The 57,671-nt window shown below is 54.2% G+C and carries 56 protein-coding genes and 2 tRNA genes (2 of these 58 cut by a window edge); 25 read left to right on the top strand and 33 right to left on the bottom strand.

The features are described from left to right. From pnp to PYW49_RS09810, 8 genes are all read right to left on the bottom strand, one after another. Positions 1-1,441: the 5' portion of a polyribonucleotide nucleotidyltransferase gene (gene pnp / locus PYW49_RS09845; RefSeq protein WP_134347424.1), read on the bottom strand. The gene continues 698 nt to the left of window position 1, outside the view; 1,441 of the gene's 2,139 nt are visible here — the first part of the coding sequence; the start codon lies at positions 1,439-1,441; its stop codon lies off the left edge, out of view. Between the two features lie 242 nt (positions 1,442-1,683). After that, positions 1,684-1,953: a 30S ribosomal protein S15 gene (rpsO, locus tag PYW49_RS09840; RefSeq protein ID WP_003861789.1), complete on the bottom strand. Its 270-nt coding sequence runs from the start codon at positions 1,951-1,953 to the stop codon at positions 1,684-1,686. A 154-nt stretch (positions 1,954-2,107) separates the two neighbouring features. Beyond that, positions 2,108-3,058: a tRNA pseudouridine(55) synthase TruB gene (gene truB, locus PYW49_RS09835; RefSeq protein ID WP_320386338.1), complete on the bottom strand. Its 951-nt coding sequence runs from the start codon at positions 3,056-3,058 to the stop codon at positions 2,108-2,110. Then, a complete protein-coding gene (rbfA, locus tag PYW49_RS09830) occupies positions 3,058-3,462 on the bottom strand; it encodes a 30S ribosome-binding factor RbfA (protein ID WP_003024988.1) in 405 nt (134 codons plus the stop codon). The genes truB and rbfA overlap by 1 nt, the downstream gene beginning before the upstream one ends. Before the next feature lie 88 nt (positions 3,463-3,550). Continuing rightward, complete coding sequence (gene infB / locus PYW49_RS09825) at positions 3,551-6,238, bottom strand: translation initiation factor IF-2 (protein ID WP_134347422.1); 2,688 nt, start codon at positions 6,236-6,238, stop codon at positions 3,551-3,553. 24 nt (positions 6,239-6,262) lie between these two features. Continuing rightward, positions 6,263-7,765: a transcription termination factor NusA gene (gene nusA / locus PYW49_RS09820; protein ID WP_134347421.1), complete on the bottom strand. Its 1,503-nt coding sequence runs from the start codon at positions 7,763-7,765 to the stop codon at positions 6,263-6,265. A 28-nt stretch (positions 7,766-7,793) separates the two neighbouring features. Beyond that, the gene (rimP, locus tag PYW49_RS09815; protein WP_032639709.1) at positions 7,794-8,246 is read right to left on the bottom strand and encodes a ribosome maturation factor RimP; all 453 of its coding nucleotides are present in this window, start codon (positions 8,244-8,246) and stop codon (positions 7,794-7,796) included. Positions 8,247-8,453: 207 nt separating this feature from the next. Beyond that, positions 8,454-8,530: transfer RNA gene (locus PYW49_RS09810), tRNA-Met, on the bottom strand. Between the two features lie 287 nt (positions 8,531-8,817). Here PYW49_RS09810 and argG point away from each other — a divergent pair. Further along, positions 8,818-10,164 (top strand): argininosuccinate synthase, encoded by a 1,347-nt coding sequence (argG, locus tag PYW49_RS09805; RefSeq protein ID WP_023309336.1) that lies wholly within the window; start codon positions 8,818-8,820, stop codon positions 10,162-10,164. Positions 10,165-10,345: 181 nt separating this feature from the next. Here the strand turns inward: argG and PYW49_RS09800 are convergent. The 6 genes from PYW49_RS09800 to rlmE all read right to left on the bottom strand — a co-directional run bounded on the left by PYW49_RS09800 (position 10,346) and on the right by rlmE (position 15,938). Then, positions 10,346-10,432 (bottom strand) — tRNA-Leu (locus tag PYW49_RS09800). Between the two features lie 9 nt (positions 10,433-10,441). Beyond that, the gene (gene secG / locus PYW49_RS09795) at positions 10,442-10,774 is read right to left on the bottom strand and encodes a preprotein translocase subunit SecG (protein WP_023333590.1); all 333 of its coding nucleotides are present in this window, start codon (positions 10,772-10,774) and stop codon (positions 10,442-10,444) included. Between the two features lie 223 nt (positions 10,775-10,997). Further along, positions 10,998-12,335: a phosphoglucosamine mutase gene (gene glmM, locus PYW49_RS09790; RefSeq protein ID WP_134347419.1), complete on the bottom strand. Its 1,338-nt coding sequence runs from the start codon at positions 12,333-12,335 to the stop codon at positions 10,998-11,000. After that, complete coding sequence (gene folP / locus PYW49_RS09785; RefSeq protein ID WP_134347418.1) at positions 12,328-13,176, bottom strand: dihydropteroate synthase; 849 nt, start codon at positions 13,174-13,176, stop codon at positions 12,328-12,330. The genes glmM and folP overlap by 8 nt, the downstream gene beginning before the upstream one ends. 98 nt (positions 13,177-13,274) lie before the next feature. Beyond that, positions 13,275-15,209: an ATP-dependent zinc metalloprotease FtsH gene (gene ftsH, locus PYW49_RS09780; RefSeq protein WP_134347417.1), complete on the bottom strand. Its 1,935-nt coding sequence runs from the start codon at positions 15,207-15,209 to the stop codon at positions 13,275-13,277. A gap of 102 nt (positions 15,210-15,311) precedes the next feature. Further along, the gene (gene rlmE / locus PYW49_RS09775; protein WP_010436004.1) at positions 15,312-15,938 is read right to left on the bottom strand and encodes a 23S rRNA (uridine(2552)-2'-O)-methyltransferase RlmE; all 627 of its coding nucleotides are present in this window, start codon (positions 15,936-15,938) and stop codon (positions 15,312-15,314) included. A gap of 127 nt (positions 15,939-16,065) precedes the next feature. Between rlmE and yhbY the strand changes: the two genes are divergently transcribed. Then, on the top strand, positions 16,066-16,359 hold the full coding sequence (gene yhbY / locus PYW49_RS09770) for a ribosome assembly RNA-binding protein YhbY (RefSeq protein ID WP_003861814.1): 294 nt from the start codon (positions 16,066-16,068) through the stop codon (positions 16,357-16,359). A 151-nt stretch (positions 16,360-16,510) separates the two neighbouring features. On the opposite strand, the gene greA is transcribed toward yhbY, so the two are convergent. Next, positions 16,511-16,987 carry a transcription elongation factor GreA gene (gene greA / locus PYW49_RS09765; RefSeq protein ID WP_134347416.1) on the bottom strand — a complete coding sequence of 159 codons (477 nt, stop codon included), beginning with the start codon at positions 16,985-16,987 and terminating at the stop codon, positions 16,511-16,513. 227 nt (positions 16,988-17,214) lie between these two features. On the opposite strand from greA, the gene dacB reads away from it, so the two are divergent. From dacB to pmrB, 3 genes are read left to right on the top strand one after another with little or no spacing between them, the layout of a single operon-like run. Continuing rightward, complete coding sequence (gene dacB / locus PYW49_RS09760; protein ID WP_320386337.1) at positions 17,215-18,648, top strand: serine-type D-Ala-D-Ala carboxypeptidase; 1,434 nt, start codon at positions 17,215-17,217, stop codon at positions 18,646-18,648. Positions 18,649-18,650: 2 nt separating this feature from the next. After that, complete coding sequence (gene pmrA, locus PYW49_RS09755; RefSeq protein WP_320386336.1) at positions 18,651-19,313, top strand: two-component system response regulator PmrA; 663 nt, start codon at positions 18,651-18,653, stop codon at positions 19,311-19,313. Next, on the top strand, positions 19,310-20,353 hold the full coding sequence (gene pmrB, locus PYW49_RS09750) for a two-component system sensor histidine kinase PmrB (RefSeq protein ID WP_134347413.1): 1,044 nt from the start codon (positions 19,310-19,312) through the stop codon (positions 20,351-20,353). Before pmrA ends, pmrB begins: the two co-directional genes overlap by 4 nt. A 34-nt stretch (positions 20,354-20,387) precedes the next feature. Here the strand turns inward: pmrB and cgtA are convergent, their stop codons facing one another. The 4 genes from cgtA to rplU form a co-directional block, all read right to left on the bottom strand. Beyond that, positions 20,388-21,563 (bottom strand): Obg family GTPase CgtA, encoded by a 1,176-nt coding sequence (gene cgtA / locus PYW49_RS09745; RefSeq protein ID WP_134347412.1) that lies wholly within the window; start codon positions 21,561-21,563, stop codon positions 20,388-20,390. A gap of 15 nt (positions 21,564-21,578) precedes the next feature. Beyond that, positions 21,579-22,544 carry a DMT family transporter gene (locus PYW49_RS09740; RefSeq protein ID WP_134347411.1) on the bottom strand — a complete coding sequence of 322 codons (966 nt, stop codon included), beginning with the start codon at positions 22,542-22,544 and terminating at the stop codon, positions 21,579-21,581. 96 nt (positions 22,545-22,640) lie between these two features. Next, the gene (gene rpmA / locus PYW49_RS09735) at positions 22,641-22,898 is read right to left on the bottom strand and encodes a 50S ribosomal protein L27 (protein ID WP_004385076.1); all 258 of its coding nucleotides are present in this window, start codon (positions 22,896-22,898) and stop codon (positions 22,641-22,643) included. Between the two features lie 19 nt (positions 22,899-22,917). Next, a complete protein-coding gene (gene rplU / locus PYW49_RS09730) occupies positions 22,918-23,229 on the bottom strand; it encodes a 50S ribosomal protein L21 (protein WP_003025032.1) in 312 nt (103 codons plus the stop codon). Between the two features lie 257 nt (positions 23,230-23,486). On the opposite strand from rplU, the gene ispB reads away from it, so the two are divergent. Further along, entirely contained in the window at positions 23,487-24,458 is a 972-nt protein-coding gene (ispB, locus tag PYW49_RS09725; protein ID WP_320386335.1) for an octaprenyl diphosphate synthase, read from the top strand. Positions 24,459-24,686: 228 nt separating this feature from the next. Then, on the top strand, positions 24,687-24,974 hold the full coding sequence (gene sfsB, locus PYW49_RS09720) for a DNA-binding transcriptional regulator SfsB (protein WP_134347409.1): 288 nt from the start codon (positions 24,687-24,689) through the stop codon (positions 24,972-24,974). A gap of 60 nt (positions 24,975-25,034) precedes the next feature. Here the strand turns inward: sfsB and murA are convergent, their stop codons facing one another. The 7 genes from murA to mlaF all read right to left on the bottom strand — a co-directional run bounded on the left by murA (position 25,035) and on the right by mlaF (position 29,828). Beyond that, positions 25,035-26,294, bottom strand: a complete 1,260-nt coding sequence (gene murA / locus PYW49_RS09715) for a UDP-N-acetylglucosamine 1-carboxyvinyltransferase (protein WP_023309349.1) — start codon at positions 26,292-26,294, stop codon at positions 25,035-25,037. Between the two features lie 50 nt (positions 26,295-26,344). Beyond that, positions 26,345-26,599 (bottom strand): BolA family iron metabolism protein IbaG, encoded by a 255-nt coding sequence (ibaG, locus tag PYW49_RS09710; protein WP_134347408.1) that lies wholly within the window; start codon positions 26,597-26,599, stop codon positions 26,345-26,347. Between the two features lie 126 nt (positions 26,600-26,725). After that, positions 26,726-27,019, bottom strand: a complete 294-nt coding sequence (gene mlaB, locus PYW49_RS09705; protein WP_320386334.1) for a lipid asymmetry maintenance protein MlaB — start codon at positions 27,017-27,019, stop codon at positions 26,726-26,728. After that, positions 27,019-27,654, bottom strand: a complete 636-nt coding sequence (gene mlaC, locus PYW49_RS09700) for a phospholipid-binding protein MlaC (RefSeq protein ID WP_320386333.1) — start codon at positions 27,652-27,654, stop codon at positions 27,019-27,021. Before mlaC ends, mlaB begins: the two co-directional genes overlap by 1 nt. Positions 27,655-27,672: 18 nt before the next feature. Beyond that, entirely contained in the window at positions 27,673-28,221 is a 549-nt protein-coding gene (mlaD, locus tag PYW49_RS09695; RefSeq protein ID WP_134347405.1) for an outer membrane lipid asymmetry maintenance protein MlaD, read from the bottom strand. A gap of 4 nt (positions 28,222-28,225) precedes the next feature. Beyond that, on the bottom strand, positions 28,226-29,008 hold the full coding sequence (gene mlaE, locus PYW49_RS09690) for a lipid asymmetry maintenance ABC transporter permease subunit MlaE (RefSeq protein WP_047347698.1): 783 nt from the start codon (positions 29,006-29,008) through the stop codon (positions 28,226-28,228). A gap of 7 nt (positions 29,009-29,015) precedes the next feature. Further along, positions 29,016-29,828, bottom strand: a complete 813-nt coding sequence (gene mlaF, locus PYW49_RS09685) for a phospholipid ABC transporter ATP-binding protein MlaF (RefSeq protein ID WP_134347404.1) — start codon at positions 29,826-29,828, stop codon at positions 29,016-29,018. 227 nt (positions 29,829-30,055) lie between these two features. Here mlaF and PYW49_RS09680 point away from each other — a divergent pair, with 227 nt between their 5' ends. The 11 genes from PYW49_RS09680 (at position 30,056) to npr (ending at position 37,975) form a co-directional block, all read left to right on the top strand. Continuing rightward, positions 30,056-31,033 (top strand): calcium/sodium antiporter, encoded by a 978-nt coding sequence (locus PYW49_RS09680; protein ID WP_134347403.1) that lies wholly within the window; start codon positions 30,056-30,058, stop codon positions 31,031-31,033. Positions 31,034-31,046: 13 nt separating this feature from the next. Continuing rightward, entirely contained in the window at positions 31,047-32,033 is a 987-nt protein-coding gene (gene kdsD, locus PYW49_RS09675; protein WP_134347402.1) for an arabinose-5-phosphate isomerase KdsD, read from the top strand. A gap of 14 nt (positions 32,034-32,047) precedes the next feature. Next, complete coding sequence (kdsC, locus tag PYW49_RS09670; protein ID WP_059312166.1) at positions 32,048-32,614, top strand: 3-deoxy-manno-octulosonate-8-phosphatase KdsC; 567 nt, start codon at positions 32,048-32,050, stop codon at positions 32,612-32,614. Then, positions 32,611-33,186: an LPS export ABC transporter periplasmic protein LptC gene (gene lptC, locus PYW49_RS09665; RefSeq protein WP_047347694.1), complete on the top strand. Its 576-nt coding sequence runs from the start codon at positions 32,611-32,613 to the stop codon at positions 33,184-33,186. The genes kdsC and lptC overlap by 4 nt, the downstream gene beginning before the upstream one ends. Next, complete coding sequence (gene lptA, locus PYW49_RS09660) at positions 33,155-33,709, top strand: lipopolysaccharide ABC transporter substrate-binding protein LptA (protein WP_024906352.1); 555 nt, start codon at positions 33,155-33,157, stop codon at positions 33,707-33,709. Before lptC ends, lptA begins: the two co-directional genes overlap by 32 nt. A gap of 6 nt (positions 33,710-33,715) precedes the next feature. Beyond that, the gene (gene lptB, locus PYW49_RS09655) at positions 33,716-34,441 is read left to right on the top strand and encodes an LPS export ABC transporter ATP-binding protein (protein ID WP_025756692.1); all 726 of its coding nucleotides are present in this window, start codon (positions 33,716-33,718) and stop codon (positions 34,439-34,441) included. A gap of 47 nt (positions 34,442-34,488) precedes the next feature. After that, entirely contained in the window at positions 34,489-35,922 is a 1,434-nt protein-coding gene (gene rpoN / locus PYW49_RS09650; protein WP_134347400.1) for an RNA polymerase factor sigma-54, read from the top strand. A gap of 22 nt (positions 35,923-35,944) precedes the next feature. Then, entirely contained in the window at positions 35,945-36,232 is a 288-nt protein-coding gene (hpf, locus tag PYW49_RS09645) for a ribosome hibernation promoting factor (protein ID WP_013098943.1), read from the top strand. Between the two features lie 82 nt (positions 36,233-36,314). Further along, entirely contained in the window at positions 36,315-36,806 is a 492-nt protein-coding gene (gene ptsN, locus PYW49_RS09640; RefSeq protein WP_008501443.1) for a PTS IIA-like nitrogen regulatory protein PtsN, read from the top strand. A 45-nt stretch (positions 36,807-36,851) separates the two neighbouring features. Next, entirely contained in the window at positions 36,852-37,706 is an 855-nt protein-coding gene (gene rapZ, locus PYW49_RS09635) for an RNase adapter RapZ (RefSeq protein ID WP_047347692.1), read from the top strand. Continuing rightward, entirely contained in the window at positions 37,703-37,975 is a 273-nt protein-coding gene (gene npr, locus PYW49_RS09630; protein WP_003861872.1) for a PTS phosphocarrier protein NPr, read from the top strand. Before rapZ ends, npr begins: the two co-directional genes overlap by 4 nt. A 38-nt stretch (positions 37,976-38,013) precedes the next feature. On the opposite strand, the gene mtgA is transcribed toward npr, so the two are convergent. From mtgA to lptF, 5 genes are all read right to left on the bottom strand, one after another. Further along, positions 38,014-38,739 carry a monofunctional biosynthetic peptidoglycan transglycosylase gene (gene mtgA / locus PYW49_RS09625; RefSeq protein ID WP_320386332.1) on the bottom strand — a complete coding sequence of 242 codons (726 nt, stop codon included), beginning with the start codon at positions 38,737-38,739 and terminating at the stop codon, positions 38,014-38,016. Next, positions 38,736-39,389: an isoprenoid biosynthesis glyoxalase ElbB gene (gene elbB / locus PYW49_RS09620; protein WP_320386593.1), complete on the bottom strand. Its 654-nt coding sequence runs from the start codon at positions 39,387-39,389 to the stop codon at positions 38,736-38,738. Before elbB ends, mtgA begins: the two co-directional genes overlap by 4 nt. Before the next feature lie 232 nt (positions 39,390-39,621). After that, on the bottom strand, positions 39,622-41,955 hold the full coding sequence (gene arcB, locus PYW49_RS09615) for an aerobic respiration two-component sensor histidine kinase ArcB (RefSeq protein ID WP_320386331.1): 2,334 nt from the start codon (positions 41,953-41,955) through the stop codon (positions 39,622-39,624). Positions 41,956-42,090: 135 nt separating this feature from the next. Next, positions 42,091-43,173 (bottom strand): LPS export ABC transporter permease LptG, encoded by a 1,083-nt coding sequence (lptG, locus tag PYW49_RS09610; protein ID WP_134347397.1) that lies wholly within the window; start codon positions 43,171-43,173, stop codon positions 42,091-42,093. Beyond that, positions 43,173-44,273: an LPS export ABC transporter permease LptF gene (gene lptF / locus PYW49_RS09605; protein ID WP_320386330.1), complete on the bottom strand. Its 1,101-nt coding sequence runs from the start codon at positions 44,271-44,273 to the stop codon at positions 43,173-43,175. The genes lptG and lptF overlap by 1 nt, the downstream gene beginning before the upstream one ends. A gap of 266 nt (positions 44,274-44,539) precedes the next feature. Between lptF and pepA the strand changes: the two genes are divergently transcribed. From pepA to ahr, 5 genes are all read left to right on the top strand, one after another. Beyond that, the gene (pepA, locus tag PYW49_RS09600; RefSeq protein ID WP_023309366.1) at positions 44,540-46,051 is read left to right on the top strand and encodes a leucyl aminopeptidase; all 1,512 of its coding nucleotides are present in this window, start codon (positions 44,540-44,542) and stop codon (positions 46,049-46,051) included. A gap of 117 nt (positions 46,052-46,168) precedes the next feature. After that, positions 46,169-46,612 (top strand): DNA polymerase III subunit chi, encoded by a 444-nt coding sequence (gene holC / locus PYW49_RS09595; RefSeq protein WP_134347395.1) that lies wholly within the window; start codon positions 46,169-46,171, stop codon positions 46,610-46,612. Further along, positions 46,612-49,467 (top strand): valine--tRNA ligase, encoded by a 2,856-nt coding sequence (locus PYW49_RS09590; RefSeq protein ID WP_320386329.1) that lies wholly within the window; start codon positions 46,612-46,614, stop codon positions 49,465-49,467. The genes holC and PYW49_RS09590 overlap by 1 nt, the downstream gene beginning before the upstream one ends. Before the next feature lie 123 nt (positions 49,468-49,590). Continuing rightward, positions 49,591-50,094 carry a GNAT family N-acetyltransferase gene (locus tag PYW49_RS09585; RefSeq protein ID WP_134347393.1) on the top strand — a complete coding sequence of 168 codons (504 nt, stop codon included), beginning with the start codon at positions 49,591-49,593 and terminating at the stop codon, positions 50,092-50,094. 83 nt (positions 50,095-50,177) lie between these two features. Then, the gene (ahr, locus tag PYW49_RS09580) at positions 50,178-51,197 is read left to right on the top strand and encodes an NADPH-dependent aldehyde reductase Ahr (RefSeq protein ID WP_320386328.1); all 1,020 of its coding nucleotides are present in this window, start codon (positions 50,178-50,180) and stop codon (positions 51,195-51,197) included. 45 nt (positions 51,198-51,242) lie between these two features. Here ahr and PYW49_RS09575 read toward each other — a convergent pair whose 3' ends face one another. Beyond that, complete coding sequence (locus PYW49_RS09575) at positions 51,243-52,880, bottom strand: dihydroxyacetone kinase subunit DhaK (protein WP_320386327.1); 1,638 nt, start codon at positions 52,878-52,880, stop codon at positions 51,243-51,245. Between the two features lie 137 nt (positions 52,881-53,017). Here PYW49_RS09575 and PYW49_RS09570 point away from each other — a divergent pair, with 137 nt between their 5' ends. Continuing rightward, the gene (locus PYW49_RS09570; RefSeq protein WP_320386326.1) at positions 53,018-54,520 is read left to right on the top strand and encodes a helicase HerA-like C-terminal domain-containing protein; all 1,503 of its coding nucleotides are present in this window, start codon (positions 53,018-53,020) and stop codon (positions 54,518-54,520) included. On the opposite strand, the gene PYW49_RS09565 is transcribed toward PYW49_RS09570, so the two are convergent. After that, positions 54,500-55,441: a TIGR01212 family radical SAM protein gene (locus PYW49_RS09565; protein ID WP_320386592.1), complete on the bottom strand. Its 942-nt coding sequence runs from the start codon at positions 55,439-55,441 to the stop codon at positions 54,500-54,502. The two genes, PYW49_RS09570 and PYW49_RS09565, sit on opposite strands and share 21 nt — an antisense overlap. Positions 55,442-56,128: 687 nt before the next feature. On the opposite strand from PYW49_RS09565, the gene gltB reads away from it, so the two are divergent. Beyond that, positions 56,129-57,671: the beginning of a glutamate synthase large subunit gene (gene gltB, locus PYW49_RS09560; protein WP_320386325.1), read on the top strand. It continues 2,918 nt past the right edge of the window; 1,543 of the gene's 4,461 nt are visible here — the first part of the coding sequence; its start codon is at positions 56,129-56,131; its stop codon lies off the right edge, out of view.

Here is a 57,671-nt window from a genome sequence, read left to right as displayed (position 1 = left end):
TGTCAGACAGCACAACAAAGTTGTCGCCTTCTTTCACCAGACCCATTGCGATACCCGCAACAGCGGCTTTGATCGGCACGCCTGCATCCATCAGCGCCAGAGATGCGCCACACACGGAAGCCATGGAAGAAGAACCGTTGGATTCAGTGATTTCAGAAACCACACGCACGGTGTACGGGAATTTATCCGCTTCTGGCATCACTGCCAGCACGCCGCGCTTCGCCAGACGGCCGTGACCAATTTCACGACGCTTAGGCGAGCCAACCATACCGGTTTCACCTACGGAGTACGGAGGGAAGTTATAGTGGAACAGGAAGCTGTCGGTGCGCTCGCCCATCAGTTCGTCGATGTTCTGTGCGTCACGCGCAGTACCCAGGGTCGCGGTAACCAGCGCCTGAGTTTCGCCACGGGTGAACAGTGCAGAACCGTGAGTACGTGGCAGTACGCCAGTACGAACGTCCAGACCGCGGATCATGTCTTTCTCACGACCATCGATACGCGGCTCGCCTGCCAGTACGCGGCTACGAACAGCATTTTTCTCGATAGCGTGCAGAATTTCGCTCAGCTCGTTAGCGTCCAGAGATTCATCCTCAGCAACCAGCGTAGCGATGGTTTCAGATTTGATGACATCAATCTGCGCGTAACGCTCTTGCTTGTCGGTGATGCGGTATGCATCGCTCAGACGTGCGCCCGCCAGTGCAGCAACGCGTGCGTTCAGCGCGTCGTTTACCGCTTCTGGCTGCCAGTCCCAACGTGGTTTACCGGCTTCTTTCACCAGGTCGTTGATGTTCTGGATAACAACCTGCTGCTGATCGTGGCCGAAGACCACTGCGCCCAGCATCTGGTCTTCGCTCAGCAGTTCAGCTTCGGATTCAACCATCAGCACAGCCGCTTCAGTACCCGCAACAACCAGGTCCAGCTTACTTTCTTTCAGCTCTTCCTGAGTTGGGTTCAGCACATACTGGTCATTGATGTAACCAACGCGCGCCGCACCGATTGGGCCATTGAATGGAATACCAGACAGTGACAGGGCAGCAGATGCACCGATCATCGCCACGATGTCCGGGTTAACCTGTGGGTTAACGGAAACAACGGTCGCAATAACCTGCACTTCGTTAACGAAGCCTTCCGGGAACAGCGGACGAACCGGGCGGTCAATCAGACGCGCGATCAGGGTTTCGCCTTCGCTTGGACGGCCTTCACGACGGAAGAAACCACCCGGGATTTTACCGGCAGCGTAGGTACGCTCCTGGTAGTTAACGGTCAGCGGGAAGAAGTCCTGACCTGGTTTAGCTTTTTTCTGGCCAACAACGGTAACGAATACCGCAGTGTCATCCATGCTTACCATAACGGCAGCAGTAGCCTGACGTGCCATCATGCCGGTTTCCAGCGTGACGGTATGTTGACCGTACTGGAATTTACGAACGATCGGATTCAGCAAAGTTCTGTCCTTTCTTAAATGTTTGACAGCACACCACCGGTGTGCTGTCGATTTAACCCGACCTTCTTCGCATCCTCGCGACTAATGACAACCAACACCCCCATGGGTGAAGCCTCTCATTAGCCGCGCGAACCTCTGCAATGAAGATCATTTATAGCAACAATACAATAGTTTCCAGTGAATTGCTGCCGTCTGGTTGAAAAAAGGGGCCATCAGGCCCCCTTTTCTGAAACTCGCAAGACTTAGCGACGCAGACCCAGACGCTCGATCAGCGCGGTGTAGCGTGCAACATCTTTACGTTTCAGGTAGTCGAGCAGTTTACGACGCTGAGAAACCATACGCAGCAGACCACGACGGCTGTGGTGATCTTTTTTGTGCTCTGCAAAGTGACCCTGCAGGTGGTTAATCTGTGCAGTCAGCAGTGCAACCTGAACTTCGGTAGAACCGCTGTCGTTAGTACCACGACCAAACTCAGAAACGATTTTAGCTTTAGCTTCAACGCTTAGAGACATTTTCAAACTCCAAAGTATAAAGAATGTAAGGGTGCCGATCTCTAATTCAGCGACCCCATGTACGCCTCGCAGATTGTTAAACAATTTACCAGGCGTTAAGCGGCGATATTCTACTCGTCTCCCCTGCTTATCGCAAGGTGAGCCGTTATCACCGTCACGCTTCGACCGGATATTCGACGACCAGACGACGCGGCGCAACGCGCCCTTCGCCATCCATTTCGCCCATCCCGATGAACTTGCCTTCGTCACCTTCGGTGACGCGGACCAGTCCTTCCAGCGGCGCTTGCGCCGTACGAACCGGATTACCGTTCTTAAAGTAAACGGACGATGTTAAAGGAAGATTAACGACCGGGAAGTCTGCTGCCGGACTGTCCATCGGCATCAGCAGTGGATCGAGCAAATCTGCCGGTGCAATCCCCTGAACTTGTGCCTGCTCAACCAGCTCGCACAGCTTTTCCAGGGTCACCATCCGCTCCACCGGGTACTTGCTCACAGCAAGGCGGCGCAGGTAAATCACATGCGCGCCGCAGCCCAGCTTTTCCCCGAGGTCGTCGATAATGGTGCGAATATAGGTCCCTTTCGAACAGTGTACTTCCAGCTCCAGTTCGTCACCTTCGTGGCGAATAAACAGCAGCTCATACACGGTTATCGGACGGGCTTCACGCGGGACCTCAATGCCCTGGCGCGCATATTCGTAGAGTTTTTTTCCCTGATATTTCAGTGCCGAATACATCGACGGCACCTGCATCGTGTCCCCACGGAAACTCTCCAGCGCAGCATCAAGCTGTTCCGCGCTGAACGTCACCGGACGCTCTTCTACCACCTGGCCATCCGCGTCGGAGGTATCCGTGCGCTGGCCCAGTTTCGCGATGACGCGGTAACGCTTATCGGAGTCGAGCAGGTACTGGGAAAACTTTGTCGCCTCTCCCAGGCAGACCGGCAGCATACCGGTTGCCAGCGGATCGAGCGCGCCGGTGTGGCCCGCACGGTTGGCGTTATAAATACGCTTAACTTTTTGCAGCACGTCGTTGCTGGAAGCGCCCTGGGGTTTATCCAGCAGCAGCACACCATGCACGTCGCGACCACGACGACGAGGACGACTCATTAGTCCTCCTTGCTGTCGTCCGCCGGGTTAACACGACGCTCGTCGTCATGTTTAACCACGCTGGTCACCAGGTTGGACATACGCATACCTTCGACCAGCGAGTTGTCGTAGAAGAAGGTCAGTTCAGGCACGATACGCAGGCGCATCGCTTTGCCGAGCAGAGAGCGGATGAAACCAGAAGCTTCCTGCAGCGCTTTAATGCCGTTTTTCACTGCTGCTTCGTCCTGATCGTTCAGGAAGGTGACGAACACTTTGGCATAGGCCAGGTCACGGGACATTTCCACACCGGAAACGGTGGTCATCATGCCGACGCGTGGGTCTTTAATTTCACGTTGCAGAATAAGTGCGATCTCTTTCTGCATTTCCTGCGCTACGCGCTGTGGGCGACCAAATTCTTTCGCCATAATAAATTCTCCAGACAAAAAAGGGGCTAAAGCCCCTTTTTAAAATTATTGCCGGGTGGCGCGAGGCGTTCCCGGCCGACATCAGTCATTATGCAATAGTACGCTGAATTTCGATGATCTCGAACACTTCGATCATATCGCCAACGCGAACGTCGTTGTAGTTCTTCACGCCGATACCACATTCCATGCCGTTACGGACTTCGTTGACGTCATCTTTGAAGCGGCGCAGGGATTCCAGCTCGCCTTCATAGATAACCACGTTGTCGCGCAGGACGCGGATTGGATTGTGACGCTTGATGTTACCTTCGGTAACCATACAGCCCGCGATCGCACCGAATTTCGGTGATTTGAACACGTCACGCACTTCAGCCAGACCGATGATCTGCTGTTTCAGCTCAGGAGACAGCATGCCGCTCATCGCTGCTTTCACTTCGTCGATCAGGTTATAGATGACGGAGTAGTAACGCAGATCCAGGCTTTCGGCTTCAATCACTTTACGCGCAGACGCATCCGCACGAACGTTGAAGCCAACCAAGATCGCGTTGGATGCAGCAGCCAGGGTGGCGTCAGTTTCGGTGATACCACCTACGCCAGAACCGATGATCTTCACTTTAACTTCGTCAGTAGACAGTTTCAGCAAGGAGTCGGAGATCGCTTCCACAGAACCCTGAACGTCGGCTTTCAGAACAACGTTCACTTCGTGAACTTCACCCTCGGTCATGTTAGCAAACATGTTCTCGAGTTTAGATTTCTGCTGACGAGCCAGTTTAACTTCACGGAATTTGCCCTGACGATACAGTGCCACTTCACGCGCTTTCTTCTCGTCACGCACAACGGTCACTTCGTCACCAGCAGCCGGAACACCGGACAGACCCAGGATTTCCACAGGAATGGACGGACCCGCTTCCAGCACTTCCTGACCCAGTTCGTTACGCATCGCACGAACGCGGCCGTATTCGAAGCCACACAGAACGATGTCGCCCTTGTTCAGCGTACCTTCGCGAACCAGAACAGTTGCAACCGGACCACGACCTTTATCCAGGAAGGATTCGATCACCGCGCCGCTCGCCATACCATTACGGATCGCTTTCAGCTCCAGAACTTCAGCCTGCAGCAGGATAGCATTCAGCAGGTCGTCGATACCGGTACCCGCTTTTGCAGATACTGGGATGAACTGCGCTTCACCGCCCCACTCTTCCGGCATAACGCCGTACTGAGACAGTTCGTTCTTCACGCGGTCCATATCGGCTTCTGGCTTATCGATTTTGTTGACTGCAACAACCAAAGGCACCTGCGCCGCTTTCGCGTGCTGAATAGCTTCGATGGTCTGTGGCATCACGCCATCATCTGCTGCAACAACCAGTACAACGATATCCGTAGCCTGAGCACCACGAGCACGCATTGAGGTAAACGCTGCGTGGCCTGGGGTATCCAGGAAGGTGATCATGCCATTTTCTGTTTCTACGTGGTAAGCACCGATGTGCTGGGTAATACCACCCGCTTCACCAGAGGCAACCTTAGTAGAACGAATATAGTCAAGCAGAGAGGTTTTACCGTGGTCAACGTGACCCATGATGGTCACAACCGGTGCACGCGGTTCAGCCGCAGCACCTGTGTCACGGTCGCTCATTACTGCTTCTTCCAGCTCGTTTTCACGACGCAGGATAACTTTATGGCCCATCTCTTCGGCAACCAGCTGTGCGGTTTCCTGATCGATAACCTGGTTGATGGTTGCCATGGCGCCCAGTTTCATCATCGCTTTGATGACCTGAGAGCCTTTGACTGCCATCTTGTTCGCCAGATCGCCAACGGTGATGGTTTCGCCGATCACGACATCACGGTTTACGGCCTGAGCTGGCTTCTGGAAGCTCTGCTGCAGAGCGGAACCTTTACGCTTGCCGCCTTTACCACCGCGAACGGCAGCGCGTGCTTCTTCACGGTCAGCTTTGGATTCAGCGTGCTTATTGCCTTTTTTCGCAGGGCGCGCAGCTTTAGTACTGCGAGTACGGCCGCGACCACCTTCAACTTCACGGTCGTTGTCGTCTTCAGCCTGACGCGCGTGCTGAGAGGTGGTCACGTGATAATCGCTGGTATCTTCAGTCGGTTCAGCGGTATTCACACCATTTTTCTCGTTTTCTTCTGCCATACGGCGCGCTTCTTCAGCCACACGGCGAGCTTCTTCTTCAAGCTTACGGCGGGCTTCTTCTTCCGCTTTACGCTTCAGCTCGGCAGCTTCATTTTCACGGCGGGCTTTTTCAGCCTGGGCGGTTTTTGTCATTTCGTCGGTCTGTTGATTGCTCACTTTGTCTTTTTCCGCAGCGTCACGCTTCACTTTATCACTTGCGTCGCGTTTCGCTTTTTCTGCGGCCTCACGTTCAGCTTTTAATTCTGCTTCACGTTTGGCGGTTGCTTCCGCCTCACGCTGAGCTTGTTCTTCCGCTTCACGCTGTGCCTGCTCTTCCGCGGCAAGGCGTTCTGCCTCTTGCGGATCACGTTTTACAAAGGTGCGCGTCTTGCGGACTTCAATTTGTACCGATTTGCTTTTGCCACCGGTACCAGGGATGTTTAACGTGCTACGCGTTTTGCGCTGCAGCGTTAACTTGTCAGGCGTAGAACCGTGTTCACGGTTCAGGTGCGTTAACAAGGTTTGTTTTTCTTGCGCGGTCACCGAGTCATCAGCGGACTTCGGGATCCCTGCATCAGCAAATTGCTGTACCAGGCGGTCCACGGAGGTCTGAATCTCAGCAGCCAGCGATTTTACAGTTACATCAGTCATGCTGTTCCTTCCTGCTACAGTTTATTACGCTTCGTCGCCGAACCAGCAAATATTACGTGCGGCCATGATGAGCTCGCCGGCTTTCTCGTCGGTTAAACCGTCGATATCAGCCAGGTCATCAACGCCTTGCTCAGCGAGATCTTCCAGCGTACAAACACCACGGGCAGCCAGCTTGAACGCAATCGCACGATCAAGACCTTCCAGATTCAGCAGGTCATCAGCCGGCTTCTTATCGCCAAGGCTTTCTTCCTGAGCCAGTGCCAGGGTGGTCAGTGCGTTTTTAGCGCGTTCACGCAGGGCTTCAACAGTCTGTTCATCCAGACCGTCAATTTCCAGCAGCTCTTTCATTGGCACATAGGCCAGTTCTTCCAGCGTAGAGAAACCTTCTTCAACCAGAACAGTGGCGAAATCTTCGTCAATATCCAGGTATTTAGTGAAGGTATCGATCGCCGCATGGGCTTCAGCCTGATGCTTAGCCTGCAGGTCATCAACGGTCATAACGTTGAGTTCCCAGCCGCTCAGCTGCGACGCCAGGCGTACGTTCTGACCGTTACGGCCGATTGCCTGCGCCAGGTTGCCCGCTTCAACAGCGATATCCATGGTGTGTTTGTCTTCGTCAACAACGATAGACGCCACATCAGCTGGAGCCATTGCGTTGATCACGAACTGTGCCGGGTTGTCATCCCACAGAACGATATCAATACGTTCGCCGCCCAGCTCAGTAGAAACTGCCTGGACACGCGCACCGCGCATACCGACGCAAGCACCGACCGGGTCGATACGCTTGTCGTTGGTTTTCACCGCAATTTTCGCACGGGAGCCCGGATCGCGAGCCGCCGCTTTAATCTCGATAACTTCTTCGCCGATTTCCGGTACTTCGATACGGAACAGTTCAACCAGCATTTCTGGTTTAGAACGGGTCACGAACAGCTGTGCACCACGCGCTTCAGGGCGGACGGCATACAGAACACCACGGATACGGTCGCCTGGACGGAAGTTTTCACGCGGCAGCATATCTTCACGCAGGATCACGGCTTCAGCGTTACCCGGCAACCCTTCGGATTTGATCTCCAGAGAGATGTTGTCGCGGTTCACTTTCTTCACCACGCCCGTGATGATTTCGCCTTCCTGATCGCGGAACTGATCGACAACCAGCGCGCGCTCAGCTTCGCGCACTTTCTGCACGATAACCTGCTTCGCGGTCTGGGTGGTGATACGGTCGAAGGTGACAGATTCAATCTGGTCTTCAACATACTCACCCACGTTCAGACTTTCGTCTTCATAACGTGCTGCTTCCAGCGTGATCTCTTTAGTCGGCTGGGTCACTTCTTCTACGATTACCCAACGACGGAAAGTATCGAAGTCACCGCTTTTACGATCGATTTCTACGCGAACATCGATCTCTTGTTCGTATTTTTTCTTGGTTGCTGTAGCCAGTGCACTTTCCAGCGCTTCGAAAATCTTCTCACGCGGCAGTGATTTCTCGTTGGAGACGGCTTCAACAACAGCCAAAATTTCTTTGTTCATCGCGGGCTTTTCACCTCAATCCAGACTGTTAAAAGTGGGGAACCAGGTTCGCCTTCTGGATATTACTCAGCGCGAACACTTCATCTTTGCCGTCGACTGTCACCGTGATCATTTCACCATCAACGGCTTTGATAATTCCCTGCCATTTACGGCGGTTCTGTACGGCCATACGCAGAACGAGAGCCACTTCTTCACCGGTAAAGCGCACATAGTGCTCGGCCGTGAACATCGGGCGATCGAGGCCAGGTGAGGAAACTTCCAGGTTGTACGCAACGGTAATCGGATCTTCAACATCAAGAACCGCACTCACCTGGTGGCTAACATCAGCACAATCATCAACATTGATGCCATCTTCACTATCAATATAGATGCGCAGCGTCGATGTACGGCCGCGAACGAATTCGATGCCGACCAGTTCGTAGCCCAGTGCTTCGACCGGTGCAGTAATCATCTCTGTTAATTTTTGCTCTAATGTGGACAAGCCCACCCCCAAGACATAAAAAAAGGGCGTAAAGCCCAGTTATTCTGTAGTCAGATAACAAAAAACCCCGATAAATCGGGGCTTTAGATAACTGAACCCTATAGCCACAACTGTGGCCTGGAGCACTCTCCGAAAGAATTTTTTCAAATCCAGCTACGAAGGCTCTAAGTCTTCACAGTATATTTGAAAAAGAACTTTATGGGAAAGTGGTTGCGGGGGCCGGATTTGAACCGACGACCTTCGGGTTATGAGCCCGACGAGCTACCAGGCTGCTCCACCCCGCGCCTGAAACGTGGCAAATTCTACGCGTTTTGGACAGAATTTGCAAATAATGCTGGGATTTGGTACCGAAGACGGGACGTAAAATCGGCGTTTAGTATATTGATAGTTGACCCCACCTGTCAAGGCGACTTCCGCCAGATCAATCAGACCAAAATTTTTACAAAAAACGCACGAGTCTCTTCCGGTCTTCGCCAAAAGATGATTAAATGAATACTCACTTATTTTGCATAAAAATGCACAAGAGAGCGAAAGCGGTCTCTAATCAGTCAATCAAGCAGGGTTTTATTCTATGACGACGATTCTCAAGCATCTTCCGGTAGGACAACGTATTGGCATCGCTTTCTCAGGCGGCCTGGATACCAGCGCTGCACTGCTGTGGATGCGCCAGAAGGGAGCGGTTCCGTATGCATATACTGCGAACCTGGGTCAGCCGGACGAGGACGACTATGATGCTATTCCTCGTCGCGCTAAAGAGTACGGTGCAGAGAACGCGCGCCTGATTGACTGCCGTAAGCAACTGGTCGCTGAAGGTATCGCGGCTATTCAGTGTGGTGCTTTCCATAACACCACCGGCGGCCTGACCTATTTCAACACCACTCCGCTGGGCCGTGCAGTCACCGGCACCATGCTGGTTGCCGCCATGAAAGAAGACGGCGTGAACATCTGGGGTGACGGTAGTACCTATAAAGGTAACGATATCGAACGCTTCTATCGTTATGGCCTGCTGACCAACGCCGAATTGCAGATCTACAAACCGTGGCTGGATACTGACTTCATCGACGAGCTGGGTGGTCGTCATGAGATGTCCGAGTTCATGATCGCCTGTGGTTTTGACTATAAGATGTCCGTAGAGAAAGCGTACTCCACCGACTCCAACATGCTGGGTGCGACGCACGAAGCAAAAGACCTGGAGTTCCTGAACTCCAGCGTGAAGATCGTTAACCCGATCATGGGCGTGAAGTTCTGGGACGAGAATGTCAAAATCCAGGCCGAAGAAGTGACCGTTCGTTTCGAGCGCGGCCATCCGGTTGCACTGAACGGTAAAACATTCTCTGATGATGTTGAGCTGATGCTGGAAGCTAACCGTATTGGTGGTCGTCACGGTCTGGGCATGAGCGATCAGATTGAAAACCGTATCATCGAAGCGAAAAGCCGCGGCATCTATGAAGCTCCGGGAATGGCACTGCTGCACATCGCTTACGAGCGTCTGCTGACTGGTATTCACAACGAAGACACCATCGAGCAATATCACTCTCATGGCCGTCAGTTGGGTAAACTGCTGTATCAGGGCCGCTGGTTCGATCCACAGGCGCTGATGCTGCGTGATGCGCTGCAGCGTTGGGTCGCAAGTGCGATCACCGGTGAAGTCACCCTGGAACTGCGTCGCGGTAACGACTACTCCATCCTGAATACCGTGTCTGACAACCTGACCTATAAAGCAGAGCGTCTGACCATGGAGAAAGGTGAATCCGTGTTCTCGCCGGACGATCGTATTGGTCAGCTGACCATGCGTAACCTGGATATCACCGATACCCGTGAGAAGCTGTTCAACTATGTTGAGAATGGCCTGCTCTCTGCAAACTCTGGTAACGGCCTGCCGCAGGTTGAAAACCTGGAACACAGCGATAAGAAGTAATCACTGTACCGAAATGCAAAAGGCGCCTGAAGGCGCCTTTTTTGTTGTCGGGTTTTCGTAGGCCCGGCAAGCATCGCGCCGCCGGGCGAAACGGCGGGTGGCGCTACGCTTACCCGCCCTACAAAATCACAAACTACAGACGAAAAAAAAGACGTCTTTCGACGTCTTTCTTCTGGAATATTGGTACCGAGGATGGGACTCGAACCCACAAGCCCGTTAGGGCACTACCACCTCAAGGTAGCGTGTCTACCAATTCCACCACCTCGGTACAGAATACTTAGTGCGGGATATCGCTGGTCGGCTTAGCCGGTGCAGCTGGCTGAGTCTGCTCAGTTTTAGCTGGCGCGCTCAGATTTTCCCACTCGCTTCCTTTGCTGGTCTTGTTGCTATTGATATTGCCAAGCACCAGACTGATGATGAAGAACAGCGTAGCCAGAATCGCCGTTGTGCGGGTCATGAAGTTCGCAGAACCACTTGAACCAAACAGCGTACCGGAAGCGCCTGCTCCGAAGGAGGCTCCCATATCAGCGCCTTTACCTTGCTGCAGCATAATCAGCGCTACGAGAGCGATGGCTACAATAAGGAAAATAACTAAAAGAGCTTCGTACATAATCAACCTGTTCCTTGCGGATTTGCCGCATACCAATGCTTCGACCAATTAGCAGGATTTTTGTTTCCCACTGAAGCGGGTGTGAATACTAACCAAAGCGAATGGCCTTCGCAAGGGCATTTTTGACGCATTGTATCAACTGCGGAAAAAAACAGCAAAAAGCCATTAATTGCTTAAAACAAAGGCGACAAAAGCCGCCTTTTTAAACATTTAGCGTGCAAGATTATGCAGCTTTTACAGCATCCGCAATGCGGTGTGCGAACTCAGTGACCTGCGCTTCGTCTTCCCCTTCGACCATGACGCGGATCAGCGGTTCGGTACCGGACTTACGCAGCAGCACGCGTCCACGATTACCCAGGGCCGCTTCAACGTCAGCCATTACTGCTTTCACGTTCTCATTTTCCAGCGGATCGCCTTTGCCCGCAGTGAAGCGCACGTTCACCAGGAGCTGAGGGAACATTTTCATCCCGCTGCAGAGGTCGTGCAGGCTCATATGGTTGCGTGCCATTGCGGCAACCACCTGCAGCGCGGCCACGATGCCATCTCCTGTGGTGGTTTTGTCGAGCAGGATCACGTGACCCGAGTTTTCCGCACCGATACGCCAGCCCTTCTCCTGCAGTTTTTCCAGCACATAGCGGTCACCCACTTTTGCGCGGACAAACGGAATACCGAGCTGTTTCAGCGCCAGCTCCAGGCCCATGTTACTCATCAGGGTACCGACGGCGCCGCCGCGCAGCTGACCCTGACGCAGGCCCTCACGCGCGATGATATAAAGGATCTGATCACCGTCGACTTTATTACCTTCGTGGTCGACCATGATCACGCGGTCACCGTCGCCGTCCAGCGCAATGCCCAGATCGGCTTTTTCAGCCAGAACCCGCGCCTGCAGGGCACGAACGTCAGTTGCACCGACCTGCTCGTTAATGTTCAGACCATCCGGCTCGCAGCCGATGGTGATCACCTTCGCGCCCAGCTCGCGGAAAACATTCGGGGCGATGTGATAGGTCGCGCCATTTGCACAGTCCACCACAATTTTAAGGTGCGCCAGGCTCAGCTCATTTGGGAAGGTGCCTTTACAGAATTCGATATAACGGCCCGCCGCATCGACAATACGGTTCGCTTTACCCAGCTCTGCGGAATCAACACAGGTGATCTCTTTTTCCATTTCGGCTTCAATTGCTTCCTCCACTTCATCCGGCAGCTTGGTGCCATCGATAGAGAAGAACTTGATGCCGTTATCATAGAACGGGTTGTGAGAAGCCGAGATGACAATCCCCGCTTCCGCACGGAAGGTACGGGTCAGATATGCAACCGCAGGCGTTGGCATTGGGCCCGTAAAGGAGGCAGACAGTCCAGCCGCCGCGAGACCGGCTTCCAGCGCAGATTCCAGCATATAGCCCGAAATACGGGTATCTTTACCGATAATGATCTTACGGGAACCATGACGCGCCAGTACCTTGCCAGCAGCCCAGCCGAGCTTCAGAACAAAATCAGGGGTGATGGGAGCATCGCCTACACGCCCACGGATACCATCGGTACCAAAATATTTACGATTACTCATAGCGTTTGTTTTCCTTCGCTGCCAGTGTGGCTTCCACCACCCGCATGGCTTCTACTGTTTCTTTGACGTCATGGACACGAATAATGTGTGCGCCTTGCATTGCCGCAATCACCGCGCAGGCCAGACTACCACTCAGCCGTTCACCTGGCCCAACATTCAGTAACTGACCAATCATCGACTTTCTCGACATCCCCACCAGTAACGGCAGGCCAAAGTGATGAAATTCCGATAAGCGCGCAAGCAGCGCATAATTGTGTGAGAGATTTTTACCGAAACCGAACCCCGGGTCGAGCAGCAATTTCTCTTTTGGGATACCTGCACGTTCACAGCGCGCAATATGCTCAATAAAGAAGCGATTCACGTCGGCATAGACATCGTCATACTTAGGCGCTTCCTGCATGGTTTTCGGCTGGCCCTGCATATGCATCAGACAAACTGGCAGCCCGGTTTCCGCTGCTGCTTCAATCGCGCCCGGCTCGGTGAGTGAACGAATATCATTGATAATATGAGCACCTACTCTCGCCACTTCACGAATCACCTCAGGTTTGGAAGTGTCGACGGAGATCCATACTTCGAAACGTTGTGCAATCGCTTCAACCACCGGTACCACGCGCGCCAGTTCTTCTTCCACAGACACGTCAGCGGCCCCCGGACGCGTCGATTCGCCGCCAACGTCAATGATGGTGGCACCCGCATTAATCATTAAATTTGCGTGCTTAACCGCCTCAATAAGCGTGTTATGCGTGCCGCCGTCAGAGAAGGAGTCAGGGGTAACATTCAGGATCCCCATCACATGAGGATGTGAAAGATCGAGATGCGAGTCCTGGGCGAATAATTTCATGGCGAAATCCCTGGTATCTATATGGTTAAACAGAAATGAAAAACCCCGGAGCAAGCTCCAGGGTTTGAGGTACGGACAAATGCTTCAACAGCAGTGACTTACTTATCGCCCAACTGTTCTGACATGGTATTGCCCGGGTTTGGCGTACGCGGTTCATCAACCGGACGCGGCGCACGCGGGGTGCCATTGTTGTCAGAATTATTGGAAGCGCCTGGGTCTTCCCAGCCTGCTGGCGGACGCACTTCGCGGCGCGCCATCAGGTCGTCAATCTGCGGTGCATCGATGGTCTCATATTTCATGAGTGCATCTTTCATCGAATGCAGGATGTCCATATTGTCATTCAGGATCTGGCGAGCACGTGCATAGTTACGCTCAACCAGAGATTTCACTTCCTGATCGATGATACGTGCCGTCTCATCGGACATATGTTTCGCTTTCGCCACAGAACGGCCCAGGAATACTTCGCCCTCTTCCTCTGCGTACAGCAGCGGACCGAGTTTGTCGGAGAAGCCCCACTGCGTCACCATGTTACGCGCCAGGTTTGTCGCAACTTTAATGTCGTTGGACGCACCGGTAGAAACATGTTCAACACCGTAGATAATCTCTTCTGCCAGACGACCACCGTAGAGGGTAGAAATCTGACTTTCCAGTTTCTGACGGCTGGCGCTAATCGCGTCGCCCTCAGGCAGGAAGAAAGTGACACCCAACGCACGTCCGCGCGGAATAATCGTCACCTTATGCACCGGATCGTGTTCCGGTACCAGACGACCGATAATCGCGTGACCCGCTTCGTGGTATGCCGTGGACTCTTTCTGCGCTTCCGTCATCACCATGGAGCGGCGTTCCGCACCCATCATGATCTTGTCTTTCGCTTTCTCGAACTCCACCATCGACACGACGCGTTTGTTACCGCGAGCGGCAAACAGTGCTGCTTCGTTGACCAGGTTAGCCAGGTCCGCACCGGAGAAGCCCGGAGTACCGCGCGCAATGATTGCCGCGTCGATATCTGGCGCCAGCGGTACGCGACGCATATGGACTTTCAGAATCTGTTCACGACCGCGAACATCCGGCAGACCGACCACAACCTGACGGTCGAAACGGCCTGGACGCAGCAGAGCGGGGTCAAGTACGTCTGGACGGTTAGTTGCTGCGATAACGATGATACCTTCGTTACCTTCGAAGCCGTCCATCTCAACCAGCATCTGGTTCAGCGTCTGCTCGCGTTCATCGTGACCACCCCCCAGACCTGCGCCACGCTGGCGGCCAACGGCGTCGATTTCATCGATGAAGATAATGCACGGTGCTGCCTTCTTGGCCTGCTCGAACATGTCACGCACACGAGATGCACCGACACCCACGAACATTTCTACGAAGTCAGAACCTGAAATAGTAAAGAACGGCACCTTCGCTTCACCCGCGATAGCTTTCGCCAGCAAGGTTTTACCGGTACCCGGAGGGCCAACCATCAGCACGCCTTTCGGGATCTTACCGCCCAGTTTCTGGAAACGGCTCGGCTCGCGCAGGTATTCAACCAGTTCAGCAACCTCTTCTTTCGCTTCGTCACACCCGGCGACGTCAGCGAACGTGGTCTTGATCTGGTCTTCCGTCAGCATACGCGCCTTGCTCTTACCGAACGACATGGCACCTTTGCCACCGCCGCCCTGCATCTGGCGCATAAAGAAGATCCAGACGCCGATAAGAAGCAGCATTGGGAACCAGGAAATGAAGATAGAAGCCAGCAGGCTTGGTTCTTCTGGCGGCTCACCTACCACCTTGACGTTTTTAGTCAGAAGGTTATCAAGCAGCTTAGGATCGTTCACCGGGATGTAAGTCGTGTAACGGTTACTATCTTTCTTGGTAACGTTGATCTCACGTCCGTTGATACGCGCTTCGCGAACCTGGTCCTGATTGACCTCCTGCAGGAAGGTAGAATAATCCACCTTGCGGCCATTCGACTCGCTGGGCCCAAAGCTCTGGAATACTGACATCAGCACAACGGCAATGACCAGCCAGAGTATTAGGTTTTTCGCCATGTCACTCAAGGGATTAACCTCATATTACAACTGTGTTAAAAACAGCGTCAGGATACTCTATATCCAGTTTCATTCAAACTTTCGCCTGAAATCCACCGGTTATCATTTTCGCCCGGTCGCTACAATATACACTTCTCGGGAACGGGCCCGGGAAGAGTCCGGCTTACGAACTTTGACCTTCGCAAACAGGGAGCGAATTTCCTTAAGGTACTCCTCGAAACCTTCGCCCTGAAACACCTTCACAACAAAACTACCACCAGGCGCTAGTACATCACGACACATTTCTAACGCTAGCTCCACCAGATACATGCCGCGGGGGATATCCACCGCCGGTGTTCCGCACATATTTGGTGCCATATCAGACATGACAACCTGAACCTTACTGTCACCCACACGTTCAAGTAACGCTTTCAGTACTAATTCATCACGAAAGTCGCCCTGAAGGAAGTCGACACCGACGATGGGATCCATTGGTAAAAGATCGCATGCGATGATTCGGCCCGCTCCACCGATCTGCGTTACCGCATACTGGGACCATCCGCCAGGTGCTGCACCGAGGTCGACAACCGTCATCCCCGGCTTAAAAAGTTTGTCACTTTGCTGTATTTCATCAAGTTTAAACCAGGCGCGGGAACGTAACCCCTTTTTCTGCGCCTGAAGAACATATTTATCGCTAAAGTGTTCCTGAAGCCAGCGGCTGGAACTGGCAGAACGCTTTTTACCTGTCATTTAACATTTCCGTCCGGGTTCATCGTTACTTACCTTTGGCGTAAATTTCTACGCTGCTGTTTGGCGATATTAGGGAGATGGCGGTAGAATGAACCGTTTTCAATCCCAACGTAAGCAAAAATATACGATGAATCTGAGTACTAAACAAAAACAGCACCTTAAAGGTCTGGCACATCCGCTCAAGCCTGTAGTTATGCTTGGCAACAATGGTTTGACCGAAGGGGTGCTTGCCGAGATTGAACAAGCGCTGGAACACCACGAGCTGATCAAGGTGAAAATCGCCTCTGAAGACAGAGACACTAAAAACCTGATCGTGGAAGCCATCGTGCGCGAAACCGGTGCCTGTAATGTACAGGTCATCGGTAAAACGCTGGTGCTCTATCGCCCATCTAAAGAGCGCAAAATCTCGCTGCCACGCTAAGGATATCCTGAATCAAACACATTTTCTGTGTTAAACGAGGGATTTCTGTCAGCAGGTGAGCAAAATGCCATGCTCCTTAAGTTGTTAAAAGGCCGCTATGCGGCCTTTTTCTTTTCTTTACAATGTATCAACATCTTAGCAGAGAGGCGAATTACAGGTATTCGACCTTGATAATTTCGTATTCCACTTCACCACCAGGGGTGCGGATGGTGACAACATCGTCCTGCTCTTTGCCAATCAGGCCACGAGCAATCGGCGAGTTCACCGAAATCAGGTTCTGTTTGAAGTCTGCTTCATCATCACCCACGATGCGATATGTCTGCTCTTCGTCGCTGTCCAGGTTCAGCACGGTAACGGTTGAACCGAAAATCACGCGGCCATTATTAGGCATCTTAGTGATATCAATAACCTGCGCGTTGGACAGTTTTGCTTCGATATCTTTAATACGCCCTTCACAGAAGCCCTGCTGCTCACGCGCGGCGTGGTATTCAGCGTTCTCTTTCAGGTCGCCATGCTCACGCGCATCCGCGATAGCGGCGATGATTTCAGGGCGACGAACGGATTTCAGGAAATCCAGCTCTTCGCGCAGTTTTTCGGCACCACGTAAGGTCATCGGAATAGCTTGCATTTGTTATACCTCTTAAACATTCCTGTTGGGAGCAGTGTTCCCTGCCCCGGCCCTCATGAGCAGGCCAGAAGCAAAAAGAAAACCGACCCGGGAGCAACGCCCCAGGTCAGCAGCAATTTTCAATTTGATATGCATTTTACCGCGAAGTTCACTATGGGTCATCGTTTACTTTGCAGTGCTATGCACCGTAGTATGACGGTTTGTTTTCGGGTTGTTAGCGCGAGATTATGCGATTTTCCAGATTTATCATCGGATTGACTACCAGTATAACGTTCACCGCCCAGGCCGCGAATGTTGATGAGTACATTAATCAGCTCCCCGCAGGCGCGAACCTGGCCCTGATGGTGCAGAAGGTTGGCGCACAGGCTCCCGAGATTGACTATCACAGTCAACAGATGGCGCTGCCTGCCAGTACCCAAAAGGTGATCACTGCCCTCGCCGCCCTGCTCCAGCTCGGGCCTGACTTCCGGTTTACCACCACACTCGAGACGAAAGGTAACGTCGAGGGTGGCGAACTGAAAGGCGATCTTATCGCCCGCTTCGGCGGTGACCCGACCTTTAAACGCCAGGATATCCGCAATATGGTTGCGGTGCTGAAAAAAACTGGCGTGCAGAAGATTGATGGCAATGTGCTGATAGACACGTCCATTTTCGCCAGCCACGATAAAGCCCCAGGCTGGCCGTGGAACGATATGACGCAATGCTTTAGCGCCCCGCCAGCCGCCGCGATTGTTGACCGTAACTGCTTCTCTGTTTCGCTTTACAGCGCGCCAAAGCCAGATGATTTAGCGTTTATCCGCGTAGCGTCTTACTACCCGGTCACGATGTTTAGCCAGGTCCGCACGCTGGCCAAGGGCTCCCCGGACGCACAGTATTGCGAACTGGATGTGGTGCCAGGCGATCTTAACCGCTTCACGCTCACCGGCTGCCTGACGCAGCGTGCCGATCCGCTGCCGCTGGCCTTTGCGATACAGGACGGTGCCAGCTACGCGGGCGCCATTCTGAAAGATGAGCTGAAACAAGCGGGAATAACTTACTCCGGCACGCTGCTCCGTCAGACGCAGGTTAACCAGCCCGGCACGGTCATCGCCAGCAAACAGTCTCCGCCGCTGCACGATCTGCTGCGAATTATGCTGAAAAAGTCGGACAACATGATTGCCGACACCGTGTTCCGCATGATTGGTCACGCGCGTTTCGGCGTGCCGGGAACCTGGCGCGCGGGCTCAGACGCGGTTCGTCAGATCCTGCGCCAGCAGGCAGGGATCGATCTGGGTAATACCATTGCCGTCGATGGATCCGGATTATCGCGTCATAATTTGATCTCTCCGGCCACAATGATGCAAGTGCTTCAGTACATTGCACAGCATGACACTGAGCTAAACTTTATTTCAATGCTGCCACTGGCCGGCCATGACGGTTCGTTGCAGTACCGCGCCGGGCTTCACGCTGCCGGTGTGGATGGCAAAGTATCCGCCAAAACCGGTTCGCTGCAGGGGGTTTACAACCTTGCAGGCTTCATCACTACCGCCAGCGGACAACGCATGGCATTCGTGCAGTATCTTTCCGGCTATGCCGTCGAACCGACCGACCAGCGCAATCGTCGTATTCCGCTTGTTCGCTTCGAAAGCAGGCTCTATAAGGACATTTATCAGAATAACTAGCGATGAAACTACTCATAGTTGAAGACGATCTGTTATTGCAGGAAGGGCTGGCACTGGGTCTGGCTAATGAAGGGTATGCCCTCGACTGCGCCAGCACGGCGGCGGAAGCGGATGCCCTGATTCAGAGCGGCGAATACAGCCTGGTGATCCTCGATTTGGGCTTGCCTGATAAAGACGGCGCCACGCTCCTGAGCCAGTGGCGACGCCGCGGTATCGCCAACCCGGTGTTGATTCTGACGGCACGCGATGCCATTGAAGATCGTATCACCGGCCTCGATGCCGGTGCAGATGATTACCTGGTGAAGCCTTTTGCACTTGCAGAGCTGCAGGCTCGGGTGCGAGCGTTGATTCGTCGTTATCAGGGTCATAGTGATAACTTACTGACCTACGGCGATATTACGCTGAATCTGCAAACCCAGCAGGTATTGCGCCAGGCCCAACCGGTTGAGGTGACGCCAAAAGAGTTCGCCCTGCTAACGCGTCTGATCATGCGCAGCGGGCAAACGGTGCACAGAGAAACTCTCCAGCAGGATATCTACTCCTGGCAGGACGATCCGGGCTCAAATACCCTTGAAGTCCACATTCACAACCTGCGTCGTAAGCTCGGCAAAGACAGGATCAAAACCGTCCGTGGCGTTGGCTATCGTCTGGAGAGCCAGAAATGAACAGCATGCGTCGGCGCTTGATGGTTCTGCTGGCGGTTATTCTGTTATTTTTCCAGTTGATAAGCGTGATCTGGCTGTGGCATGAAAGCCGTGAACAGATTGGTTTTCTGGTCAGTGAAACGTTGTCTGCCAAAGCCCGCAATAGCCACGTAGAGAAAGAGATCCGCGAAGCGATTGCCTCTCTTCTGGTTCCTTCTCTGGTGATGGTCGGTTTCACGCTGTTGTTTTCATTCTGGGCAGTCACCTGGATAATCCGGCCCCTCAATAAACTACGCGCCAGCCTGGCTAACCGTTCGGCGGATAACTTAACCCCGCTTCCTATGTATTCCGATATGGAAGAAATTGGCGCGGTTACCACTTCCATGAATCAGTTACTCGCCAGGCTGGACAATACCATTCAGCAGGAACGTCTTTTCACCGCAGACGCTGCACACGAACTGCGAACGCCCCTTGCCGGGATCCGGCTCCATCTGGAACTCATGGCGCAGTCTGGTGCGCCACAGGCTGCGACGTTAATCAGCCGTATCGATCAGCTTATGCATACCGTTGAACAACTGCTGATGCTGGCCCGTGCCGGACAAGCAATGGCCAGCGGCCACTATGAAACCGTTAACTGGACGGACAATATCATTACGCCGCTTGGCCTTGAGCATGAAGCCAAAGAACATACGGTGATATGGCCCGCCAGGAGTGCGCTCACGGTTCAGGGAGACGCAGTGCTTCTGCGTCTGATGCTGCGCAACCTGCTGGAGAATGCCGGACGATACAGCCCGTCAGGGACAACGATTGAAGTGACATTAAACGAAATCGAAGGGGGTACTCAGGTCAGCGTTATCGATCAGGGTCCCGGTATTGATGAAGCTCACCGACAGTCTATTACTGAGCCATTCCGTCGTCTTGACCAGCGCTACGGTGGCAGTGGTCTGGGCCTGAGTATCGTGCAGCGCATCGTGCAGCTCCACCACGGCAAGCTGACACTTGAAAATGGCGCTGAAGGCGGATTGATCGCCAGTTGCTGGTTACCGTCAACGCTGGAATAAAAAAAGCCCCCATAATGGGGGCTTTGGACAGATATTAGTGCTTGTAAATGAACTCGACGCCTTCTTCGTCGTCTTCATCCCAGTCATCGTCCCAGTCTTCATCATCTTCTTCCGCTTCCAGCTCTCCGAGCTGCTGGCGGTGGTAGTCATCCCACATGAATTCGACTTTTTCAGGCTGTTTGGCTTCTTCCGCCTGGACAATTGGGTTCTCGATGATGAAGGTCATCACATCCCAGCACAGATCTTTCACGCCAACCTGGCTTGCCGCAGAGATCAGGTAGTATTTTTCTTCCCAACCCATCGCTTCTGCAATCGCTTTGGCTTTTGCTTCCGCTTCGGCTTTGTCCATCAGGTCGATCTTGTTGAAGACCAGCCAGCGTGGTTTATTCGCCAGTTTTTCGCTGTATTTTTCCAGCTCACCGATGATGATTCTGGCGTTTTCAACCGGATCGGAACCATCGATAGGATCGATATCGATGAGATGCAACAGTACACGGCAACGCTCAAGGTGTTTCAGGAAGCGAATACCCAGACCGGCCCCTTCCGCAGCGCCTTCAATCAGACCCGGAATATCGGCAACCACAAAGCTCTTCTCGTTATCCATACGGACAACACCGAGGCTTGGTACCAGCGTGGTAAACGGATAGTCCGCCACTTTTGGTTTCGCAGCAGAGACGGCACGAATAAACGTCGACTTACCGGCGTTTGGCATACCCAGCATACCCACGTCGGCCAGAAGCATCAGCTCCAGCTGCAGGTCGCGCTTATCGCCCGGTGTACCCATCGTTTTCTGACGCGGCGTACGGTTAACGGAAGATTTGAAACGGCTGTTACCCAGACCGTGCCAGCCACCTTTAGCAACCATCAGGCGCTGACCGTGTTTGGTCATGTCACCCATGGTTTCACCAGTCCCCTGGTCAATCACACGCGTGCCGACCGGAACCTTAATGGTGACGTCTTTTCCGCGTTTCCCGGTACAGTCACGGCTCTGGCCGTTCTGGCCACGTTCAGCGCGGAAGGATTTCTCGAAACGGTAGTCGATCAGCGTGTTGAGGTTCTCATCCGCCTCCAGCCACACGTCACCACCATCCCCGCCGTCGCCGCCATCAGGACCGCCACGTGGGATATACTTTTCACGGCGGAAGCTCACGCAACCATTGCCGCCATCACCAGCCACGACCAGGATCGTCGCTTCATCAACAAACTTCATTTTACTCTCCGTAACTCATTCGCCTGAGCGGGGGACTACTACAACCGCTTCATTTTTGCGCCAACGTCCCCAAAGACGATGACCAATGGCGGAATACATCGCGCCCGCAACCACGACAAACGCACCGAGATAGCCCAACAGGTTGAGCATCGGTCTGACGAAGACATCGGGCCAGGCCATTGATAACAAATCTGAAAATAACAGCGTAAACAGCGGGGTAAGCGTAATTAACGCGCTTACCTGTGCTGCTTGCCAGCGCGCCATCGCTTCGGCCAGCGCGCCATAACCGACCAGCGTGTTCAGCCCACAAAAAATGAGGCACGCCAGTTGCCAGTCGCTAAGCTGGGCGATCACACCCGGCTTTGCTAATGGCAGCAATGCTATTGTACACAAAGTGTACAGCAAAAAGAGGATCTGCTGTGAGGCAAGACGACGCAATAACACCTTTTGTGCGACACCATAACTCACCCAGACCGTTGCTGCCCCTACACCGAAGATCACACCCCACGTGTAATCCGTCAGTCGGGTAAAAATCTCCATCAGACTGGTGTTGAAGAACATCACCAGACCGCATAGCAGCATGCTCGCCCCGATAATCTGCGTACCGCGCATCTTCTCCTTAAGGATAAAGACGCTGGCGACCATCATGCCCACGGGTGAAAGCTGACCAATCACCTGTGACGCCGTAGGGCTAAGATATTGCAGGGAAGAGCTAAACAGAATGAAGTTACCAAACAGACCGCCCGTCGCAATAGCCAGCAACACCAGCCAGCGCGGTTTGCGGAAGAGTCGCAAAGGTGGAAGCTTACCTTTGATAGCCAGAATGGCCCCGAGGCCGATGCTTGCCATCAGAAAGCGATAAAAGACCACCGTGGGCGGCTCCATCACTTCCAGTACCTGCTTCATTGCAATTGGCAGCGCACCCCAGCACATTGCGGTTGTGAGCGCCAAAAGAATACCAATGCCGGCCTGCTGCTTCATGCCCGTTTTCCCTACAGAAAAAATTACCGGGTTTCCAATGTAAAAAGCCCCGCAACAGGTTGCGGGGCTTTAATCCGTTACCGGACCGAGAAAACCTTACTCAGCAACGATGCTGATGTATTTACGGTTGTTCGGGCCTTTAACTTCAAATTTCACTTTACCGTCTGCTTTAGCAAACAGAGTGTGGTCACGACCGCAACCTACGTTGTTGCCAGCGTGGAATTTGGTACCACGTTGACGAACGATGATGCTACCCGCCAGAACGGATTCGCCACCGAAACGCTTAACGCCCAGGCGTTTAGCTTCTGAATCGCGACCGTTACGTGTGGAGCCGCCAGCCTTTTTATGTGCCATTTAAATCTCTCCTCAGGTCTTAGGCGCTGATGCCAGTAATTTTCACATCAGTGAACCACTGACGGTGGCCCTGCTGCTTACGGTAGTGTTTACGACGACGAAACTTAACGATTTTAACTTTCTCGCCACGACCGTGTGCAACAACTTCAGCTTTGATAACGCCGCCATCAACGAAAGGAACGCCGATTTTGACTTCTTCACCGTTTGCGATCATCAGAACTTCTGCGAACTCAACAGATTCGCCAGTTGCGATGTCCAGCTTTTCCAGGCGAACGGTCTGACCTTCGCTTACTCGGTGTTGTTTACCACCACTTTGGAAAACCGCGTACATATAAACTCCGCTTCCGCGCACGTCCTCGTATGATTCAGAGTGCGCTATAAATATTCACAATAGGGCGCGAATATTACGCAAAACGCGAGCCTTTGACAAGTGCTACCGTCAATACATGAAGAAAAAAAACACAACACGTACGGTAACGTTTATCTGAGCCGTTTTTTCAGTACAATCAGCACTACTATTGATAAACCGAAACCCTTCGTTACCCCATTGTAGATGGGATCAACAGGATAAAAAGCCCGGCTTTTGCGATGAATTTAGAAAAAATCAACGAGTTAACCGCGCAAGATATGGCGGGTGTGAATGCAGCAATCCTGGAGCAACTCAACTCTGACGTTCAGCTGATCAATCAGTTGGGCTATTACATTGTCAGCGGCGGCGGTAAACGCATTCGTCCGATGATCGCCATTCTGGCTGCCAGAGCCGTTGGCTATCAGGGAAATGCCCACATCACGATCGCAGCGCTCATCGAATTTATTCACACGGCGACGCTTCTGCATGATGACGTTGTGGATGAATCGGATATGCGTCGTGGCAAAGCCACGGCAAACGCCGCTTTCGGGAACGCAGCCAGCGTACTGGTGGGGGATTTTATTTATACCCGCGCCTTCCAGATGATGACCAGTCTGGGTTCTCTGAAAGTGCTGGAAGTGATGTCCGAAGCCGTTAACGTCATTGCGGAAGGCGAAGTGCTGCAACTGATGAACGTCAACGACCCTGACATCACCGAAGAAAACTACATGCGCGTGATCTACAGTAAAACAGCGCGCCTGTTTGAAGCGGCCGCCCAGTGTTCCGGCATTCTGGCTGACTGTACTGAGGCACAGGAAAAAGGGCTGCAGGACTATGGTCGTTATCTGGGTACGGCATTCCAGTTAATTGATGATTTACTGGACTACAGTGCGGACGGTGAGACGCTCGGCAAAAACGTGGGTGATGACCTGAACGAAGGCAAACCGACCCTGCCGCTGCTTCACGCTATGCGCAACGGAACAGCCGACCAGGCGAAAATGATCCGTGAAGCGATTGAGCAGGGAAATGGCCGCCATCTTCTGGAACCCGTACTGGAAACCATGGCCATCTGCGGATCGCTGGAGTGGACGCGCCAGCGTGCGGAAGAAGAAGCAGATAAAGCCATCGCTGCACTGCAGGTTATTCCAGACAGCCCATGGCGCGATGCGCTAATTGCTCTGGCTCACATCGCCGTTCAGCGCGACAGGTAATCCCCTTGTATCTCCCCGCACCAGCGCGGGGAGATTCCAGTACACCCCAGTAAATTACGTAGTCATGTAAATTTATCGGTTTAGAGACCGCATGAATAAAGCCGTGCCTTATTCTGAATATCCTTTCAAGTAACGCGAACTTTTTAGAACAAGAGTTTGAAATGGGTATAGTAAGCCCGTCGTTTCAGAAGAAACGGCGTAGGTGAATCCGAACTTAAGGACAGCGTTATGGATACGAAATTTATCGACTGGCATACGGCAGATATCATTGCGGCACTGCGCAAAAGAGGCACTTCACTGGCTGCAGAATCCCGCCGCAATGGCCTGAGTTCTTCAACCCTCGCAAATGCCCTCACCCGACCCTGGCCCAAGGGAGAGTTAATTATCGCGACAGCGCTGGATACACATCCGTGGGTGATTTGGCCTTCGCGCTACCACGATCCCCTTACCCATGAGTTTATCGACAGATCGCGTATGATTCGCCAGAGAAAGGCAAAGAAAGAATCGCAGGAATAATGCGTTTTTGACAGGAACAGCAACCCCCCGGTCATTTCTGGCAGGGGGCTGCCGGAACGATTACTCGCCCTTCACACGCTCGATATTCGCACCCAGCGCGCGCAGTTTATCTTCGATACGTTCGTAACCACGATCGATGTGATAAATACGATCCACAATCGTTGTCCCTTCCGCAATACAACCCGCCAGCACCAGGCTTGCTGACGCACGCAGATCGGTTGCCATCACCTGAGCACCTGACAGTTTCTCAACGCCGTGGCAAATCACGGTATTACTCTCGATCTCTGCATGTGCACCCATACGGATCAGCTCCGGTACGTGCATAAAGCGGTTCTCGAAAATGGTTTCAGTGATGAAGCCGGTACCTTCAGCGACCAGGTTCAACAGGGTGAACTGCGCCTGCATGTCGGTCGGGAACGCCGGATGCGGCGCGGTACGTACATTGACCGCTTTTGGACGCTGACCATGCATATCGAGGCTAATCCAGTCTTCACCGATTTCGATATCCGCACCCGCATCGCGCAGTTTCGCCAGCACCGCATCCAGAGTATCTGGCTGTGCGTTACGGCAGACAATTTTACCGCCAGAGATCGCCGCAGCCACCAGGAAGGTACCGGTTTCGATACGGTCCGGCAGTACGCGATAGACACCACCGCCCAGACGCTCAACGCCTTCGATGGTGATACGGTCGGTACCCTGACCGGAGATCTTCGCACCCAGCGCCACGAGGAAGTTTGCAGTATCCACAATTTCCGGTTCACGCGCGGCGTTCTCGATGATAGTGGTACCTTCTGCCAGCGTCGCCGCAGACATAATGGTGACCGTTGCGCCCACGCTCACTTTGTCCATGACAATGTGCGCGCCTTTCAGACGGCCATTGACGGACGCTTTGACGTAACCTTCTTCCAGCTTGATCTCTGCACCCAGTTTTTCCAGACCAAAGATATGCAGGTCAACCGGACGCGCGCCGATAGCGCAACCGCCCGGCAGTGAAACCTGCCCCTGGCCAAAACGCGCCACCAGCGGACCAAGCGCCCAGATGGAAGCACGCATGGTTTTCACCAGATCGTAAGGGGCAGAGAAGTTGTTCACCTTGCTGGCGTCGATCCAGACGGAACCGTTACGCTCAACTTTAGTGCCCAACTGGGTGAGCAACTTCATGGTGGTGTCGATATCTTTCAGCTTCGGTACGTTCTGAATTTCTACCGGCTCTTCCGCGAGCAGCGCAGCAAAAAGGATTGGCAGCGCGGCGTTTTTCGCGCCAGAAATTGTGACTTCGCCCTGGAGACGCGTTGGCCCCTGTACACGAAATTTATCCATTGTGTGCTCTCTTATAAATTCAACCGTGCTGCGGGCCTGTCGCCCTCAGCTCAAAAACCGTTTAGTTTGCGATCGCGTGCCCACTCTTGCGGGGTAAACGCTTTAATCGACAGGGCGTGGATGCGGTTATCCGCAATATATTCCATCAGCGGCGCGTACACAGCCTGCTGCTTCTTCACACGGCTCATGCCGTCGAACATATCACCCACAGCAATAACCTGGAAGTGACTGCCATCGCCAGTGACGTGGGCTTCCTGAAGGGAGAGTGCATTCATCAGCACTGTCTGGATTTCATGATTTTCCATGGGTTCTTAATCATCTGATAGTGAAAACAAGCCCAACATCTTAGAGCAAAGTGGCGTCGTCTTAAACAAGCAAAAAGCCCCGACGATGAAACTGTCAGGGCTTTCGGAAGTAACGCACTGAAAATATTAACGAGGCAGTACGTCCTGAGGGAGATTGTAGAGCTGCGCAAGTGTAACCACGTTATCGCTCGCGCCGTTAAGCATAACGCTCAACCCTTGCTTTTTACCCTCGGCAATCAGATGGGCAAGCAGCGCAACACCTGCCGTGTCTACCCGCGAGACGTCGCTTAAGTCGATAAGCGTCACGCCCTGCATGGCTTCATGGCGTTTGTCCCACAAGGGGTTCAGCAGATCCTGATCCAGCTCACCGGACAGCTTTAATGTCTCGCCTTCACGCGACCAGCTGAGTTGCTGTGACATTACTTCTTCTCGTCCAGGCTAATTTTCTGACGAGAAATGGACTGCAGCTGTGCGGTCAGGCCATCAATGCCTTTGGTACGCAGCAGGTCGCTCCACTCGTTCTGTTTGGTGGTGATCATGCTTACCCCTTCGGCAATCATGTCATACGCCTGCCAGTGACCGGTCTGGCTGTTTTTACGCCACTGGAAGTCCAGACGAACCGGCGGGCGGCCGTTAGGATCGTTGATTGTCACGCGGATAGGCACAATGGTCGCATCGCCCAGCGGCTGCTCAGGTGCAATCTGATAGGTCTGACCGTGGTACATCGCCAGCGCCTGACCATAAGCCTGTTTCAGGTATTCACGAAACGCGGCAAAGTAGGCATCACGCTGCGCAGGGGTAGCATCTTTGTAATAACGCCCCAGAACCAGCGCCCCCGCGTATTTGATCTGTACATACGGCAGCAGTTCCTGGTCAACGACGTCACGCAGGTAATCAGGATTAGCACGAATCTTAGGTTGTTCGTCTTTAAGACGGTCGAAAGTCTTCTTCGCCGCTTCGTCCATCAGTTTGTACGGGTTACTCTGATCCGCAGCATGCGCAGCGGTGAGAGGGGCAATGACCAGCATGGCAACCATTAACAGTCGTTTAAACATGAATGACTTCTCCTGAAATTAATTCGTCGTGCCTGGTGTCGGTGCGACATTGGTATGATCTTCGCTCTGCGCAGGGGCAGCATCGGATTTTTTCTCATCCCCTTTACTGCTGTAAAGGAACTGACCAATCATATCCTCCAGCACCATCGCGGACTTCGTATCCTGAATGACGCTACCGTCTTTAAGGATAGTCGTTCCCAGCTCAGGGTCTTCAAAACCGACATTAAGTGCCAGATATTGTTCGCCCAGCAGGCCTGAAGTCCGGATCGAAAGGGAACTGGTGTCCGGAATATGGTTGTAACGTTCTTCGATATCCATCGCGACGCGTGGCAGGTAGGTTTTCTCATCAAGCGTAATGTCAGATACGCGTCCGATCACCACGCCGCCAATACGCACCGGTGAACGAGCCTTCAGCCCGCCAATATTATCGAAGGTGGCATAGATGCGATAAGTAGGCTCTGTGCGCACAGACGTGATATCCGCCGCTCTCAGGCAGATAAACAGCGCGGCCAGCAGCGCCAGTAGCAGGAATATGCCGACCCAAATTTCATTTTTTTTCGTTTGCATGAACTCAATTCCCAAACATCAGTGCGGTGAGCACAAAATCCAGACCCAGTACGGCCAGCGACGAATGTACGACTGTACGTGTAGTTGCACGGCTAATGCCTGCCGACGTCGGGATGGCATCATAACCATTGAACAATGCAATCCAGGTGACCGTAATGGCAAATACCACGCTTTTAATCAGACAGTTAACCAGATCCATTCGCAGGTCAATGGCGTCCTGCATGGCGGACCAGAAGAAACCGGCATCAATGCCTTTCCAGTGGACGCCAACCAGCGAGCCGCCCCAGATGCCCACGGCGACAAACAGAATAGTCAGTAGCGGTAAAGAGATTACGCCAGCCCAGAAACGCGGTGAAATCACGCGACGCAGCGGATCGACCGCCATCATCTCCATGCTGGAGAGCTGTTCGGTCGCACGCATCAGGCCAATTTCAGCCGTTAATGCCGACCCCGCGCGCCCGGCGAACAACAGCGCCGCCACAACCGGCCCCAGTTCACGTAGCAGCGAGAGCGCCACCAGCATTCCGAGGCTGGTTTCCGCGCTGTAGGTTGTCAGCACAAGGTAACCCTGCAGCCCAAGCACCATACCGATAAACAAACCGGAAACAATGATGATGAGCATCGACAGCACGCCGACATTATAAAGCTGCCGCACCAGCAGAGGGGCGTGCTTACGGAATTCCGGCTTGCCGAACAGCGCGTTGAATAACATCAATCCGGCACGCCCGAACGTCCTGATGGTTTTTATGCCACGGTGTCCGAGAGCGGCCAACGCATTTAACAGCATGAGTGGCTTAACTCCCTATTCCCAGTAAATCGTCACGATAGTCGCCCGCCGGGTAGCGGAACGGCACAGGGCCATCTGCAATACCGTCGAGGAACTGCCGCACGCGAGGATCGCAATTTTCCTGCAACGCCTGGGCGCTACCGTGTGCGACGATCTTTTTGTCCGCCACGATATAGGCGTAATCGGCAATGCTCAACACTTCCGGTACATCGTGAGAAACCACAATGCAGGTTACGCCAAGCGCGCTGTTCAGTTCAGAGATGAGCTTCACCAGCACGCCCATTGTGATGGGATCCTGTCCAACGAACGGTTCGTCGAACATGATTAAATCGGGTTCTAATGCAATGGCTCGTGCGAGCGCGGCACGGCGCGCCATACCGCCGGAGAGTTCCGAAGGCATCAGTTTTGCAGCCCCCCGCAAACCAACGGCCTCAAGTTTCATCATCACCGTGCTTTTCAGCAACGCGGGCGGCAGGCTGGTATGTTCGCGCAGCGGATAGGCCACGTTATCAAAAACGTTCATATCCGTGAACAAGGCCCCTGACTGAAAGAGCATGCTCATACGTTTGCGAACAGTATACAGGCGCGAGCGTGACATCTCCGGGATGTTTTCGCCATCAAAGAGGATTTCACCGCTATCGGGTGGGATCTGCCCACCAATAAGGCGCAGCAGGGTCGTTTTACCGATCCCGGACGGCCCCATGATGGCAGTGATCTTGCCACGCGGCACGGTCAACGAAATATCATCAAATATCAATCTGTTGGCGCGAGAAAAACTCACCCCACGGACATCGACTATATTCGCCAGCGTTTGGCTCATTTACGGTTCCTTTCTTGCCCTACTTCATACGAAGCCTGAAGCTTAAATCAGCCCTAAACCCCACATTTTTACAGAATATTGGCTGGAGAGGTTAGCGAAAGCTGGCATTTGTTTTACTTTTCCGGCGCATAAAGTCAAAATTAGGAATTCGTTACGCCTCCGACTGTATACAGTCCAGCCATTCCCGCGCGATGGACCGACGAGTATACCTGAAGAAAGGACTTTTGATGCTTTTAGCAACAGCACTGTTAATAATTGGTTTACTTTTGGTGGTCTACAGTGCTGACCGTTTAGTGTTTGCTGCATCTATCCTGTGTCGCCTGACTGGCGTACCGCCTGTCGTCATCGGGATGACCGTTGTCAGTGTTGGAACATCACTCCCTGAAATCATCGTCTCTGTCTCGGCATCGCTGCACGGCCAGTTAGACCTGGCAGTAGGCACCGCGATTGGCTCGAACATCGTCAATATATTATTGATTTTAGGCCTGGCGGCACTGCTCCATCCATTTCGCGTGCATTCTGATGTTCTGCGCCGTGAATTGCCGCTAATGTTAGTCGTAAGCCTGCTGGCAGGGTGCGTATTTTATGATGGAATACTGAGCTTCAGTGACGGCATATTCCTGCTGGCGCTGGCCGTTATTTGGTTGCTGTATAGTGTTAAAATTGCCCGTCTGGCTGAGAAGCAGGGTCTGGATAGCCTCACGCGCGAGCAGGTCGCCGAGCTCCCGCGCGAAGGTACGCTGCCTGTTGCCCTGCTCTGGCTTGGCGTTGCGCTGATCATCATGCCGATGGCAACGCGCATGGTCGTGGATAACGCGACGGTGCTGGCGAACTATTTCGCCATCAGTGAACTGACTATTGGCCTGACGGTTATTGCCATCGGCACCAGCCTGCCGGAGCTGGCCACGGCCATTGCGGGGGCACGGAAAGGTGAGGATGACATTGCCATTGGTAATATCATCGGCTCCAATATTTTTAATATCGCCATTGTGATGGGCCTGCCGGCCCTGATTACGCCAGGGCCCTTTAATCCCCTGGCGTTCTCACGTGATTACGGCGTGATGCTGCTGGTCAGCGTGATATTTGCCCTGCTCTGCTGGCGGCGGCAACGACAGATTGGCAAAGGTGCAGGCGCGCTGTTGACGGGTGGATTTATCGTATGGATGGCGATGCTGTACTGGCTCTCGCCTCTTCTCTCTGGGTAAACGGAAACGCATTATGTCGCAAATAGAATTGCAGCCGGGTTTTGACTTTCAGAAAGCAGGCAAAGACGTTCTGGAGATTGAACGTGAAGGTCTGGCGCAGTTAGATCAGTACATTAATCAGGATTTTAGTCTGGCATGTGAGAAGATATTCTACTGTGCCGGCAAAGTCGTGGTGATGGGGATGGGTAAGTCCGGCCACATTGGACGCAAAATGGCGGCGACGTTTGCCAGCACCGGAACCTCGTCCTTCTTTGTACACCCGGGGGAAGCCGCGCACGGGGACCTGGGAATGGTCACGCCGCAGGATATCGTCATCGCGCTGTCCAACTCCGGTGAGTCTAATGAAATTCTGGCGCTGATCCCGGTACTGAAGCGGCTGCAGGTGCCGCTTATTTGCATAACCAGCCGTCCGGAAAGTAGCATGGCGCGTGCGGCTGATATTCACCTGTGCGTTAAAGTTCCCAAAGAGGCCTGCCCGCTGGGCCTGGCGCCGACATCCAGCACCACCGCTGCGCTGGTCATGGGCGATGCGCTCGCCGTGGCGCTGCTGGAAGCCCGCGGTTTTACGCCGGAAGATTTCGCGCTTTCCCACCCGGGCGGCGCGCTGGGGCGCAAGCTGCTGCTTCGGGTTAACGATATTATGCACACCGGGGATGAAATCCCTCACGTCAGTAAAGAGGCCTCCCTGCGCGATGCACTGCTGGAAATCACCCGTAAAAATCTGGGTATGACGGTCGTGTGCGACGATCTGATGAAAATTCAGGGGATCTTCACCGATGGCGACCTGCGCCGCGTGTTCGACATGGGTGTAGATGTCCGCACGCTGGGCATTGCCGATGTGATGACGCCCGGCGGTATCCGCGTGCGTCCGGGGACATTGGCAGTGGATGTGCTGAACCTGATGCAGTCCCGTCATATCACCTCCGTTATGGTTGCCGATGGCGACCAGTTGCTGGGTGTGGTACATATGCATGATCTGCTGCGCGCAGGCGTAGTGTAATGAAGGATAAGACAATGAGTAATGCGGGTGCATCCCTTGCAACCTGTTATGGTCCGGTCAGTACCCAGATGATGGCAAAGGCGGAAAATATTCGCCTGCTCATCCTGGATGTGGATGGGGTACTCTCCGATGGCCTGATTTATATGGGCAATAACGGTGAAGAGCTAAAAGCGTTTAACGTTCGCGACGGCTATGGTATCCGCTGCGCGCTTACCTCGGGTATCGAGGTTGCTATCATCACCGGGCGGAAAGCTAAACTGGTAGAAGACCGCTGTGAAACCTTAGGCATTACCCATTTGTATCAGGGTCAATCCGATAAGATGGCGGCATTCAATGATTTAGTGGGTAAACTGGCTATCGCGCCGGAAAACGTGGCCTATGTCGGAGACGATCTGATTGACTGGCCAGTGATGGCTGAAGTTGGGCTGAGTATCGCCGTTGCCGATGCGCATCCGCTGCTGATCCCGCGCGCGGACTACGTTACCCACATCAACGGTGGCCGTGGTGCCGTCCGTGAAGTCTGCGATCTGCTCCTGCTGGCGCAGGGCAAGCTTGATGAGGCCAAAGGGCAATCGATATGAGTAAAACCAGACGTTGGATTATCATTTTGCTTTCGCTTGTCGCCCTGGTATTGATTGGCGTGAACCTTGCCGATCGCGACGATACGCAAACGGAAGCGATCAACACTAACGATCCAACCTATAAAAGCGATCACAGCGACACCGTGGTCTATAGCCCGGAAGGCGCGCTGAACTATCGCCTGATTGCCCAGCATGTTGAATATTTTTCAGATGACGGTATTTCGTGGTTTACCCAGCCCGTCATGACCACGTTTGATAAAGACAAAGTGCCAACGTGGTCAATTAAGTCCGATCGGGCAAAACTGACAAATGACCGTATGCTTTATCTGTATGGTCACGTTGAAGTCAACGCCCTGACCGCTGACTCGCAACTGCGAAAAATTACGACGGATAATGCCCAAATCAACCTGGTGACCCAGGACGTGACGTCGCAGGATCTGGTCACACTGTATGGCACAACATTTAATTCCAGCGGTTTAAGAATGCGCGGGAACTTACGCAGCAAAAACGCCGAGCTGATTGAAAAGGTTAGAACCTCCTATGAAATTCAAAACAAACAAACTCAGCCTTAAAGTAATTATCGCCAGCGCGATGCTGGCAACCAGTCTCCCCGCGCTTGCTGTAACGGGCGATACCGACCAGCCGATCCATATCGAGTCCGACACCCAGTCTCTCGATATGCAGGGTAACGTCGTCACCTTTACGGGTAACGTCGTCATGACCCAGGGCACCATTAAAATTAACGCCGACAAAGTGGTCGTTACCCGTCCGGGTGGCGAGCAGGGCAAAGAGATTATCGATGGCTATGGTAATCCGGCGACCTTCTATCAGATGCAGGACAACGGCAAGCCGGTGAAAGGCCACGCCACGCATATGCACTATGAGCTGGCGAAAGATCTGGTCATCCTGACCGGGAATGCATATCTGGAACAGCTGGACAGCAACATTACCGGCGACCAGATCACCTATCTGGTTAAAGAGCAAAAAATGCAGGCCTCCAGCGAGAAAGGCAAACGCGTCACCACCGTACTGGTTCCGTCGCAGCTGCAGGACAAAGGCAAAGGCCAGGCCCCGGCACAGAAGAAGAGTAACTAATTCGTTATGGCAACATTAACTGCAAAAAACCTCGCGAAGGCCTATAAGGGCCGCCGTGTCGTAGAAGATGTCAGTCTGACCGTCAACTCCGGCGAAATTGTGGGCCTGCTTGGCCCTAATGGTGCGGGTAAAACCACAACCTTCTACATGGTCGTTGGCATTGTGCCGCGCGATGCCGGCAACATTGTCATTGACGATGAAGACATCAGTCTTCTGCCGCTGCACGCGCGCGCGCGCCGTGGGATCGGCTATCTGCCGCAGGAAGCTTCCATTTTCCGTCGTCTTAGCGTTTACGATAACCTGATGGCGGTCCTGCAAATTCGTAACGATCTGACCAGCGAACAGCGTCAGGATCGTGCTAACGAGCTGATGGAAGAGTTCCACATTGAGCATCTGCGTGACAGCCTCGGTCAGGCGCTCTCCGGGGGTGAACGTCGCCGCGTTGAGATTGCGCGTGCGCTGGCCGCAAACCCGAAATTTATCCTTCTGGATGAACCGTTTGCGGGCGTTGACCCGATCTCCGTTATCGACATTAAACGAATCATTGAACACCTGCGTGACAGCGGGCTTGGCGTACTGATCACCGACCACAACGTGCGTGAAACGCTGGCCGTGTGTGAACGCGCGTATATTGTGAGCCAGGGCAATCTGATCGCCCACGGTACGCCGCAACAGATCCTCGAAGACGATCATGTTAAGCGCGTCTATCTTGGGGAAGACTTCAGACTCTGATAGGGTAGAGGTAACGTAACGCCGAACCGGAGAAAAATGCTCTGAACATGAAGCAAGGTTTGCAATTAAGGCTCAGCCAACAACTGGCGATGACGCCGCAGTTACAGCAGGCAATTCGCCTGTTGCAACTGTCCACGTTAGAACTTCAGCAGGAGCTCCAGCAGGCGCTGGACAGTAATCCCCTGCTGGAACAAACCGATCTTCATGACGAGGTAGAAACCCAGCAGTCGCAGGATACAGAAGCGCTCGACACCGCGGATGCACTCGAACAAAAAGAGATGCCGGACGAGCTTCCGCTGGATGCCAGTTGGGACGAAATCTACACCGCCGGAACCCCTTCCGGTACGCGTGCAGACTACCAGGACGATGAGCTACCGGTCTATCAGGGAGAAACCACCCAGTCGCTTCAGGATTACCTGATGTGGCAGGTGGAGCTGACCCCCTTCTCCGACACCGATCGTGCGATTGCCACGTCCATTGTCGATGCCGTGGATGACACGGGCTATTTAACCGTCACGCTGGACGATATCCTCGAAAGCATGGGCGACGAAGAGATTGAGCTTGAGGAAGTAGAAGCTGTTCTGAAGCGCATCCAGCGTTTCGATCCGGTAGGCGTGGCCGCAAAAGATCTGCGCGACTGCCTGCTGATCCAGCTTTCTCAGTTCAGCAAAGAGACGCCATGGCTCGATGAGGCGCGCGTCATCATTAGCGATCATCTGGATCTGTTGGCTAACCATGATTTCCGCAGCCTGATGCGCGTCACGCGCCTGAAAGAAGACGTGCTGAAAGAAGCGGTGAATCTGATTCAGTCGCTCGATCCGCGCCCCGGTCAGTCGATCCAGACCAGCGAACCCGAGTACGTGATCCCGGATGTGCTGGTCAGAAAACACAATGACCGATGGGTCGTTGAACTGAACTCTGACAGCATCCCTCGCCTGCAAATCAACCAGCAGTATGCCTCCATGTGCACCAGCGTGCGTAACGACTCCGACAATCAATATATTCGTAGCAATTTGCAGGAAGCGCGATGGTTGATCAAAAGTCTGGAGAGCCGAAATGATACGCTGCTACGCGTCAGCCGCTGCATTGTCGAACAGCAGCAGGCTTTCTTTGAGCAGGGCGAAGAGTATATGAAACCGATGGTGCTGGCGGATATCGCCCAGGCCGTCGAGATGCATGAATCAACCATTTCCCGTGTAACCACGCAGAAGTATCTGCACAGTCCGCGCGGTATTTTTGAGCTTAAGTATTTCTTCTCCAGCCACGTTAATACCGAGGGCGGCGGCGAAGCGTCGTCAACGGCGATTCGTGCCCTGGTGAAGAAGTTGATCGCCGCGGAGAACCCCGCGAAGCCACTGAGTGACAGTAAGTTAACCACCATGCTGTCCGATCAGGGTATTATGGTGGCACGTCGTACTGTTGCGAAGTATCGAGAGTCTTTATCCATTCCGCCGTCCAACCAGCGTAAACAGCTGGTCTGACACAACCGATAAGGAAGACACTATGCAGCTCAACATCACTGGACAAAACGTCGAAATTACTGAGGCTTTACGCGACTTTGTGAACACGAAGTTTGCGAAACTCGAGCAGTATTTCGAAAGGATCAATCAGGTCTATATTGTGTTGAAAGTGGAGAAAGTGACTCATATCTCGGATGCCACCCTGCATGTTAACGGGGGCGAACTCCATGCCAGTGCGGAAGGGCAGGACATGTACGCTGCTATCGACGGCTTGATTGATAAGCTTGCGCGACAGCTCAATAAACATAAAGATAAACTGAAACAACACTAATTGTCCGGGCAGTTAACGGGTGCAGGACGGCCTGTTGTGAAACACAACAGGCCATTTGTACAGTTAGCGCTTAGGTGAAATTATGATGAACAACGATTCCGCTCTTCAACTGAGCAATGTCCTTAACCAGGAATGTACCCGCAGTGCTGTTCACTGCCAGAGCAAAAAACGTGCGCTGGAGATCATCAGTGAACTGGCTGCAAAACAGCTGGGCCTGCCGCCGCAGGTGGTGTTCGAAGCGATCCTGACCCGTGAAAAAATGGGCAGTACCGGTATCGGCAACGGCATCGCGATCCCGCACGGCAAACTGGAAGAGGATACCCTGCGCGCCGTCGGTGTGTTTGTGCAGCTTGAAACACCTATCGCCTTCGATGCCATTGATAACCAGCCCGTCGATCTCCTCTTCGCGCTGCTGGTTCCTGCCGACCAAACGAAAACCCATCTGCATACGCTGTCGCTGGTCGCAAAACGTCTGGCCGATAAAACCATTTGCCGCCGACTGCGCTCGGCCCAAAGTGATGAAGAGCTCTATCAAATTATCACTGAAGCAGAAGGCAATCAGGATGATGCATAACCAGGAGATGGCCTTCACATCTGTTGTCCTGAGGAGAAACGGAACATGGTGCTGATGATTGTCAGTGGCCGTTCAGGGTCGGGGAAATCCGTTGCTCTGCGCGCGCTGGAAGACATGGGTTTTTACTGCGTAGATAACCTGCCGGTCGTGTTATTGCCCGACCTGGCTCGGACGCTTGCGGAAAGACAAACCTCTGCCGCCGTCAGTATCGACGTTCGTAATATGCCTGAATCGCCAGAAATTTTTGAGCAGGCGATGAGTAACCTGCCTGAGGCGTTTTCGCCTCAGCTGCTGTTCCTTGATGCAGACCGTAATACCCTGATCCGCCGATACAGCGATACCCGTCGTCTGCACCCGCTTTCCAGTAAGAACCTCTCTCTGGAGAGCGCTATCGATGAAGAGAGCGATCTGCTGGAGCCGCTGCGCTCTCGTGCCGACCTGATTGTCGACACCTCGGAGATGTCCGTTCACGAGCTGGCGGAAATGCTGCGTACCCGGCTGTTGGGCAAGCGCGAGCGCGAACTGACGATGGTGTTCGAATCCTTTGGATTTAAGCACGGTATCCCGATTGATGCGGATTATGTTTTCGATGTGCGCTTCCTGCCGAACCCGCACTGGGATCCGAAACTGCGTCCAATGACCGGTCTGGATAAGCCCGTCGCGGCCTTCCTCGACAGGCACACAGAAGTTCACAATTTTATCTACCAGACGCGAAGCTACCTTGAGCTATGGTTACCAATGCTGGAGACAAACAATCGCAGCTACCTGACGGTGGCGATTGGCTGTACCGGCGGTAAACATCGTTCGGTTTACATCGCCGAACAGCTGGCCGACTATTTCCGCTCGCGCGGGAAGAACGTTCAGTCCCGTCATCGCACGCTGGAAAAACGTAAAACATGACCGTAAAACAAACCGTTGAGATCACCAACAAGCTGGGCATGCATGCACGCCCGGCGATGAAACTGTTTGAGCTGATGCAGGGTTTCGATGCTGAGGTTCTGCTGCGGAATGACGAAGGTACCGAAGCGGAAGCAAACAGCGTGATCGCGCTGCTGATGCTGGATTCCGCCAAAGGGCGCCAGATTGAAGTAGAAGCCACCGGCCCTCAGGAAGAGGAAGCGCTGGCGGCGGTGATTGCCTTGTTTAACGCAGGGTTCGACGAAGATTAAGGTCTGCTATTCAGCGGGTGGCGCTACGCTTACCCGCCCTACATTAATTTATTGCGCTCCATAAACCCTTCCCCTCCCAACTGACGCATCTGGCGCATGATCCACGCCTGTCGGCTTCGCACGTACCCTGATGGGGCACTGGCTTTAAAGCGGATGGGATTAGGTAAAACAGCCGCCAGGAGTGCCGCTTCTGACATACTCAGACGGCTGGCCGGTTTATTAAAATAACGCTGTGCGGCAGCTTCCACACCAAATATGCCGTCACCAAATTCAGCGACGTTGAGATAGACGGTCAGGATGCGCTTTTTGCTCCAGACTGTTTCCATCCCCAGGGTCAGCCCCGCTTCCAGCCCTTTTCGCACCCAGCTTCGCCCATCCCACAGAAACAGGTTTTTGGCCGTCTGTTGTGACAGCGTTGACGCGCCTCGCACGCGGTTTTCGTGGCGTTCGTTATGGGCAAGTGCCTTTTCAATGGCCGCAACGTCGAACCCCCAGTGCTCCGGGAATTTCTGATCCTCCGCCGCGATGACCGCCAGCCCCATGAACGGTGAGATCGCGTCCATGCTCACCCAGTCTGAGTGGGCCACATAGCTGAAATCGCCGGTGAGCCACGCGCCGAGCTGGCGCTCAACCATAACGGCAGAGAACGGAACCGGCATAATGCTGAATAAAGCCAGCCCGCCTCCCCAGAATACCGCCAGCACAAGAACGATGCGCAAGAGAATACGCTTCACCCATGCGCCTGCGCCAAATTGACGTCTCATTCAGTGAGCACCAGCACGCGAGCCACCAGCTTTTCAATACCTGAGGCGGCCTCTGCAATATTCTGCGCCAGCATATAGGCAGGCGTGGTGACAATTTTGTTATCTTCATCAACCACAATATCATCTACCGGGCACGGGACGTGTTCGCCCCCCATTTCCTCGACGATTTCTGCGGTATCAATATCCGTCCCGATAGTCAGGCGCAGCGGGAAATCAAAAATTTTGGGCAGCATGGCCGGGGCGATGCAGATAAAGCCCAGCGGTTTTCCCGCCGCGTGCATGGCCTGCGACAACGTTTTTAGATGAGGATCGATCTGACACTCCGCACCCTGCGCGGCAAAGGTGCTGAGATTTTTAGCAGCGCCAAACCCACCCGGCACAATTAACGCATCAAGCTCAGCGGCGTCTGCCTGAATAAGAGGATGGATATCACCTCGCGCAATACGCGCGGCTTCAATCAGTACATTACGGGTTTCCGCCATCGGCTCACCGGTCAGATGATTAATTACATCCGCCTGATTTTTGTCTGGCGCAAAACAAATAACCTCTGCTCCCTGTTTTGCCAAAGCCAGCAGCGTGATGACGGCTTCATGTATCTCAGAACCATCGTAAACACCGCATCCGCTCAGCACGACACCAATCTTTTTCATCATGACGATCCTTTTCTGCAACTTGCTGAAGCACATTAATAATTTTGATTAAAACGCTATGCTTCACACATTTCACTGATTCATGTAACAAACCATTTAAGATTTGCTATCTTATCTGCGTGCGGCCTAAATTTTTCAGGCGGCGCCTTTTCGAAAATAACTTTAAAAAACAGGCGCAGCCACGATTTCCCTGGTGTTGGCGCAGTATTCGCGCACCCCGGTTAAGCCGGGGTCATTTTTTTCTGGCATCGACCCAGGCTTTAAGAACTGCAACATCGTTTTGCCACTCTTGTTTCATCTCTTCAACCCAATCACCCACGTTATCTTCCCAGGCAGGTAAATCAGGCGACTGAATCTGTTGACCCAACTGCTGCAGGTGGCGTAAACCGACCGAGCCGGCTGCACCTTTGATTTTATGTCCTTCTTCCACGATGCCCTTCTGGTCCCGGGCGGTCAGGTTTGATTCCAGCACGCTCAGATAGCCAGGCATCATTTTTTCGAACACCGCCAGACCGTCGGTAATCAGTTTTGGACCAACCAGATCGATGTACTGCTCAAGCATTCCCGTATCGAGTATCGTTTGGGCTTTTGCGCTATCAACAGACGTCATGGTGCTCTCCTCTTCATCATGGGTATCCCAGAACTTCTTAATCATGGCGGTCAGAGCAGGCACCGCCAGCGGCTTGCTGAGTACATCGTCCATACCGGCATCGAGATACTCTTTTTTATCTTTCAGTACGTTCGCCGTCAACGCAACCAGCGGCGGCAGTTCATCGGCCGCGTACTGGCGCGTTAGTTCACGCGAGATATCCAGCCCGGTCATATCCGGTAATTGAATATCCAGCAGAACGAGGTCGTATTCGTCCGGTTTAAACATCTCCAGAGCGGCTTTACCCGTCATCGCGACATCGACGCTGTTGCCCAATTTTTCCAGCACAGAGCGCGCCACAATCACGTTCAGCTCAATATCTTCCACCAGCAGGACGTGCAGCGCAGGCAGCGGCATGTCGTCGTTATCAAAGGTATCCTCAACCTCTTCCGCCACCGCCGGCGCATGGACCGTCAGCGTGAAGGTTGATCCTTTGCCCGGCAGGCTGGCAACGGTGATATCGCCACCCATACTCTTCGCCAGCCGTTTTGACACCGCCAGGCCAATGCCTGTACCGGTGGCGGGTTTCCCGCCATTGCTGTCCTTCACCTGGTAGTACATCGCGAAAATTTTGTCCTGCTCCTCCTGCGGAATACCCATCCCGGAGTCTTCCACCTCGAAGTGCAGCATGTCGCCTTCGTCATAGCGGATACGCACCGCTACCTTCCCCTTCTGGGTAAATTTCACCGCGTTGCTGATGAGGTTCCACAGGATCTGGCGCAGTCGCGTACCGTCAGTCACCACTTTATGCGGCAGCGGCAGGGTGGGATCCATGACAAAGCTCAACCCCTTCTGCTGCGCCTGCAAGCCGGAGAGGTTTTCCAGATCGGCAAGGAAGCTGGTGAAATCAACAGGCTGGTTATCAAGCTGAACTTTACGACGTTCCATCTTATCCATATCAATAATATCGTTGAAGATATTACCCAGCGTGACCGCCGAGACATGAATGGTTTTGAGGTATTTTTCCTGCTCTGCGGTCAGATCGGTATCCAGCAGAATACGGCTCAGCCCGACAATGCCATTAAGCGGCGTACGAAGTTCGTGGCTGATGGTCGAGATGAAGGTGGTTTTGTCACGGCTGGCGCGCTCAAGGGCATCCTGATAGCGCTTACGCTCGGTGATATCGCGGCCAAAGCCCATCAGGCCGTGGCGTTTCCCCACACGGTCATAATAGGGCACCTTACGGATCTCGAAGCAGGCTTTACGTCCGTCCGGATAATCCAGCCACTGTTCATAGGTCAGTGAGACGTTATGGCGGAACACTTTTTCGTCCGTCTCCATGACCTTGGCGGCCGCCTCTTCGGAGTAAACGTCCTGCGGCTTCAGGTGAATCAGCTGCTTTTCGCTTTTCCCGGTGAGCAGCTCCATCGCCCGGTTACAGCCGGAAAACTCTTTATCTTCATTACGATAGAACACCAGATCCGGTGAGGCATCAAGGAACGAACGCAGGAAAGAGGATTGCTGCTCGAGCTGGATCTGCGTGACCTCACGCTCTTTCATTTCGACTTTCAGCTGCTCCAGCGTGGCCTGACGCTCGGCTTCCGCCTTCTCACGATCTGAAATCTCCTGATTCAGCTGCGCAATGTTGTCTTTGAGCTGAACGTTGAGCTTCAGGTCGCGCTCGCGCATCTCCTCCAGTTTGTCGACCAGTTTTGACAGGCGCTGGCGGGACTCTTCCAGTTGCTCAACGACGACGGAGAGGAAATAGACCGCCCAGGGGGTAATGAGTAAGCCAAAGAAGATAGAGCGGATGACGTCGATACTTTCGACCTGACCATGCAGAACCATGGTGACGGCCATTTGCACCACAATGGCCAGCACAACCAGCGCCAGCGCCAGCAGCATGGAGAAACGCACCAGCCCGAGCTTCATCATCAGGTCGACGTAGTACTGGGCAAGCATTCGAATTTGCTTCATAGAGGATCCCTTCACGACTTTATCGCTCAATAATACTCAAATTCGCGACGGGGCGTTGAAGGATGTGAGAAAAAATGCGGGGTGAAACAGGAGATTAGCCTCGCTCCCGGCTAACCGGAAGCGAGGAGAGGTCAATCAGGAGCGTTTCAGAAGCAGCCAGAGGCTAATCAGGAGGAAACTGGCGCTCGGCAGCAGTGCACCAATAATCGGCGGAATGCCATACACCAGCGTCAGCGGACCGAAGATCTGATCGAGCACGTAGAACACAAAACCGAAGCTGATACCGGTCACGACGCGTACCCCCATCGGCACACTGCGCAACGGGCCGAAGATAAACGACAGCGCCATCAGCATCATCACCGCCACAGACATCGGCTGGAAGATTTTGCTCCACATATTGAGCTGATAACGTCCCGCATCCTGCCCGCTCGACTTCAGGTATTTCACATAGTTGTGTAAACCGCTGATGGAGAGCGCGTCCGGATCCAGCGCCACCACGCCGAGCTTATCGGGCGTGAGGTTAGTCTTCCACGTGCCGGTCACCGTCTGAGACCCGGTGATCTGTTTCGGATCTGTCAGGTCAGACTCATCAACCTGGGACAAACGCCATTGCTTATTTTCAGGGTCAAACTTCGCAGAAGAGGCGTGTCTGACGGACTGCAAACGGCGCTGATCGTTGAAAGCGTAGATACTGACACCGCCTAACTCATCGTTGCCTTTCACACGTTCGATGTAGACGAAGCTTTTGCCATCTTTCGCCCATAACCCTTGCTGAGTGGAAAGCAGAGACCCACCGTACATCGCCTGAGCACGGTAGTTACGCGCCGTCTGTTCGCCCTGAGGTGCTACCCACTCACCAATCGCCATGGTCAACAGCACCAGCGGGATCGCAGTTTTCATTACCGACAGCGCGACCTGCATACGGGTAAAACCCGATGCCTGCATAACAACCAGCTCACTGCGCTGCGCCAGCATACCCAGCCCCAGCAACGCACCCAGTAGCGCCGCCATCGGGAAGAAGATCTGCACATCTTTCGGCACGCTGAGCAGGGTATACATCCCCGCGCCCAACGCGTCATAACTCCCCTGCCCGGCTTTTTTCAACTGATCGACAAATTTGATAATGCCTGAGAGCGACACCAGCATGAACAACGTCATCATGATGGTGGTAAAAATGGTTTTACCGATATAGCGATCGAGAACGCCAAACGCCTGCATTAGATGGCTCCTTTACGCGAGAATCGGGCACGTATGCGGCGCACAGGCACCGTATCCCACAGGTTTAATCCCAGCGCCAGTAAGATGTACAAGCTGTTGACGAACCATGTCCAGACCATGGGATCCAGCTTACCCTTCGCGCCGTTGGAGCGAATCGAGGTTTGCAGCAGGAAGTAGATCAGGTAAAGCAGCATCGCCGGCAGCATAGAGAGCACGCGTCCCTGACGAGGGTTCACCACGCTCAGCGGAACAACAATCAGTGCCATCATAAACACGGTGAAGACAAGAGTAATACGCCAGTGGAACTCAGCGCGCGCTCTGTTGGTATCGGTATTCCACAGGGTACGCATGTCCATTTGCTCGGTATCCGTTGGATCGAGCGCCACAGCCTGATGGCCGATAATGGCCTGGTAGTTCTGGAAATCCGTAATTCGGAAGTCACGCAGCATTGCGGTGCCTTCGAAACGGGTCCCCTTATTCAGCGTCACGATCTGTGAACCGTCTTTGCGCTGCGCAAGTTGACCAGAGTCTGCGATGACCACCGACGGACGCGCATTACCTTTAGTCCGCAGCTGCGCCAGGAATACATCGTTAAATTTACTGCCGTCAACGCTCTCAATGAACAGCACTGAGTTTCCGTCGGTCGCCTGCTGGAACTGCCCCTGAGCTAGCGCCGCCATGCCGGGGTTTGCTTTCGCTTCGGCCAGCACTTCGTCCTGATGACGGGAAGACATGGGGCCCGCCCACATCACATTCACCGCCGCAACAATACCCGTAAACAACGCCAGTATCATGGCGGCTTTCACCAGTACGGCTTTGCTCAGGCCACAGGCATGCATCACCGTGATTTCACTCTCGGTGTAGAGCTTCCCAAGCGTCATGAGCAGACCAAGGAAAAGACTTAGCGGCAGGATAAGCTGCGCCATTTCCGGGATCCCTAAACCAAGCAGGGAAAGCACCAGATTCGTTGGAATTTCGCCGTCAACGGCCGCACCGAGGATCTTAACCAGCTTCTGACAGAAAAAAATCAGCAGCAGGATGAAGAGGATCGCCAGTTGGCTTTTGAGCGTCTCCCGCACCAGATATCTTATGATTATCACTTTAAATACGCCCGTAAAAACCCGTCTCTTTGCAGGAATTTCGCTTGTTTCATGGCTTAAACGTCATTTATTCTCTTGAGTCGTCGAAATCATCGCTAAGATTAAAACATCCGGCGGATTCACGCTTCAGGACTTTTTCTGACGTGTCGAAACCGTAGTAACGTAAGATTAACACGAAGTCACCACAACAGCGGACATGAGTTACGAAAGGTTTCAATTCTATCCGTAGCTGCCGCCGTTGTCTTTAAGATTCAGGAGCGTAGTGCATGGAGTTCAGTGTAAAAAGCGGTAGCCCGGAGAAACAGCGGAGTGCCTGCATCGTTGTGGGCGTCTTTGAACCACGCCGACTCTCCCCGATCGCCGAGCAACTCGATAAAATCAGTGACGGCTATATTAGCGCCCTGCTGCGCCGTGGCGAACTGGAAGGCAAACCTGGGCAGACGCTGTTACTGCACCATGTTCCGAACGTACTGTCAGAACGTATTCTGCTGATTGGCTGCGGCAAAGAACGCGAGCTGGATGAACGTCAGTATAAGCAGGTGATTCAGAAAACGATTAATACGCTGAATGACACCGGTTCAATGGAAGCCGTCTGCTTCCTGACAGAGCTGCACGTTAAGGGGCGTAACACCTACTGGAAAGTGCGCCAGGCGGTCGAAACGGCAAAAGAGAGCCTGTACAGCTTCGATCAGCTGAAGACCAATAAAAGCGAGCCGCGTCGTCCGCTGCGTAAAATGGTCTTTAACGTGCCAACCCGTCGCGAGCTGACCAGCGGCGAGCGCGCCATTCAGCATGGTCTGGCCATTGCTGCCGGCATTAAAGCCGCCAAAGATCTCGGCAACATGCCGCCTAACATCTGTAACGCCGCGTACCTGGCTTCGCAGGCGCGTCAGTTGGCTGACGCCTACAGCAAGAATGTCATTACCCGCGTCATCGGCGAACAGCAGATGAAAGAGCTGGGGATGCACTCTTATCTGGCGGTCGGTAACGGCTCTCAGAACGAATCCCTGATGTCCGTTATCGAGTACAAGGGCAATCCGTCCGAAGACGCGCGCCCTATCGTGCTCGTCGGTAAAGGCCTGACCTTCGACTCCGGCGGTATTTCCATCAAGCCTGCCGAAGGCATGGATGAGATGAAGTACGACATGTGCGGCGCGGCGGCGGTTTATGGCGTGATGCGCATGGTAGCGGAGCTTCAGCTGCCGATTAACGTGATTGGTGTACTGGCAGGCTGCGAAAACATGCCTGGCGGTCGCGCTTATCGTCCGGGAGACGTCCTGACCACCATGTCCGGGCAGACGGTTGAAGTACTGAACACCGACGCCGAAGGCCGTCTGGTACTCTGTGACGTGCTGACCTACGTTGAGCGCTTCGAGCCGGAAGCGGTGATTGACGTCGCCACGCTCACCGGCGCCTGTGTGATTGCGCTGGGCCACCACATCACTGGCCTGATGTCGAACCATAATCCGCTGGCGCACGAGCTTATCGGTGCCTCGGAGCAGGCCGGTGACCGCGCATGGCGTCTGCCACTGGGTGACGAGTATCAGGATCAGCTGGAATCTAACTTTGCGGATATGGCAAACATCGGCGGACGTCCTGGCGGGGCGATCACCGCGGGCTGCTTCCTGGCACGCTTCACCCGCAAGTACAACTGGGCGCACCTGGATATCGCGGGCACCGCATGGCGCTCCGGTAAGGCCAAAGGCGCAACCGGTCGTCCGGTGGCGCTGCTGTCGCAGTTCCTGCTCAATCGTGCGGGTTTTAACGGCGACGAGTGATGTAAAGCGCCGGGTGGCGGCTTCGCCTTACCCGGCCTACAACGTCACTCACCCTAGGCCGGGTAAGCGCAGCGCCACCCGGCTTTGCATTTAAATCCACGACAAGAAGCCCCATATATGAAGAATGCAACGTTCTACCTTCTGGACAACGACACCCACCAGGATGGCCTCAGCGCCGTTGAACAGCTGGTGTGTGAAATTGCCGCAGAACGTTGGCGCGCAGGTAAACGCGTTCTGATTGCCTGTGAAGATGAACAGCAGGCTATCCGTCTTGACGAAGCGCTGTGGGCGCGCCCGCCGGAGAGTTTTGTGCCGCATAACCTGTCAGGCGAAGGTCCACGCGGCGGCGCACCGGTAGAAATTGCCTGGCCGCAAAAGCGCAACAGCAGCGCGCGCGATATTCTGATTAGCCTGCGGAGAGATTTTGCAGATTTTGCCACCGCTTTCACAGAAGTGGTAGACTTTGTCCCTTACGAAGAATCTTTGAAACAACTGGCGCGCGAACGCTATAAAGCGTACCGCCTGGCTGGTTTTAACCTGAATACGGCAACCTGGAAATAATGGAAAAGACATATAACCCACGCGATATCGAACAGCCGCTTTACGAGCACTGGGAACAGCAGGGCTATTTCAAGCCTAACGGCGATGAAAGCAAAGAGTCCTTCTGCATCATGATCCCGCCGCCGAACGTCACCGGCAGTTTGCATATGGGTCATGCTTTCCAGCAGACCATCATGGACACCATGATCCGCTACCAGCGCATGCAGGGTAAAAACACCCTGTGGCAGGCGGGGACTGACCACGCGGGTATCGCGACCCAGATGGTGGTTGAGCGTAAAATTGCCGCTGAAGAAGGGAAAACCCGCCACGACTATGGTCGCGACGCGTTCATCGACAAAATCTGGCAGTGGAAAGCGGAATCTGGCGGCACCATTACCCGTCAGATGCGCCGTCTCGGTAACTCCGTGGACTGGGAGCGCGAGCGCTTCACCATGGATGAAGGCCTGTCCAACGCCGTTAAAGAAGTCTTCGTCCGCCTCTACAAAGAAGACCTGATTTACCGTGGCAAGCGCCTGGTAAACTGGGACCCGAAACTGCGTACCGCAATCTCCGACCTGGAAGTGGAAAACCGCGAGTCTAAAGGCTCCATGTGGCATATCCGCTATCCGCTGGCCGACGGTGCAAAAACTGCAGACGGTAAAGATTACCTGGTGGTCGCGACGACCCGTCCAGAAACCCTGCTGGGCGATACCGGTGTCGCCGTTAACCCGGAAGATCCGCGTTATAAAGATTTGATCGGCAAATTCGTGGTGTTGCCGCTGGTTAACCGCCGTATTCCGATTGTGGGCGACGAACATGCCGACATGGAAAAAGGCACCGGCTGCGTGAAAATCACCCCGGCGCACGACTTCAACGACTACGAAGTCGGTCGTCGTCACGCCCTGCCGATGATCAACATTCTGACCTTCGACGGCGATATCCGCGAAAGCGCAGAAGTGTATGACACCAAAGGTGAAGAATCCGACGTCTACTCCAGCGACATTCCGGCTGAGTTCCAGAAGCTGGAACGTTTTGCCGCGCGTAAAGCGATTGTTGCTGCAGTAGATGCTCTCGGCCTGCTGGAAGAGATCAAACCTCACGACCTGACTGTGCCATACGGCGACCGTGGTGGTGTGGTTATCGAGCCAATGCTGACCGACCAGTGGTACGTGCGTGCCGACGTGCTGGCGAAACCGGCTGTTGAAGCGGTTGAGAACGGCAGCATCCAGTTCGTGCCGAAGCAGTACGAAAACATGTACTTCTCCTGGATGCGCGATATTCAGGACTGGTGTATCTCCCGTCAGCTGTGGTGGGGTCACCGCATCCCGGCATGGTACGACAACGAAGGCAATGTCTACGTTGGCCGCACCGAAGACGAAGTGCGTCAGGAAAACAACCTGAGCGCGGATGTTGCCCTGCGTCAGGACGAAGACGTGCTGGACACCTGGTTCTCCTCTGCGCTGTGGACCTTCTCCACGCTCGGCTGGCCGGAAAATACCGACGCGCTGCGTCAGTTCCACCCAACCAGCGTGATGGTGTCCGGTTTCGACATCATCTTCTTCTGGATTGCCCGCATGATCATGATGACCATGCACTTCATCAAAGACGAAGACGGCAAGCCGCAGGTTCCGTTCCATACCGTCTACATGACCGGTCTGATCCGCGACGACGAAGGCCAGAAGATGTCCAAGTCCAAGGGCAACGTGATTGACCCGCTGGACATGGTTGACGGTATCTCTCTGGAAGACCTGCTGGAAAAACGTACCGGCAACATGATGCAGCCTCAGCTGGCTGAGAAAATCCGCAAGCGCACCGAGAAGCAGTTCCCGAACGGGATTGAACCGCACGGTACCGACGCCCTGCGCTTCACCCTGGCAGCACTGGCCTCGACCGGCCGCGACATTAACTGGGACATGAAGCGCCTGGAAGGTTACCGTAACTTCTGTAACAAACTGTGGAACGCCAGCCGCTTCGTGCTGATGAACACGGAAGATCAGGATTGCGGCTTCAACGGCGGCGACATGACGCTGTCTCTGGCAGACCGCTGGATCCTGGCGGAATTCAACCAGACGGTGAAAGCGTTCCGCGAGGCGCTGGACAGCTACCGCTTCGATATCGCGGCGGGCATACTGTATGAATTCACCTGGAACCAGTTCTGCGACTGGTATCTGGAGCTGGCGAAACCGGTAATGAACGGCGGTACCGAAGCAGAGCTGCGCGGCACGCGTAATACGCTGATCACCGTTCTGGAAGGTCTGCTGCGCCTGGCGCATCCGGTCATTCCATTTATCACCGAAACCATCTGGCAGCGCGTGAAGGTCATTGCAGGCATCAATGCTGACACCATCATGCTGCAGCCGTTCCCGGAATTCGATGCGGCGAAAGTCGATGACGCAGCATCAGCGGATACCGAGTGGCTGAAGCAGGCGATCGTTGCGGTACGTAACGTCCGCGCTGAAATGAACATCGCCCCGGGTAAACCACTGGAGCTGCTGCTGCGCGGTTGCAGCGAAGCGGCGGTTCGTCGTGTCACCGAGAACAACACCTTCCTGAAAACCATGGCGCGTCTGGAAAGCATCACCGTGCTGCCTGCTGATGACAAAGGTCCGGTATCCGTGACCAAAATCATCGACGGCGCCGAGCTGCTGATCCCAATGGCGGGTCTCATCGACAAAGACGCAGAGCTGGCTCGTCTGGCGAAAGAAGTGGCGAAAGTCGACGTGGAAATTGGCAAAATCGAAGGCAAGCTGGCGAACGAAGGCTTTGTCGCCCGTGCACCAGAGGCGGTCATCGCGAAAGAGCGTGAGCGTCTGGTTGCCTTCGCCGATGCGAAGACCAAGCTGATTGAGCAGCAGGCGGTAATTGCAGCCCTGTAATGCTATTACCCCTTACGCTTCAGGGCGTAAGGGGTATCCTTCCTGAAAACTCCTCGCTTGCACTCCCCTTTCTGCGGTGCTATTAACAGCAGTTGTGTGTCAATTTTTGTAATGAGTAATGCTATGAGCGTGATTACCCCCGTCGCGACGACGATGCGTCGGATCGCTGTGCAGGACAACCCGGCTATCGCCGCCGTTATCCGTACGGTTTCTGCCGAATATGGCCTGACGGCTGATAAAGGCTACACGGTTGCCGACCCGAATCTGGACGAGCTGTTCCAGCTGTACAGCCAGCCGGGCCATGCCTACTGGATAATCGAGCAGAACGGCCAGGTGGTGGGCGGCGGCGGCGTCGCACCTCTCAGCTGCAGCGAGCCGGATATCTGTGAACTACAGAAAATGTATTTCCTGCCAGCGGCGCGCGGGCAAGGTCTGGCGAAAAAGCTGGCGCTGGTGGCCCTGGACCACGCGCGAACTCAGGGTTTTAAACGCTGTTACCTCGAAACCACCGCCTTCCTCAAAGAAGCCATTGGCCTGTATGAACATCTGGGCTTTGAGCATATTGATGCGCCGCTGGGTTGTACCGGCCACGTTGATTGCGAAGTCAGGATGCTGAAAAGTCTGTAATTATCTTTGCTGCCCTCTTCTGTTAAGCGGCGCTGAACTGAATGCTCTACACTCTCAGTTCACACCACAACGGGGGAAACACGATGTCAACGATAAAAAGCTACGCCGCACCGCAGGCGGGTGCAGAGCTTGAGCTGTACGAATACGATGCGGGCGAACTAAAAGCAGAAGACGTCGAAGTACAGGTTGATTACTGCGGGATCTGCCACTCGGATCTCTCGATGATCGACAACGAATGGGGCTTTTCAAGCTATCCACTGGTTGCCGGGCACGAAGTCATTGGCCGCGTCGTGGCGCTCGGTAGCGCCGCGCAGGACAAAGGGCTGAAAGTGGGCCAGCGCGTGGGCATTGGCTGGACGGCACGTAGCTGCGGCCACTGCGATGCCTGTATCAGCGGGAATCAGATCAACTGCCTCGAAGGCGCCGTTCCCACCATTCTGAACAAAGGCGGTTTTGCCGACAAACTACGCGCCGACTGGCAATGGGTCATCCCGCTGCCGGACAGCATTGATATCGAATCCGCCGGTCCGCTCCTGTGCGGCGGTATCACCGTCTTCAAACCCCTGCTGATGCACCATATTACCGCTACCAGCCGCGTGGGCGTCATCGGTATTGGCGGCCTGGGGCATATCGCCATCAAACTGCTGCACGCGATGGGCTGTGAAGTCACGGCGTTCAGCTCGAACCCAGCCAAAGAGAAAGAAGTGCTGGCAATGGGTGCAGATAAAGTCGTGAACAGCCGCGATCCTGAAGCCCTGAACGCGCTGGCGGGGCAGTTTGACCTGATCATTAACACCGTTAACGTCGATCTCAACTGGCAGCCGTACTTTGAAGCACTGGCCTACGGCGGCAACTTCCACACCGTAGGGGCAGTCATGAAGCCGCTGCCGGTTCCGGCGTTTACCCTGATCGGCGGGGATCGCAGCGTGTCCGGTTCCGCAACCGGTACGCCGTATGAGTTGCGCAAGCTGATGAAGTTTGCCGGACGCACCAAAGTGGCCCCAACCACCGAGCTGTATCCGATGTCGAAAATCAACGAAGCCATCCAGCATGTGCGCGACGGCAAAGCTCGTTATCGCGTGGTGTTGAAAGCGGATTTTTGATGTGATTGTGCCGGGTGGCGGCTTCGCCTTACCCGGCCTACTTTGCTATTTCGCTAACGTGTTAAACACCTCTGCCACCGCGACCGCTCCCGGATCCATCACGCCGTCCAGATTCTCTTTGTTCACATACGATGAGCGCCCTGCACCGGCTTTCTCCATTTTCGCCGTTGCCTCTGCCCCCTGTTGTGCCGCCAGCGCTGCCGCCTGAAGATCGCCTTTCTGCAAGGCTTCCAGCGCCGGTTGCAGCGCATCGATCAGCGTGCGATCGCCGAGATCCGCCCCGCCGTACTGCTTCATCTGCGCCAGACCGCTCAGCAACGCTTCCGGTAGCGGTTGTCCATCGTGAAGCTTTTGCCCGGCCGCGGTAAAGAAGATCGACATCAGTACCCCGCTCGATCCGCCCATCACCGTGGCCAGCCGCTCGCCCACCAGCAACAGTAGCGTCGACACATCATTAAGTGGAAGTTTGTCCTCCTCCAGGCGCTGCGCAATATCCCGGGCACCTTGCGCAAAGGTAGAGCCGGTATCACCATCCCCCACTTTTGCATCCAGCGCGTTAAGACGATTTTCTAGCTGGATCAGCGTCTTCGTTACCGAGGCGACATACTCACCAACCTGCGGATTGACTGATGGGGCGTATTCCACACGATCATGAATGGCGCTATGCGCCACGGTACGCAGCGGTGCAAACGCCACCGGCTTCTGCCAGCCCAGCGTTTCGACCTCGGCGTGAATCGCCTTTTCGAAGAAATCGTTGAGCTTCAGCAGCGTCAGAGAAAAACCTTTCATATCTAGCGCGCTGACCAGCGGTGCAGGGCCAATCAGGTAGGCGATCTCCTCTTTCAGTGCCGAGTGCGCCAGCTCTTTCGTCAGCAGCGCCATCTCCAGCGCCGATACGCCACCAAGATTGTTAATCAATACCGCAAAGCGCCCCTTACCCGCCTGCGCCCTCAACGGTGCCACCAGCGTGTCGATAATCGCTTTGCTGTTTTGCGTATCCACCACGGAAGCTCCGGGCTCGCCGTGAATGCCAAGACCCAGCTCGACGCGGCCTTGTTTAATGCGCCCCTCTTCATCGTCGCTGCCCGGCAGGTTACAGGTTTGCATCGCCACGCCCAGGCTCCAGAGGTTGTCGCAGGCCTGCTGCGCAATATCCCGCACTTCACTCAGCGATTTCCCGTGCTCCGCCGCATAGCCCGCAATTTTGTGTACCAGTGCCGTACCGGCAATACCGCGCGGCTGCTTGTTATCCGGCAGCGCGATGTCGTCCGCCACAATCACCATCTCCACCTTCAGACCGTAGCGCTTGGCCTTTTCAGCCGCCAGGCCGAAGTTCAGGCGGTCACCGGTATAGTTTTTGACGATCAGCAAGCAGCCGCGATCGCCCGTGACCGCGACGATGGCATTCAATACCGCATCCACGCTCGGCGAGGCAAACAGATCGCCACACACTGCCGCCGTCAACATGCCTTTACCGACAAACCCGGCGTGCGCGGGTTCGTGGCCTGAGCCACCGCCAGAGATCACCGCCACACGGCTTTTGTCCCAGTCGCCGCGCGCGACGATCCTGATGGCCGGATCGACATCGAGTTTGACAAGGTTGGCGTGCGGTGCAGAGAGCAGTATGCCTTCAATGGCATCGTTGACCAGCTGTTTGCGGTCGTTAAAGAAGAATCTGGACATAGTTTCCCACTATTTTATGAACCGTATGCAAAAGCATAGTCCGCGCTGGATAATGCGCCGCAAAGTCAGCAATTTACTCAGCCAAATTGCCGTCAGGTTGCCTATACTGCACCCAGGACTAAGAGAGGAAGCGCATCATGAGTACACCATTGTTAATTGCCCGGACGCTGGAAAAAGAGCTGTATTTATTGCCCGCGATGGCGAACCGCCACGGTCTGATCACCGGTGCGACCGGGACGGGGAAAACCGTGACCCTGCAAAAGCTGGCGGAGTCGCTTTCAGAGATTGGCGTACCGGTCTTTATGGCTGACGTGAAAGGCGATTTAACCGGTGTGGCTCAGGAGGGTACCGCCTCTGAAAAACTGCTCGAACGGCTGAAGAATATTGGCATCACGGACTGGACCCCACGCAGCAACCCGGTGGTTGTTTGGGACATCTTCGGCGAGAAAGGTCACCCAGTACGCGCCACTGTCTCCGATCTCGGCCCGCTGCTGCTGGCCCGCCTGCTTAACCTCAACGACGTGCAGTCCGGTGTGCTGAATATTATCTTCCGCATTGCCGATGACCAGGGTCTGCTGCTGCTTGATTTCAAAGATCTGCGGGCCATTACCCAATACATCGGCGATAACGCGAAATCCTTCCAGAACCAGTACGGCAATATTAGCAGCGCGTCGGTGGGAGCCATTCAGCGCGGATTACTGACCCTGGAGCAACAGGGGGCTGAACACTTCTTCGGCGAGCCCATGCTGGATATCAAAGACTGGATGCGCACCGACAGCAGCGGCAAAGGCATCATCAACATTCTGAGCTCAGAGAAGCTCTACCAGATGCCGAAACTCTACGCCGCCAGCCTGCTGTGGATGCTCTCAGAGCTTTACGAGCAGCTCCCCGAAGCGGGCGATCTGGAAAAACCGAAGCTGGTGTTCTTCTTTGACGAAGCGCATCTGCTGTTCAACGACGCGCCGCAGGTCCTGCTGGATAAGATTGAACAGGTCATTCGCCTGATCCGCTCCAAAGGCGTCGGCGTCTGGTTTGTTTCGCAAAACCCGTCGGATATTCCGGACAACGTACTGGGCCAGCTCGGCAACCGCGTGCAGCACGCCCTGCGCGCCTTTACGCCGAAAGATCAAAAAGCGGTGAAAGCCGCGGCGCAAACCATGCGCACCAATCCTGCCTTTGATACCGAAACAGCGATTCAGGCGTTAGGCACCGGTGAAGCGCTGATCTCGTTCCTTGATGCCAAGGGCAGCCCGTCCGTTGTGGAACGCGCAATGGTGATCGCCCCCTGCTCGCGCATGGGGCCAGTGACGGACGACGAGCGCAACGGCCTGATTAACCACTCGCCGGTATACGGAAAATATGAAGACGAGGTGGATCGGGAGTCTGCGTTCGAGATGCTGCAAAAAGGCGTGCAGTCGACAACGGAATCGCAGGATGCGCCTGCCGCTAAAGGGCAGTCTGTCGCGGTGGATGACGGTATTCTCGGTGGACTCAAAGACATCCTGTTCGGCAGCACCGGGCCGCGCGGCGGCAAGCGTGATGGCGTGGTGCAGACCATGGCGAAAAGTGCTGCACGGCAGGTCACGAATCAGATAGTGCGCGGTATGCTGGGGAGTTTGTTAGGCGGTCGTCGTCGGTAGACGGGGAACCCACGGGCGGCCAAGCGCCGAGCCCTGTACGCCATTCTCCTGCAGATAGCGGTCGATTTCCACCATCCCCGTCCAGCGGTTCTCACACCATAGCGGTGCCAGAAGCGTTGGGCGGCGGGCGCTGGCGGAGATGCGATGGTAAATAATCTCCGGCGGCGTATGGCGAATCATCTCTCCCGCCGTCACCGTATACTCGTCGAGTTCGATGCCGTTTAACCGACCGGCTTCCCAGGCTTTCGCCATGATGCTGCCCTTCACGATATGCAGCGGGTGCAGCTTGATACCGTCCACGCCGGTCTCAACCACTTTTTCCAGCGTCTCCAGGCCATGCTGTTGACCTTCGCCAGGCAACCCGACAATCAGGTGCGAGCAGACTTTTAGCCCGCGCTCGCGCGCCAGACGCGTAGTGCGTTGGTAGCAGGCGAAATCATGGCCACGGTTGATTCGGCGCAGGGTTTTGTCATGCGCGGTCTGTAAACCCAGTTCCAGCCAGATCTCATAGCCTTGATCTTTATACTCGCTGAGCAGGTCCAGCACCGCGTCCGGCACGCAGTCCGGGCGCGTCCCCACGCACAGTCCGACAATATTGGCCTGAGTGACCGCCTGCTGATACATGGAACGCAGCACCTGCACTTCCGCCCATGTGCTGGTGTAGGCCTGAAAATAGGCCAGATATTGTTTGGCGCGGTTGACCAGGCTTGCCTGATGGGCAAGCTGTTCCGCGATGGAGTTATGCTGCTGCGCCTCGTCGGCGAACGAAGCCACGTTACAGAAAGTGCAGCCGCCGCGCCCGATGGTGCCATCGCGATTCGGGCAGCTAAAACCGCCGTGCAGCGTCAGCTTGTGAACCTTTTGCCCATAACGCTGCAAAAGATCCCCACCAAACATATTGACTAATTTCTGTAACTGCATAATCTGATAGACCGTCCCGGAGAAAGGGGACAAGCCTGCCATTTTTAGCCTCTGTCGGCGATGACCTGGATCAATCGTCCCGGGCGGCCTTTATCTATATGAATAAATAATCAAGATTACTGCAATTTCATTCACGCAATCCGTAATTACTTTTCCTTATGTTCTGATGGTTTTTTTTATTTATAGTGCCCACACTGAAAAACAGTGACTTTATGCGGGTTCACACCTCGCACCAGATTATTATTCTGCTATAAATCTGCTATTCAGCACGCTGCATCGATAATACCGCTTTCATATAGTGAGTCAGATCACACTCCGCTGCGTCCTGCCAGGGCATACAATCAATGTAAAATTAGTTAAATACTGTTTATATACAAATAGATAGCACCTCTTTAGCACATTTTTGTATAAATAAGATTGCCATTTGACCTGTGTACCAATTCCCGATAACTTGGAAATCCGCTGGAAGCTTTCTGGATGAGCGGCCTGCTCATCATATTTATGCAGTAATTGAGATTCCCTCTGAAGCAAGTCCTCAAACTTGTTTACCTGCGCGAAAGGATGAAAAAGAGGGCGAATGCGAGGTCCGCGTATGAAACGCAAACCCCGTCGCCATGCTCTTTCTGCGCCTGTGCGCCACGGTAAAGTTCAGTGGGAAGCCCGACGAGCCTGGGGAGGTTCACTGATATGTTGTACGATAAATCCCTTGAGAAGGATAACTGTGGTTTCGGCCTGATCGCCCACATAGAAGGCGAACCTAGCCACAAGGTAGTGCGTACTGCTATTCACGCACTGGCCCGAATGCAGCACCGTGGCGCCATCCTTGCCGATGGTAAAACCGGCGACGGTTGCGGCCTGCTGCTGCAAAAACCCGATCGTTTCTTCCGCATCGTGGCGGAAGAGCGCGGCTGGCGTTTAGCCAAAAACTACGCTGTCGGTATGCTGTTCCTGAACCAGGATCCTGAAAAGGCTGCTGCCTCACGCCGCATCGTCGAAGAAGAACTTCAGCGTGAAACCCTGTCTATTGTCGGCTGGCGTAATGTGCCAACCAACGAAGGGGTGCTCGGTGAAATCGCCCTCTCCTCGCTGCCTCGCATTGAACAGATTTTCGTTAATGCGCCTGCGGGCTGGCGTCCACGTGATATGGAACGCCGTCTGTTCATCGCTCGCCGCCGCATTGAAAAACGTCTCCAGGACGATAAAGAGTTCTACGTCTGTAGCCTCTCTAACCTGGTGAACATCTATAAAGGTCTGTGTATGCCGGCTGACCTGCCGCGCTTTTACCTGGACCTGGCGGACCTGCGTCTGGAATCGGCCATTTGCCTGTTCCACCAGCGCTTCTCCACCAACACCGTACCTCGCTGGCCGCTGGCTCAGCCGTTCCGCTATCTGGCGCACAACGGCGAGATCAACACCATTACCGGTAACCGCCAGTGGGCCCGCGCCCGTACCTATAAATTCCAGACGCCACTGATCCCTGACCTGCACGATGCCGCGCCGTTCGTGAACGAAACCGGCTCTGACTCCAGCTCCATGGATAACATGCTGGAACTGCTGCTGGCGGGCGGGATGGACATCGTTCGCGCCATGCGTCTGCTCGTGCCGCCGGCCTGGCAGAACAACCCGGATATGGATCCGGAGCTGCGCGCGTTCTTCGACTTTAACTCCATGCATATGGAGCCGTGGGATGGTCCGGCGGGCATCGTTATGTCCGACGGCCGTTTTGCTGCCTGTAACCTGGACCGTAACGGCCTGCGTCCTGCGCGCTACGTCATCACCAAAGACAAGCTCATCACCTGCGCCTCTGAAGTCGGTATCTGGGATTACCAGCCTGACGAAGTGGTCGAGAAGGGCCGCGTCGGCCCGGGCGAGCTGATGGTTATCGATACTCGCGGTGGGCGCATTCTGCACTCAGCCGAAACCGATCACGATCTGAAAAGCCGCCATCCGTACAAAGAGTGGATGGAGAAGAACGTGCGTCGCCTCGTGCCGTTCGAAGATTTATCGGATGAAGAAGTGGGTCGTCGCGAACTGGACGACGACATGCTTGCGAGCTTCCAGAAACAGTTTAACTACAGCGCGGAAGAGCTGGACTCTGTTATTCGCGTGCTCGGTGAAAACGGCCAGGAAGCGGTCGGATCCATGGGTGACGATACCCCGTTTGCCGTGCTCTCCAGCCAGCCGCGCATCATTTATGACTACTTCCGCCAGCAGTTCGCGCAGGTCACCA

Origin of the sequence: Enterobacter chinensis (assembly GCF_034008295.1) — a bacterium.
In the GTDB taxonomy this organism is placed as follows: Bacteria; Pseudomonadota; Gammaproteobacteria; order Enterobacterales; family Enterobacteriaceae; genus Enterobacter; species Enterobacter chinensis.
This window is presented reverse-complemented; position numbering and strand designations above follow the sequence as displayed.

Coding starts and splice junctions, on each gene's coding strand:
- rpsO (WP_003861789.1), bottom strand. CDS start 1,953: ATGTCTCTAAGCGTTGAAGCTAAAGCTAAAATCGTTTCTGAGTTTGGT.
- truB (WP_320386338.1), bottom strand. CDS start 3,058: ATGAGTCGTCCTCGTCGTCGTGGTCGCGACGTGCATGGTGTGCTGCTG.
- rbfA (WP_003024988.1), bottom strand. CDS start 3,462: ATGGCGAAAGAATTTGGTCGCCCACAGCGCGTAGCGCAGGAAATGCAG.
- infB (WP_134347422.1), bottom strand. CDS start 6,238: ATGACTGATGTAACTGTAAAATCGCTGGCTGCTGAGATTCAGACCTCC.
- nusA (WP_134347421.1), bottom strand. CDS start 7,765: ATGAACAAAGAAATTTTGGCTGTTGTTGAAGCCGTCTCCAACGAGAAA.
- argG (WP_023309336.1), top strand. CDS start 8,818: ATGACGACGATTCTCAAGCATCTTCCGGTAGGACAACGTATTGGCATC.
- secG (WP_023333590.1), bottom strand. CDS start 10,774: ATGTACGAAGCTCTTTTAGTTATTTTCCTTATTGTAGCCATCGCTCTC.
- glmM (WP_134347419.1), bottom strand. CDS start 12,335: ATGAGTAATCGTAAATATTTTGGTACCGATGGTATCCGTGGGCGTGTA.
- folP (WP_134347418.1), bottom strand. CDS start 13,176: ATGAAATTATTCGCCCAGGACTCGCATCTCGATCTTTCACATCCTCAT.
- ftsH (WP_134347417.1), bottom strand. CDS start 15,209: ATGGCGAAAAACCTAATACTCTGGCTGGTCATTGCCGTTGTGCTGATG.
- rlmE (WP_010436004.1), bottom strand. CDS start 15,938: ATGACAGGTAAAAAGCGTTCTGCCAGTTCCAGCCGCTGGCTTCAGGAA.
- yhbY (WP_003861814.1), top strand. CDS start 16,066: ATGAATCTGAGTACTAAACAAAAACAGCACCTTAAAGGTCTGGCACAT.
- greA (WP_134347416.1), bottom strand. CDS start 16,987: ATGCAAGCTATTCCGATGACCTTACGTGGTGCCGAAAAACTGCGCGAA.
- dacB (WP_320386337.1), top strand. CDS start 17,215: ATGCGATTTTCCAGATTTATCATCGGATTGACTACCAGTATAACGTTC.
- pmrA (WP_320386336.1), top strand. CDS start 18,651: ATGAAACTACTCATAGTTGAAGACGATCTGTTATTGCAGGAAGGGCTG.
- pmrB (WP_134347413.1), top strand. CDS start 19,310: ATGAACAGCATGCGTCGGCGCTTGATGGTTCTGCTGGCGGTTATTCTG.
- cgtA (WP_134347412.1), bottom strand. CDS start 21,563: ATGAAGTTTGTTGATGAAGCGACGATCCTGGTCGTGGCTGGTGATGGC.
- PYW49_RS09740 (WP_134347411.1), bottom strand. CDS start 22,544: ATGAAGCAGCAGGCCGGCATTGGTATTCTTTTGGCGCTCACAACCGCA.
- rpmA (WP_004385076.1), bottom strand. CDS start 22,898: ATGGCACATAAAAAGGCTGGCGGCTCCACACGTAACGGTCGCGATTCA.
- rplU (WP_003025032.1), bottom strand. CDS start 23,229: ATGTACGCGGTTTTCCAAAGTGGTGGTAAACAACACCGAGTAAGCGAA.
- ispB (WP_320386335.1), top strand. CDS start 23,487: ATGAATTTAGAAAAAATCAACGAGTTAACCGCGCAAGATATGGCGGGT.
- sfsB (WP_134347409.1), top strand. CDS start 24,687: ATGGATACGAAATTTATCGACTGGCATACGGCAGATATCATTGCGGCA.
- murA (WP_023309349.1), bottom strand. CDS start 26,294: ATGGATAAATTTCGTGTACAGGGGCCAACGCGTCTCCAGGGCGAAGTC.
- ibaG (WP_134347408.1), bottom strand. CDS start 26,599: ATGGAAAATCATGAAATCCAGACAGTGCTGATGAATGCACTCTCCCTT.
- mlaB (WP_320386334.1), bottom strand. CDS start 27,019: ATGTCACAGCAACTCAGCTGGTCGCGTGAAGGCGAGACATTAAAGCTG.
- mlaC (WP_320386333.1), bottom strand. CDS start 27,654: ATGTTTAAACGACTGTTAATGGTTGCCATGCTGGTCATTGCCCCTCTC.
- mlaD (WP_134347405.1), bottom strand. CDS start 28,221: ATGCAAACGAAAAAAAATGAAATTTGGGTCGGCATATTCCTGCTACTG.
- mlaE (WP_047347698.1), bottom strand. CDS start 29,008: ATGCTGTTAAATGCGTTGGCCGCTCTCGGACACCGTGGCATAAAAACC.
- mlaF (WP_134347404.1), bottom strand. CDS start 29,828: ATGAGCCAAACGCTGGCGAATATAGTCGATGTCCGTGGGGTGAGTTTT.
- PYW49_RS09680 (WP_134347403.1), top strand. CDS start 30,056: ATGCTTTTAGCAACAGCACTGTTAATAATTGGTTTACTTTTGGTGGTC.
- kdsD (WP_134347402.1), top strand. CDS start 31,047: ATGTCGCAAATAGAATTGCAGCCGGGTTTTGACTTTCAGAAAGCAGGC.
- kdsC (WP_059312166.1), top strand. CDS start 32,048: ATGAGTAATGCGGGTGCATCCCTTGCAACCTGTTATGGTCCGGTCAGT.
- lptC (WP_047347694.1), top strand. CDS start 32,611: ATGAGTAAAACCAGACGTTGGATTATCATTTTGCTTTCGCTTGTCGCC.
- lptA (WP_024906352.1), top strand. CDS start 33,155: ATGAAATTCAAAACAAACAAACTCAGCCTTAAAGTAATTATCGCCAGC.
- lptB (WP_025756692.1), top strand. CDS start 33,716: ATGGCAACATTAACTGCAAAAAACCTCGCGAAGGCCTATAAGGGCCGC.
- rpoN (WP_134347400.1), top strand. CDS start 34,489: ATGAAGCAAGGTTTGCAATTAAGGCTCAGCCAACAACTGGCGATGACG.
- hpf (WP_013098943.1), top strand. CDS start 35,945: ATGCAGCTCAACATCACTGGACAAAACGTCGAAATTACTGAGGCTTTA.
- ptsN (WP_008501443.1), top strand. CDS start 36,315: ATGATGAACAACGATTCCGCTCTTCAACTGAGCAATGTCCTTAACCAG.
- rapZ (WP_047347692.1), top strand. CDS start 36,852: ATGGTGCTGATGATTGTCAGTGGCCGTTCAGGGTCGGGGAAATCCGTT.
- npr (WP_003861872.1), top strand. CDS start 37,703: ATGACCGTAAAACAAACCGTTGAGATCACCAACAAGCTGGGCATGCAT.
- mtgA (WP_320386332.1), bottom strand. CDS start 38,739: ATGAGACGTCAATTTGGCGCAGGCGCATGGGTGAAGCGTATTCTCTTG.
- elbB (WP_320386593.1), bottom strand. CDS start 39,389: ATGAAAAAGATTGGTGTCGTGCTGAGCGGATGCGGTGTTTACGATGGT.
- arcB (WP_320386331.1), bottom strand. CDS start 41,955: ATGAAGCAAATTCGAATGCTTGCCCAGTACTACGTCGACCTGATGATG.
- lptG (WP_134347397.1), bottom strand. CDS start 43,173: ATGCAGGCGTTTGGCGTTCTCGATCGCTATATCGGTAAAACCATTTTT.
- pepA (WP_023309366.1), top strand. CDS start 44,540: ATGGAGTTCAGTGTAAAAAGCGGTAGCCCGGAGAAACAGCGGAGTGCC.
- holC (WP_134347395.1), top strand. CDS start 46,169: ATGAAGAATGCAACGTTCTACCTTCTGGACAACGACACCCACCAGGAT.
- PYW49_RS09590 (WP_320386329.1), top strand. CDS start 46,612: ATGGAAAAGACATATAACCCACGCGATATCGAACAGCCGCTTTACGAG.
- PYW49_RS09585 (WP_134347393.1), top strand. CDS start 49,591: ATGAGCGTGATTACCCCCGTCGCGACGACGATGCGTCGGATCGCTGTG.
- ahr (WP_320386328.1), top strand. CDS start 50,178: ATGTCAACGATAAAAAGCTACGCCGCACCGCAGGCGGGTGCAGAGCTT.
- PYW49_RS09575 (WP_320386327.1), bottom strand. CDS start 52,880: ATGTCCAGATTCTTCTTTAACGACCGCAAACAGCTGGTCAACGATGCC.
- PYW49_RS09570 (WP_320386326.1), top strand. CDS start 53,018: ATGAGTACACCATTGTTAATTGCCCGGACGCTGGAAAAAGAGCTGTAT.
- PYW49_RS09565 (WP_320386592.1), bottom strand. CDS start 55,441: ATGCAGTTACAGAAATTAGTCAATATGTTTGGTGGGGATCTTTTGCAG.